We start from the raw sequence: 55,743 nt of genomic DNA, 5'->3' as shown, positions 1-55,743 counted from the left end.
GCCGTGAGCGCCGCATAGCCGGGGCGGATGAATCCGGTGACCGCCTTTTCCATAACGCCCGGCAGCGCCGCCTCGTTGAGGCCCGGGGAAACCGGATTGGCATCCTGCGCGCGGGCGGCAGGCGCCGTCAGCGACAGGGGAAGAGCAAGTGCAAGCGCCAAGGACAGGCCGCGAGTGAATGTCCGCATCATCAAAGGGACTCCAGGAAGGTCAATAGAGCTTTGCGGTCGGCGGCGTCGAGCGCCGCGAACCTGTCACGGGCGGCCTTGGCCTCGCCGCCATGCCACAAAATGGCTTCGGTCAGGTTTCGCGCCCGGCCGTCATGGAGAAAGAATGTATGCCCGCTGACGGTTTCGGTGAGGCCAATGCCCCAGAGCGGCGGCGTGCGCCATTCCCGCCCATCGGCATCGCCCACCGCCTGCCCGTCGGCAAGCCATTCGCCCATGTCATGCAGCAGGAAATCCGAATAGGGCCAGATCAGTTGAAAGGCGAGCGCCTGATCCTCCGTGTCGCGCCGCGTCACGAATTTCGGCCGGTGGCACGCGGTGCAGCCGGTTTCGTAGAAGATCTTCTTGCCGGAAAGGGTCTCCGGCAGGCTGGCCTTGCGTCGGGCGGGCACGGCAAGGTGCCGCGAATAGAAGGAAACGAGATCGAGCACCGGGTTCGGCGCTTCCGTATCGCCAAGCCGTGGCTGCACCCCGGTCGGCAGCGCAAGACAGGCCGTCTGGGCCGGCATGCAGTCGCCATGGTCGCGCCGTGCATCGGGGGAGGAAATGCCGATATCGCCGGCAAAGGCGTCCGCCGTCTGCTGGCGGATGGTCGGCACCTGCGCCTTCCAGCCGAACCGGCCGAGCATGAGCCCATGCGTGGCGGGATCGCGCGCCAGCGACGCCTTGCCGCTGATCCCGTCATGATCGTGATCGTCGGGATCTGCGCCGGCGAGGATGTCGGCCGGATGGATCGCCTCGATCAGGCCAAGCCCGATCATGGCCGGGGTCACGCGGGGCGAGAGCGTCGTCGCCTCGCCCAAAGGACCATAGGCAAGGTCCGCAACGCCATAGACGGGCCGGCGCAGCGACACGATCTCGCCGCCTGCGAGCGTCACCGGCACTTCCGTGTAACGGATCGTCATGCGCCCCTCGGCGGCCAGGCCCGGCACGGCGCGGTCCTGAAGCTGCGTGCCGTAGACGGGGTCGGGCAGGTTTGCGAGGGCGTGCCGCGCGATGGCGTCGGCCTCCTCGGCCGTTTCGGCCGGGCGGGCGAGGCGCAGGAACATCGAGGTCGCGATACCGTCCGGGCCCGGCGGGTGGCCGCGCCCGTCCTTGATGTGACACTCCTGACAGGAGCGCGCATTGAAGAGGGGACCCAGCCCATCGGAGGCCTGCGTCGAGGAAGGGGATGAAACCCAAAGCTTTCGAAACAGCGCATTGCCGAGCTTGAAGCGTTCCTCGCCCTCAAGCGACAGGTTTTCCGAGCCGTGCGAAAAAATATTGGTGTTGATGGTGGCAACCGATGTGCCGGCCCCGCCACTCATCGCTTCGAACGTCTCTGCCTTTGAAAAATCCGCCGTCGGCGCCGTCACGGACTGGACGCGCTTCAGATCGCTGGCGGAGAGATCCGTGCGGGACGCGGGAAGATCAGACTCGTCCCCGTGCGCTGTGGCCGCTGCGACCAGCAGGGCAAACAGCGCGAACGAAAGGGCCGGGCGAAGCATCATGTCGGTCGCTTTGATTGAAAGGGGGCGGGCCGGTGCGAAAGTCTCGGCCCGTCCGGGCCTCTTACTTGAAGACCGCGTTAGGATTATCCAGGCTGTCGGAACCTTCAAGCTTGATCGTGCCGAGGTCGAGTGCGGCAAGAACGCGCTCCACCGTCTTCGACTGGGCAATGAGGTCATCGATCGGGGCCTGCACGATGGCATTTCCCTCGGCATTGCCTTCACCGATCATCTGGTCATAGGCCTCGATGGTCCTGCCGCGCTCGGCCATTTTTTCCATGTCGGCAACGGTCTTGTCGAGCTTTTCGCGCATTTCCTTGTCGAGCGCCGGATCCTTGGCTGCGACGATTTCGGAGAGCGAGGGGCCTGTCAGCTTCGTTCCGTCGACACGGATGTATTCGCCCGTATAGGCGGAGCGGATGCCAATCGCATCATGCAGGTGCGAATTGTAAGTGTTGTCGGAGAAGCAATCGTGCTCCTCTTCCGGATCATGGAGGAGAAGGCCGAGCTTCATGCGCTCGCCGGCAAGTTCGCCGTAGGAGAGCGAGCCCATGCCGGTCAGGATGGTGACGAGGCCGGCCTTCGGATCGGCTTCCACCTGCTTGGTGGCAGCGCCTTCCACCGTCCAGTTGCCGACCATCTCCTCGAGATCGGAGACCAGCAGCGTAGAAGCCGCTTTCAGATACTGGGCGCGGCGATCGCAATTGCCGTTGGTGCAGGCCTTGGTGTCGTAGTCCGTATAGGGTCGGTTGCCGGCGCCGGGTCCGGTGCCGTTGAGATCCTGGCCCCAGAGCAGGAATTCGATGGCGTGATAGCCGGTTGCCACATTGGCCTCGACACCGCCTGCTTCCTGCAGTTCGCTGGCCAGAAGCTCTGGCGTGATCTTGGAGGCATCGACCTCCCGGCCGTCGATGGTGATCTTCGGATTGGCGATGACATTTGCCGTGAAGAGCGCGTTCTCGTCGCTCTCGCTGCCATAGGAAGGATCGACGTAATCGATCAGGCCTTCGTCCAGCGGCCAGGCGTTCACACGCCCTTCCCAGTCATCGACGATCGGGTTGCCGAATCGATAGACTTCGCTTTCCTGATAGGGGTTGCGCGCCACGAGCCAGGCCGCGCGCGCCGCCTTCAGGGTTTCTTCACTGGGTTCGGCGATCAGCTTGTCAATGGCCGCGTCGAGCGCCTTGGCCGTGGTCAGGGCGTCCTCGAATTTGGCGTGGGCCACATTGGCGTAATGCTTGACGACGGCGGCGGCATCCGGTGCGGCGGCAAAGGCAGCCGTGACGGGCACGACGGCAACGGAAGCGGCAAGCGCGAAGACGGCGGCCTTCAACGATGTCCTCAACATGATCTCTCCTAATTTCGACGGCCGGCACGGTCCCGTATCGTTTGGGAGGGCCAGCAATGACACGCCGTGAAAACCCTCTCCAGCGGCGCCCAGGCGGCATGTCTTCGCGCAAATTTAAACTGGTGTCAAAGAGTAAAGTTAAAGTGACCGGCGCGTGACAGGGCGTCGCATCGCTTGTAGATGAATGATTTTCGGGCATATGGCGAGAAAATCGGCATTTACCGACCGGTCGGGTCGCGATATCACAGCGCATCCACCGTCATCATCCGGGGCTTCCATGCGCCATCACGTCAAGCACTACTTCCGGCGCCACGAGCCAAAGGGGCATGCCCACCTGCATCTGAAGTCTTGCATCGGCGCGATCCTCGCCATGGCGGCCGTCGGATCGCTGGCGACGGTGACGCATCTCCCCTTGCTGATCGCGCCGTTTGGTGCCAGCGCCGTGCTGCTGTTCGGCCAGCCGAAGAGCCCGCTCGCCCAGCCTGCCAATGTCGTCGGCGGCTATCTTGTGGCGGCCCTGTTGGCGCTCGCCGCCACCAGCCTCTTTCCCGGCCTGTGGCTGGCGGGTGCCGTCGGCGTCGGCCTTGCCATCGCGCTGATGCTGCTCCTGCGCGTGACCCATCCGCCGGCCGGCGCCGTGCCGCTGGTGGCGATCGCCGGGCAGATGAACGGGGTCGTGCTCATGGAAGTCGTGATGATCGGCAGCGTCCTCCTCGTTGCCATCGCGACGCTGCATCACCTCATCCCGCCCCGCCAGCAATATCCGATCCGCATCGAGGAAAGTCCCGCACCGGTGGAGTGAGGCGGGGAAGGTTCTCTGGTGCGCTGCCGGGTTGTTGGCGGCGTGAGTGGAATCAGCCGCATGCGGTCGATAACGCCAACATCACCCGTCGTCATCCTCGGGCTTGACCCGAGGATCCGCCCGCTGGCTCGGTGACTGTCGCATGGATGCTCGCGTCAAGCCCGAGCATGACAGAGAAACGGGACCGGAGGCCGTGATGACGAACGGGCGGGAGATGCTCAGCCCGCTCACGCCTCCCGGCGGAAGCGGCAGAAGAAGAAGCCATCGGTTTGCGTCGTCGCCGGCGTCAGCGTGACGCTCCGGCCGTCGGCCGAATGCGGCTTCGGGGCCTCAGGGCCGAAGAGGGCCGTCCAGTCCGCCGTTGCATCCTGGATGACGAAGTCGGGGTTCTCGGCCGCAAAGCGCGCCACCTGTTCCTCGTTCTCCTCCGGCAGCATGGAACAGGTGACATAGGCGAGGTGACCGCCGGGGCGCACATAGGCGCAGGCGTTGGCGAGCACTTCGCGCTGCTGCTCCAGCCGCTCCTCGAGATTTTTCTGGGTGAGGCGCCATTTGGTGTCCGGACGCCGCCGCCAGGTGCCGGTGCCGGTGCAGGGCGCGTCGATCAGCACGCGGTCGAAACGGGCCGTGTGGCTGGAAAGGCTCTCAAGGCTCTCATGCACCTGCACATTGCGCGTGCCGGCCCGCTTCAGCCGCTCGATGATCGGTGCCAGCCGCTTGCGATCGCTGTCATAGGCATGCACCTGGCCGCGATTGTCCATGCTGGCCGAGAGCGCCAGCGTCTTGCCACCGCCACCGGCGCAATAGTCGAGGATCTGTTCGCCGCCCTTGGCCAGAACGAGATCGGCAACGATCTGCGAGCCCTCGTCCTGCACCTCGAACCAGCCCTTCTGGAAACTGAGTTCGGCGGTCACGTTTGGCAGGCGCGATGCGCCGTCGCCGGCGGGAATGCGCACGCCCTGGCGCGCGATGCGCGTGGCTTCCGCACCGGAGCGATCGAGCGCCTTGACCACCTTCTCGCGGCTTGCCTTCAGCGTGTTGGCGCGCAGGTCAAGCGCGGGACGGCCCGTGAGGGCCTGCGCCTCGGCGATCCAGCGGTCGCCAAAGGAGCGGGAGAAGGAGGCCGTCAGCCAGTCGGGAATATCGGCCTGCACATGGTCAGGCGCGGTGGCGAGATCGCGGGCGGCAAAAGCGGCAAGCGCTTCCGCCGACGGCAGGGCCGGGGCAAAGCGGTCGCCATCGAACTCTGCGGCGAGCGCATCGGCTGACAGGCCCCATTGGCGCAGGAGAACGGCAAAGGCGAGGGCATCCGGCGCATCGCTGTCCATCAGGAAGGCATGGGAAAGGCGCATGCGCAGCGCGTCATAGACGATGTTGCCAATGGCGGCACGGTCGCCGGAGCCGGCAAAGCGGTGCGAAAGGCCCCAGTCCTTCAGCGCGTCCGCCACGGGCCGGCGCCGCGTTTCGATATCCGTGAGTACGTCGATGGCTCCGGAGAGCCTTCCACCAAGTCGCATCGCCTGTTCCATTCCGCTGTGAAAGGTCGTGGTAGCGACGATGCCCCGCCGGGGCAAGACCAAAGAGCGGAGGCCGGAGCCGACGCGTCTCAGGAAATGACGCGGTAGCAGACGTTGGCGTGCCCGGATTTGATCATGCCGATGCTGCTGGCGGCAGCCTTTGAAAGGTCAAGGACACGGCCGCGAATGAAGGGGCCGCGGTCATTGATGCGCACCACGACAGACTTGCCGTTGCGCTTGTTGGTGACCTGGAGCTTGGTGCCGAAGGCGAACTTGCGGTGGGCGGCGGTCATGTGCGCAGCATTCATGCGTTCGCCGGAGGCTGTGCGCGAGGAGAGGGCATACCAGGAGGCGCCACCACAGCCCGCGCCGGCCGCGTGGCTTTCGCTGGGCTGCAGAAGGAGGGCGGCAGCGGTGAGGGCGAGAGCGGCGGCGGCCAGGGTCGTAGTCTTCAAAGTCAAACGGAAAGTCCTTCGTCACGCATAACGGGATGAGCTGTGGAGGGCGCATTACCGGGTAAAAAGTGGCGAAAAAGTGCCGCAACCTGTCACAGTATAGGTTTGGATGTTCTATCAGGAGCGGGTTTAGGCAGTTGTATTGCCGTTTGAATGCGTGCTCGATTGTCATGATTCCGTTTGGAATCAGAACGATTCCTATTTCGATGCCAAAACCGGCGGGCAATTACGCCGGCTGTGAATCAAATTCATATAAAATTTTTTAAGGAGCGCATTCTCGCGATTCAGCGGACTGCTTTGCTGCGGACAATAGCGCGATAGTTGTAGGATATCACGGGAGATAGTCCGAAACGAAAAAGTCCATCGCCTGCTGTGGAGGCGATGGACTCGAAGTCGTAAGGAATTATTAACTCTATAGTCGCGTCTTACATTGAGCTCTTGATGATGACCTTCGCGCAGCGGCTCAGGTGCGGTTGCGGTGTCCGCGCCAGCGCCCGTCTCGCCACAGATCGGCCAGCGAAACGCGATAGTCGGGATAGGCGAAGACAAAGCCGAGGGCTTTCAGCTTCGCATTCGAGACCCGCTTGTTCTCGCCATAGAAGGAGCGGGCCATCGGCGACAATTCGGCGGTTTCAAAGGCAATTTCCGGCGGCGGCGCGACGCCCATGAGCCGGGCAGCTTCCGCGACGATATCCTGCGGCGGGGCGGGCTCGTCGTCGGTGATGTTGAAGATGCCGCCATGCTTGCCGTCGGCGAGGAACAGGCTGGCCGCGCCGATGTCCTCCACCCGGATACGGTTGAAGACCTGACCGGGCTTGATAAGGCGCCGCGCCGTTCCGTCCTCGAAATTCCAGAACGTGTTGCGCCCTGGCCCGTAGATGCCGGACAGACGCAGAACCGCGACGGGAAGGCCGGCAGCCGTGCCGGCTGCCAGCCAGCCTTCTTCGGCCTCGACGCGCTCCAGCGAGCGGGCCGAGACGGGGTTCAGCGGCGTTGCCTCGTCCACCCAGGCCCCGCCATGATCGCCGTAGACGCCGACCGTGGAGAGATAGCCGGCCCATTCGAGCTTCGGGCAGAGCACCGTGAGCGGCGGCACGCCGGGCCGTAGCATGGGATCGCCATCCTTGCCGGGCGCGATGGATTGGATAAGGTGCGTGGTCTCGCGAAGACGCTCGGCGAGCGTCTCCTCGATCGCCTGACCGTCATAGAGAATGGCGCGGATGCCATCGGCCCCAAGCCGCGCCGCTTTTTCGGCCGAGCGCGTCGTTCCGGCAATATCGGTCGTCACGGCCTTGAAGGCCTCGGCAATCGCCTGGCCGGAAAAGCCGGCGCCGAGAATGGTCAGTGTCGTCATGTCAGCTCTCTCCTTGGCTGGCCAGGGCATCGCGCCACTCGGTCAGCACCATCTCGTCTTGTTCGTCGGCCGTCATCTGCTTCGCCAGCGCCGCAAAGGCGCCGGCATCCAGAAGGCGCGCCATCGCCCACGCCGCGGCCCCGCGCACGAGGGGCGAGGTGTCAGACAGGTGTGGCCGACAGTGGCCTGCAAGATCACCATCGCCGCTATTTCCGGCCGCCGTCAGCACATTGCGCAGGAACCGATCGCGGCCGATCCGCTTGATGGGCGAGGCCGAGAAGTGCGCACGGAAGGCGGCATCATCAAGGGCAAGGAGATCGGCGAGTTCAGGGGCCTTCAGATCCGCGCGCGCTTTCAGGCGGATTTCGGCGGCGCTCTGCGCGAACTTGTTCCAGGGGCAGGCCGCAAGGCAATCGTCACAGCCATAGATGCGGTTGCCGATCAGCGGGCGCAGGTCGGCCGGGATCGGCCCCTTGTTCTCGATAGTCAGATAGGAAATGCAGCGCCGCGCATCGATCCGGTAGGGCGCGGGGAAGGCGTTGGTTGGGCACGCATCAAGGCAGGCCCGGCAGGAGCCGCAGTGGTCCACTTCGCCGGCATCGGGGATCAGCTCGGCCGTGGTGAACATCGAGCCGAGGAACAGCCAGGAGCCATGGCTGCGGCTGACGAGATTGGTGTGCTTGCCCTGCCAGCCGAGCCCGGCGGCGGCGGCGAGCGGCTTTTCCATCACCGGCGCCGTATCGACGAAGACCTTGACATCGCTGCCGGCCCGGGCGGCAAAGCGGGTCGCGAGCGCCTTCAGCTTGCCCTTCATGACGTCGTGATAGTCGCGGTGGCGGGCATAGACGGAGATGGCGCCACGACCGGGCTCTTCGCGCAAGGTCCGCGGATCCTCGTCCGGCCCGTAATTCATGGCGACCATGACGAGCGAGCGGACCTCCGGCCAGAGCCCTGTCGGATGGCCGCGCCGCTCCAGCGTCTCTTCCATCCAGGCCATGCTGCCGTGATAGCCTTCGCCCACGAAGGCCTGGAGAACCGGCCGGAGGTCCGGAATGCGTTCGGGGGTCGTGATGCGACAGAGGTCGAAGCCGTGCGCCAGCGCCTCGGCGGTGGCGAACTGCGTGAGGGCCAGGCGCTGCCTGTCTGCCCGCGCCGTCTCTGCCGCCACCGTCGTCCTCCTCACCCTTCACAGAGCATTTCCGATGATCAGGGGATCACTGGAAATGTTCTCTGTTTTTTGTTTCACCGCATTGTCCGACGCCGAAGCGATCACGCTTCGGCTGGAAATGCTCTAGAAATCGAGGTCCGCATAATGCGAGACCGGCAGGATGCCGCGCACGCGCTCGGCGAGCAGCGGGCGGAAGGAGGGGCGCGACTTGATGCGCTGGTACCAGTCCTTGGCCGCCGGTGCCTCGCTCCAGTCCACCTCGCCGAGATAGTCGAGCACCGACAGGGAGGCCGCCGCCGCAAGGTCGGCATAGGATAGACGCTCGCCGGCCAGATAGGTACGCGAGCCCGCCAGCCAGGAGAGATATTTCAGATGCTGGCGGATATTGGCGCGCGAGGTGCGCAGCACCTTGCTATCCGGCGCACCGCCACCCTGATCGGCCCGCATCTGCAGCTTGAAGACGCGCTCGCGCACCAAGGGCCGCGTCACGTCCGCTTCCATCTTCTGCATGAACCACTCCGTCAGCCGGCGGATTTCGGCGCGCTGGAACGGGTCCTCGGCCAGAAGTCGACGCTCGCGTTTCAGGACGCCATCGGTTTCGTCGAGAAACTCGCTGATGACGCCCGCCCCACAGAGCGCCCGCATGCTGTCGTCCACATAGACCGGAAGCGTGCCGGCCGGGTTGAGCGCAAGAAAGTCCTTGCGCTTGTCCCATGGCTGTTCTTCCGCCAGATCGGGCTGATAGCCATATTCGGACAGGATCAGCCGGACGAAGCGCGAGGCGGCAGACATCGGATGGTGGTAGAGAATGGGCATCGATGAGCTTCTGTTCTCAATGGGGGCTGTGTCGCGGTCATCTAGGGTTGAAACCCAATCAGGATAGGTGCTCTGATTGGGTTTCGACCCTAGCGTTTTGGCTGGCCATGCGCCGGGGCGAGGAGCTATAGGAACACGGCACGATTAACGCAAGGCAACCAATCCTTTTCTAGATAGAGCGCAATTCTTCAGGGAAAATTAATTCATGGACGATCAATCGATTGTGAGCGCCCTCGTGCTCGGAATTATCGAGGGCCTGACCGAGTTTATTCCAGTTTCCTCAACCGCCCACGTTCTTCTGGCGGGTCATTTTCTGGGCTTCAAGTCGCCCGGCAACACCTTTGCCGTTCTCATCCAGCTCGGCGCGATCCTCGCTATTCTCCTGGTCTATTTCCAGAAACTGCTCTCGATCGCGCTGGCGCTTCCCAGCGATGCGCGCGCCCGCCGCTTCGTCCTGTCCGTTCTCCTCGCTTTCCTCCCGGCCGCCGTCATCGGCGCTCTCGCCCATGACTTCATCAAGTCGGTGCTGTTCGAGACGCCTATGCTGATCTGCGTCGTCCTGATCCTCGGCGGCTTCGTGCTGCTGGCGGTCGATCGCATGCCGCTGAAGCCACGCTACCGCGACGTGATGGACTATCCGCCGTCACTGGCGCTGAAGATCGGCTTTTTCCAGTGCCTCGCCATGGTGCCTGGAACCTCGCGTTCGGGCGCGACCATCGTTGGCGCGCTGCTGATGGGTACGGACAAGCGTTCGGCGGCGGAGTTCTCCTTCTTCCTCGCCATGCCGACCATGCTCGGGGCCTTCACGCTCGACCTTTACAAGAACCGCAACGCCCTCGATTTCTCTTCCGCCAGCATCGTCGCGATCGGTTTCGTGGCCGCCTTCGTCTCGGCACTGATCGTCGTGCGCAAGCTGCTCGATTTCGTCTCCTCGCGCGGCTTCACGCCCTTCGCGATCTGGCGGATCGTTGTCGGCACCATCGGCCTCATCGCCCTGCTGCTGACCAGCGGCGGTTCCGTTCCCGCCGCATGAAAAAACCGCGTGGCCTGCTGGGAGAGCGGGCCACGCGGTTGTGCAAATTCACGGGTGATATGTGTGGGATGCGCCCCCAGTCAGCGGAGCGCCCTGGGGCAGATTACTTGGCGCTGCCGGGGATGGCGCCCGTCGTGCACGGATCGACGCCATAGGCCGGCGCGCATGCGGCGCGGCTATCGGCAACCGTGGTGCGCGGTGCGACGAAGGAGCCGGCGATAATCACCAGCGCTGCGCAGGCAAAGAAAGCAGCAATCGACTTGCCCATTGAAAATTCAGCCTTTCGAAGAAAGTGGATGCCCCGGAATGCCCCGCTCGGCCCTGTGACTGCCGCTGATAGTCGGAGCTGACATTCCGATCAATACGGGATCATGCTGAATCCCCGGTAAATGAAAAAGCCGCATTTTACTGCGGCTTTCCTGCAACGGTCGCGATGGTGGGACGTTCTCGTCAGGCGGCCCGGCCCGAGCGTGTGTATTGGCCCTGTGGGCGATAACGCACGAGATAGGAGGGCAGAACCGCCTCCACCGCCGTCGGCTGTATGCCCATGCCGGCGAGTGTCCGGCCAGCCGCGATCGCCTCGGGCGAGACAACGTTGTCCGACTTCAGGAGCTTCACCTGATCCGGCGTGATCGGCGGGGTGATGAAGGGCACGAGCGAAGCGACCGAGCCCATCAGCGATGCGAGGCCGAAGGGCAGGGAAACCAGCGGGCGCTTGCGATCGACGACCGACAGCATGGTTTCGAGACAATCGCGGAAGGTCATGACCTCGGGGCCGCCGAGTTCATAGACGGCACCCGGCTGCAGCTTGCCATCAACGGCATTGGCGACCGCTTCCGCAACATCGGCGACATAAACCGGCTGGAACTTCGTCATGCCGCCGCCGACCAGCGGCAGGGCCGGGAAGAAGCGCGACATATCCGCAAACTTGTTGAAGAAGCCGTCCTCGGGGCCGAACACGATGGAGGGGCGCAGGATGACCGCCGAGGGAACGGTCGACAGGATCGCCTGCTCGGCGCGGCCCTTGGTGCGGGCATAGACCGATTCCGAATTGGCGTCCGCGCCGATCGCGGAGACGTGCGTCAGCGTGGCGCCGGCCGTGCGGGCCGCCTCGGCAATGGCGCGGGCGCCGAATTCCTGTACGGCATCGAAGGTGTTGCGGCCGGCCTCGAACAGGATGCCGACGCAGTTGACGACATGGTCGGAGCCTTCAACGGCGCGGTCCACCGACTTGCGGAAGCGCAGGTTGGCCTGAACGAATGAGATCTGCCCGACATTGCCGAGCGGCTGCAGGAAGCCGGCCAGGTCCGGCCGGCGAACGGCGACCCGAATGCGATAGCCGCGCCGGGCGAGCGCCCTGACGACATGACGTCCAACAAACCCCGAGCCGCCGAAGACGGTGACGAGCGGCGGAAGATTGGCGAGGGTCATGGGGCAGAATCTCCTGGTCGGGAACGACTGTTAGGCTTGAGGTTCTACCCCAAGACGATGACAAGGTGAAGGTGGGCCGAGTGCCGCAGTGTGCGCTGCGGCAAAGACGTGTCAAAGCCCTTCGACGACGACCATTTCTGCATCGGCCACCTTCTGGCGGATGGCGGCTGCGATCTGGTATTCCATGGAATTGTAGCAGTCGATAGCGGCCTGCATCGAGGGAAACTCGATGACGACGTTGCGGGCTCGCACCGCGCCCTCGAGGCGCTCATAGGCGCCCCCACGGGCAAGAAATACCGCGCCGTATTTTTCGAAGGCCACTTTGGCGGCCGCCACATAGTCCTTGTAGCCTTCCGGGTCGCGAACATCGACACGGGCGATCCAGTATCCCTTGGCCATAACGGGTTTCCTCCTCTTGATTATCCGGGGCTTAAGCGTTGGCGGGCCACAGGGCCGTGTGCATCTCGTCCAGGATGGCTCTGGCGGCGGCCTTCGGGTCGGGTGCCTTGACGATGGGTCGGCCAACGACGAGGTGGGTGGAGCCGGCCTTCAGCGCATCGCCGGGTGTCACCACCCGCTTCTGGTCGCCGGCCTCCGCGCCTGTGGGCCGAATGCCCGGCGTGACGATGGCGAGATCGGTGCCCACGATGCCGCGCACCAGCGCCGATTCCTCGGCCGAGCAGACGATGCCGCCCATGCCGGCATCGCGAGCCTGTTCGGCGCGCAGCCTGACCAGCGATTGCGGATCCGTAGCATAGCCGGCTTCGGTGAGGTCCGCCTGGTCCATGGAGGTGAGGACAGTGACGCCCAGCAGGCAGAGGCCTGAACCTTCGGCCGCCTTCACGGCCGCGCGCATTGCCTTGGGATAGGCATGCAGAGTCATCATCGTCATGCCCATCTTGGCGATGTTCTCGACGCCGTGCGCAATCGTGTTGTCGATGTCGAGCAGCTTGACGTCGAGGAAGACCTTCTTGCCGCTCGCGGCAAGCTGCTGCGCGAAGGGAAGGCCGCCGGCAAAGACGAGTTGATAGCCGATTTTGTAAAAATTGACGCTGTCGCCCAGCGTTTCCACCATGCGTTCGGCCTCGTCCACGCTCGGAAGATCAAGGCCGACGATCAGTCGGTCACGGGTGTCCATCGCATCACACTCCCTGCCAGAATTCGACGGGCGTCCAGTCGCATGCGACGCGGCGATCGGCAAGGGCAAAGGCGACGAAAGGGCGCCCCATCACAGGCATCTCAGCCGCGGCGATAGACCCATAACTGTGCGGGAGGAATGTTGCGCACCACAAAATCATAATGGCTGATCTGATAGCGATCCGGCATCGCGACGACGGGGGACAGCGGTCCGTAGGAAATCTGGATCACGGGCCGGCCGGCCGGGACGCGGTCGAGAAGGCTGTCTATCAGCGAGACGCGGCGGTGCATCGGGAAATTCAGCAGCGGCACGGCCGAGATGACACAGTCGAAACGGGTGCCGGCGAGCGTGCCGAGCGACTCGTCCAGGTTGAAGGCATCCCCATGCACGAAATTGACGCCGGGATAGGTCGAGATCAAATGCTCAAAGAAGCTCTCGGAATATTCGACCGAGACCAGCTTATCCGGTGCAAGCCCGGTCTGCAGGATGGCCTTGGTGATCACGCCCGTGCCGGGGCCGAGCTCGAGCACGGGCAGGCCGGACTGGATGTCGATGACACTCGCCATGCGCCGTGCCGTGAAGCCGGAGGTCGGGACGATCGATCCGACGGCCTTCATGTTGCTGCGGAAACCTTTGAAGAAGCGGATTTCCTCGTCGAACTTTCGACCGAGCCGTTCCTTGACCTTCACGCCGAGCTTCATGCGCGCCCCCTTGGGATACACCCTGTCGCCGGCGGTTCGCCCGCCCGGCTTTATCGCCGCAGCCTCATGCCTGCGGTTCTGTGAGTAGAATGTGACTGTGTTTACGTCAAAAACAAGTCTCATTGCGGCCTGTGTGCAAACATCGTCATCTTTTCAGAGACGTATCGCGAAAGGACCCGCCGGGACAGCCGGCCTTCCCGCAGTGGTGACGCCGTTGAAGGCGAGGATGTCCTAGACGCGCATTGGCATGAGAACGTAAAGCGCATCATCACCTGCAAGGTCGCGCACCAGCGTCGGCGAGCCGGGATCGGCCAGCATGAACACGGCCTCTTCGCCGGACAGCTGGGAGGTGATGTCGAGCAGGTACTTGGCGTTGAAGCCGATCTCCAGCGGGTCGCCGTCATAGCCGACCGGCAGCTCTTCCGTTGCGCTGCCGGAATCGGGGTTGTTGACCGTCAGCGTCAGCTGGCCATCGGCAAGCGCCAGCTTCACGGCGCGGCCGCGTTCGGACGAGATGGTGGAAACGCGGTCGACGGCTGAGGCGAAGGAGGCGCAGTCGATGCGCAGTTCCTTGTCATTGGCGGTCGGGATGACGCGCTGATAGTCCGGGAAGGTGCCGTCGATCAGCTTCGAGGTCATGACGATCGAGCCGATGGTGAAGCGAATTTTCGCATCCGAGACTTCGACGGTCACGATGAGATCCGGCGTGTCGATGAGCTTCTGGAGTTCGCCGACTGTCTTGCGGGGAATGATGATGCCCGGCATGCCTTCCGAGCCCGAAGGCGCGACCACGTCGGCGCGGGCGAGGCGATGGCCATCGGTCGCGACCGAGCGCAGCTTCAGCTCGCCCTTGCTCTCCACCGTGTGGATGAAGATGCCGTTGAGGTAGTAGCGCGTCTCCTCGGTGGAGATGGCGAACTGGGTGCGGTCGATCAGCATTTTCAACTCGCTCGCCTTGAGGCGGAACGTGTGGGAGAAGGTGCCGGTGGTCAGGTCCGGAAAATCGCTCTGCGGCAGGCATTGCAGCGAGAACTTGGAGCGGCCGGAGGCAACTGTCATCGCTCCGCCGTCCGGCGTGGTGGCGAGCAGCACTTCCGATCCGTCCGGCAGCTTGCGCACGATGTCGTAGAGCAGGTGGGCCGGAACGGTCGTTGCGCCCGCCTGCTGGATTTCGGCCGGCGTTGCCTCGGTCACCTCGAGGTCGAGGTCGGTCGCCTTCATGTCGAGGCTGGCGCCGTCGGCGCGCAGCAGAATGTTCGACAGGATCGGGATCGTGGTGCGACGCTCCACCACGCGGTGAACGTGGTTCAGCGTTTTCAGAAGGTTCGACCGCTCAATGGTGATACGCATGATGCTACCGTTTTGGATCGGCATGCCGCAGGCTGCGGCACGCGCGAGATTTGTGATTGGCGTCGCCGCAAGGCTTGCCTTCAGACGTGGAGGCGCAAAATGGCAGATATTCCGCGGCGGATGCAAGCGCTTTTGCCGCTACCCAGCCTTATCCCGAGGTAACCTTACCGTGGCCGGCGCGCCGTCCGCTCGCCCCTTCGGCGCGCCTTGCTCTCCCGTTCCCGCTCCCGCATAAGGAGCAGGAAGGGAAGGGGCCGCGCCAGGCGGTTCGCCCGTGCCAGGAAAAGATGCATGCAGGATCGCCCGAAGACCTACAGGATCCACGCGACCGAGATCACGGCCCGGCCGCTGGAGGGCGCGCTCTATCTGGTTGCGACCCCGATCGGCAATCTCTCCGACATCACGCTGCGCGCGCTCGAAACGCTGGCCGGCGCCGACGTGCTGGCCTGCGAGGACACCCGGGTCACCCGCGTGCTTCTCGACCGCTACGGCATCGTCAATCGCCCCTATGCCTATCATGAGCACAATGCGACCGAGGTCGGCCCGCGCCTCATCGAGGCGCTGGAAGCGGGCAAGTCCGTGGCGCTCGTCTCCGATGCCGGCACGCCGCTCGTTTCCGATCCCGGTTTCCGGCTGGCGGAGGCGGCGATTGCCGCTGGCATTCGCGTCGTGCCGATCCCCGGTGCCTCCGCGCCGCTGGCCGCGCTCGTCGGTGCCGGCCTGCCGAATGACGCCTTTCTCTTCGCCGGCTTTCTGCCCGTGAAGGACAAGGCGCGGCGCGAGCGGCTGGCCGCCTTCGGGGATGTGAAGGCGACGCTGATCTTCTTCGAGTCCCCCCACCGGATCGCCGATACGGTGCGCATCGCATCCGAAGTGCTGGGGCCCGAGCGCGCCGGCGTCGTCTGCCGGGAGCTGACCAAGACCTTCGAGGAGTTCCGTCGCGGCACGCTGGGTGAGCTCGCAGCCCATTATGACGAGGCCGGTCCTGTGAAGGGCGAGATCGTCTTCCTCGTCGGACCGCCGGGCGAAGCCGCCGCTCCCGACGCGGCCGATGTCGATGCCCTGCTGGCGCGGCTGTCGGCTGATCTGCCGGCCGGCAAGGCCGCGACGGAAGCGGCCCGCCAGACCGGCCTGCCGCGCAGCGACCTTTACCAGCGCCTGCTGGCGCTGAAAGCCGGCCCATGACGAAAGCCGGGCGGTCATCGAACCCCGACCCCGACCGCCGCAAGGCGCTCCGACGCGGCGCACTCGCCGAAATCCGCGCCGCCATCACCCTGACGCTGAAGGGCTACCGCATCATTGGCCTTAGGGTACGCACGCCGCTCGGCGAAATCGACCTCATCGCCCGGCGTGGCGATCTCATCGCCATCGTCGAGGTCAAGGCGCGCCGCGATCTGACGGCCGGCGTCGATGCCGTGACAATGACGGCGCGCCGCCGCATCCGGGCCGCTGCCGACCTCTGGCTGTCACGCCGCGCCGATGCGGCCCGCCTGTCACTGCGCTTCGATATCGTCGTCGTCTCCGGCTGGGCCTGGCCACGGCATCTCACGGACGCTTTCTGAGGCCCCTGCGAAATTTAGGGAGGTCGCCTAGGCGGCCTGTCGTGGAAATGAAACAGAACTGTCGCTTGGCTTTCACGCAAGCGTCCTAGGTGCCTGCCATCCCCCAACGACCACGCATGTGGAGAGGACAGGACCCATGAGCAAGAAGATCGCGTTTGCCGGCCTCGCGCTGGCCTTTTCGGTAACCAACACCTACGCCGCCACCACCATCACCTGGTGGCACGGCATGGGCGGCCGCAACGGCGAAGTCATCAACGAAGTCGCCCAGAAGTTCAACGCAGCCCAGTCCGAATGCGTCCTGAACCCGGTTTCCAAGGGGTCCTATGAAGAGGCCCTGTCGGCCGGCATCGCCGCCTTCCGTTCCGGCGAGCAGCCGAATATCCTGCAGGTCTTCGACGCCGGGGCCGCCACGATCATCAACGCCAAGGGCGCAACGATCGCCGCCGAAGACCTCCTGAAAGACAATGGCTTCTCCTTCGACCGCAATGCCTTCATCGAAGGCGTGCGCTACTTCTATGCCGACGCGGACGGCAAGTTCGTCGGCATGCCCTTCAACTCCTCCGCCCCGATCATGTACATCAACGACGAAGCCCTGAAGAAGGCCGGCGTCGAGGCCCCGAAGACCTGGGAAGAGTTCGAGACGATCGCTCCCAAGCTCAAGGAAGCCGGCTACATCCCTCTCGTCCAGTCGCAGCTGACCTGGCAGTTCACCGAGAACTTCTTCTCGCGCAACAACATCCAGTTCGCTTCCAACACCAACGGTTATGACAGCGTCGTCGACACCACGATCAACGTCACCGACCCGAACCACGTCATGATGTACGAGAAGCTGAAGGCCTGGTACGATCAGGGCCTGTTCGGCTATTACGGCGCCGCCTGGAGCGACAACCAGAAGGTCTTCGAAGACGGCAAGGCCGCCCTCTGGATCGGCTCTTCCGGCTCCTTCGGCGGCCTGCAGAAGACCGCCAAGATGCCCTTCTCGGCAACCTTCCTGCCATATTGGAACGCCATCCAGGGCGCCGGCGGCCACTCCTTCATCGGTGGCGCCGCTCTCTTCGCCATGGCCGGCAAGCCGGCTGAAGAAAACAAGTGCACGGCCGCCTTCTTCAACTTCCTGACCTCGACCGAGATCCAGAAGTTCTATCACGAAGCCACCGGCTACGTGGCCATCACCAGCGCCGCCTACGAACTGACCAAGTCCGAAGGCTACTACAAGGAAAAGCCGGCAGCCGAAGTCGGCATCCTGCAGCTCCAGCTGCCGTCGGGCGAATGGAACAAGGGTTATCGCCTCGGCTTCTATCCGCGGATCCGCGCCATCATGGAACGCGAATACAACCGCATTTTCGCCGGTGAAGTCACCCCGAAGGACGCCATGGAAACGATCAAGAAGGAAGCCGACGAGCTTCTCGCCCGCTTCGCCAAGACGGCCGGCTGATCGATCGTTCCCGACATGTCCGAAACACCCGGGGGCTCATCGCTCCCGGGTGCAGTCCTGAAAGGGCCCCGATGAAGCGCGTCCAGTTCCAGTCGAAAACGCTGCCATATCTTCTGCTCCTGCCGCAGTTCGTGATCATCTCGATCTTCTTCTATTGGCCGGCTGCGCAGGCGATCACCTCGTCCTTCTACATCGAGGATCCCTTCGGCTTCGGCTCCACCTTCGTCGGCTTTGCCAATTATACGGACGTGCTGTTTTCCGCAGAATACCGCGCGATCGCCGCCTTCACCGTGGTGTTCAGCGTTCTCGTCACCTTTCTCGTTCTCTCGCTCGGCCTGCTGCTGGCGCTGAAGGCCGATGCCGTCATTCGCGGCCAGTCCGCCTACAAGACGCTGCTGATCGTGGTCTACGCCATAGCCCCGCCGGTCGCCGGCCTCATCGGCATGATGTTCTTCGACCAGCACATCGGCCCCTTCGTGAAGTTCGTGTCGCTGTTCGGCTGGGACATGAAGGTGGGGCTCAACTACTACGACACCGCCTTTGCGATGATCGTCGTCGCGGTCTGGAACCAGATCCCCTACAATTTCATCGTCTTCCTTTCGGGCCTGCAGGGCATTCCCGTCTCGGTGCGCGAGGCCGCGGCCATCGACTGCAAGTCGGGCACGCGCCGCTTCTGGACGATCATCCTGCCGCTTCTGACGCCCACCACCTTCTTCCTCCTGGTCATTAACATGACCTATTCGCTCTTCGACACCTTTGCCGTCATCGACGTCATCTCGAAGGACAAGCCGGCCAACAATCCGATCACACTGGTCTACAAAGTCTATCTCGACGGCTTCCGCGGCAATGACCTCGGCTCGTCCTCGGCGCAGTCCGTCATCCTGATGCTGGTCGTTCTCGTGCTGACGATGGTCCAGTTCCGCTTCATCGAACGTCGCGTCCATTACGGCTGAGGAGAGCGCCATGCACCGCACTGGATTTTTCGATCACATGATCCTCCTCTTCGGCGTCTTCTTCATGGTGGGCCCGCTGGTCGTCGCCTTCATGACCTCGACCCATTCGGCCGCCGACATCCATTCCAACGGGCTGATGCTGTCGCTCGGCAATGACGGCCTGTCCACCTACGACAAGGTGCTGTTCCGCGGCAGCGGCTTCACCGGCGAGGTCACGGGCCTTTCCATGACGATGAACTCGCTGATCCTCGGGATCGGCTTTGCCGTCGGCAAGATCGTGCTGTCGATGCTGGCGGCCTATGCCATCGTCTATTTCCGCTTCCGTTTCGCGACGGTCGCCTTCTGGCTGATCTTCACCACGCTGCTCCTGCCGCTCGAAGTGCGCATCATGCCCTCCTACCAGGTCATGAGCGATCTCCACATGCTCAACACCTATCAGGGCCTCATCCTGCCGCTCTTGGCATCGGCGACCGGTACCTTCTTCTTCCGCCAGTTCTTCAAGTCCGTGCCGGAAGAGCTCCTGGAGGCCGCCCGCATCGATGGCGCCGGGCCGGTGAAGTTCTTCATCGACATCCTGCTGCCGCTCTCGCGCACCATGATCGCGGCCGTCTTCATCATCATGTTCGTCTATGGCTGGAACCAGTATCTCTGGCCCATGCTGATGACCACCGACGAGCGCTTCTACACGCTGATGCGCGGCATCAAGCAGATCCTCCAGGTGTGGGTCGGCTCGCAGATCCCCGATTACAACGAGGCCTTTGCGCTGGCGGTCCTGGCAATGCTGCCGCCCGTCATCATCGTCGTCGTGTTCCAGTCCTGGTTCATCAAGGGCCTCACCGAAAGCGACAAGTAAGGAAGAACCCCATGGCCGACATTACCATCGCCGGTGTCTCGAAGATCTATCAGGGCGGCGTCGAAGCGGTGAAATCCGTCTCGATCGACATTGCCGACGGCGAGTTCATCGTGCTCGTCGGCCCTTCTGGCTGCGGCAAGTCCACGCTGCTGCGCATGGTGGCCGGGCTCGAGACCATCTCCAAGGGCACGGTGATGATTGGCGACCGCGTGGTCAACACCACCGACCCCGCCGACCGCGACATCGCCATGGTCTTCCAGAACTATGCGCTCTACCCGCACATGACTGTCTACCAGAACCTTGCCTACGGCCTTAAGAACCGCAAGACGCCGAAGGCCGAGATCGCCGCCCGCGTGGCGGAAGCTGCCCGCATGCTGGAAATTGAGCAGTATCTCGACCGCAAGCCGCGGGCGCTTTCCGGCGGCCAGCGCCAGCGCGTCGCCATGGGCCGCGCCATCGTGCGCAAGCCCGCCGCCTTCCTCTTCGACGAGCCGCTGTCGAACCTTGATGCCAAGCTGCGCGTCTCCATGCGCGGCGAGATCAAGCGGCTGCAAAAGCGGCTCGGCACCACCTCGCTCTACGTCACGCACGACCAGCTGGAGGCCATGACGCTGGCCGATCGCCTCGTGGTGCTCTCGGGCGGCCAAATCGAGCAGATCGGCCATCCGCTCGACGTCTACCACCGCCCGGCCTCCACCTTTGTGGCGAGCTTCATCGGCTCGCCCGCCATGAACCTCGTCACCGTCGGGATCGACAGGGGCGCCGCCCGGCTCGGCCCCCACGCGATCCAGGCCGGGGTGCCGGCGCTGCCCGATGGCGCCGTCACGCTCGGCATGCGCGCCGAAGACATTCAGTTGGCCGAGGCCGGTGCGGCGGGGGCGCTGCCCTTCCGCCTCGATTATGTCGAGGAACTGGGCGCACAGCGCCTGCTGCATGGCACGGTCGTGGATCAGGCGCTGACCGTTGCCGCCTCTCCCGACCGGCCGCTGGCCGAGACGCTCTTCATCCTGCCGCCTGCCGGCCGCCTGCACTGGTTCGATGCCGCGACCGGCAAGCGCATCACGGCTGCCGACACCGGCCCGGCGGTGCAAGGGGCGCATGCGCCGCTCCGCCTGGAGACCGCCTCGTGATCACCGATATCGTTGCCGAACTGGCCGTTCCCTCGGCGCTCGAAATCGACCGCTGGAAAAGTCTGGAGCGGACGATGGCCGCCCATGATGCGGAAGCTGCGGGCGTTTCGGCGCTCAACACGCTGGAACTCGGTGGCCGCCCCGGCCAGTCCGGGCCGCTGACCTTTCCCTCCACGGTGGCTGCATGGAACCTGGAGCGCTGCCTTTTTCCCGAGCCCTCGGCTGACCACATCGCCGCCACCGGCGCCTGCCTCGTACTGCTCTCGGAGATGGACAACGGCATGGCCCGCACCGGCCAGCGCCACACCACGCAAAAGCTCGCCGCGAAACTCTCCATGGCCTATGCCTATGGCGTCGAATTCATCGAGCTTGGTCTCGGCTCCGAGATCGAGGCGAGCTTTGCGAGCGACGCCCATAACGCGCGCGGCTTCCACGGCAATGCGCTCGCCGCGGCCGTCACGCTCTCGCAGCCCTTCATGCTGCGCCTGTGGGGCGAGCGCCCGTGGTTCACCCGCGAGGGCGACCAGCCACGGCTTGGCGACCGATGCGCCATCGGCGCCGTCATCGCCACCGAAATGGGCCCGATGCTCGCCGTCTCCGTGCATCTCGAAAGCGCCACCACCGCCGCCTATCGCGAACGGCAGGTGACGGACATGCTGGACAGGCTGGAGGAGGCCTTCCCCGGCCTTCCGCTTCTCATCGGCGGCGATCTCAACACCGGCAACCATGCCGGCGGCGATTTCGAGGCAGAGGGTCTCTTCCGTCGCGCCGAGGCGCGCGGCTTCCTGCGTCACGGCGGGCCGCTCGACGCCATGACCACGCGCCCGAGCCTCATCACCCGCTGGCCGGACCGCGCCATGAAGCTCGACTGGTTCCTGTCGCGCGGCCTCGCAATCAGCGAGACCACCATCGTGCCCTCGCTCGATGCCGGCGGCCGGCCGCTCTCCGACCACGACATGATCGTCTGCCGCATCGAGGGTTTTGCCTGATCGCCCTTTCAGGCGTCGCCGCTGCCTTGTCAGGCGTCGTCCGGCCCTCTACATCGTCAGGGCTTTCATTCCCGGGGAAACGAGATGGCCAAGATCCTGAACGTCGGCGTGCAGATGGACCATGTGTCCGGCATCAACATCGCAGGCGATTCCACCTTTGCGATGAGCCTTGAGGCGCAACTGCGCGGCCACCGCCTGTTCCACTATACGCCCGACAAGCTCTCCCTGCGCGACGGCACGGTCTACGCCACCGTGCAGCCGATGGAACTTCGCGACGTGAAGGGCGATCATTACAGCCTCGGCGAACCCGAGCGCATAGATCTTTCCACCATGGACGTGGTGCTGCTGCGCCAAGACCCGCCCTTCGACATGGCCTACATCACCTCGACCCATCTTCTGGAACGCATCCACCCGAAGACGCTGGTGGTGAACGATCCGGCCTGGGTGAGGAATTCGCCGGAAAAGATCTTCGTCACCGAATTTGCCGACCTGATGCCGAAGACGCTGATAACCCGCGACCCGGCCGAAATCGCGCGGTTCCGGGAAGAAATGGGCGACATCATCCTGAAGCCGCTCTACGGCAACGGCGGGGCCGGCGTCTTCCATTCGACGCGCGACGACCGCAACATGTCCTCGCTGCTCGAAATGTTCGGCCAGATGTTCCGCGAACCCTTCATCGCCCAGCAATACCTGCCGGCGGTGCGCAAGGGCGACAAGCGCATCCTGCTGGTCGACGGCGAGCCCGTCGGCGCCATCAACCGCGTGCCGGCCGAGCATGACAGCCGCTCAAACATGCATGTCGGCGGGCGCGCCGAGGCGACGGAACTGACGGCGCGCGAAAAGGAAATCTGCGACCGCATCGGTCCCGCCCTGCGTGAGAGAGGCTTCCTGCTCGTCGGCATCGACGTCATCGGCGACTTTATGACCGAGATCAACGTCACCTCGCCGACCGGCATTCGCGAGGTGAAGAAGTTCGGCGGCGCCGATATCGCCGCGCTCCTGTGGGACGCCATCGAAAGAAAGCGCGGCTGAGGCGCGTCTGCAGCAATCACTTTTTGTTCTTGTGATTCAACCGCATGCAACCCATGCGGTTGAATTGCGTATTATGTTCTCATAATGTTCTTGCTAATAAACGTCTTGCATGCAAGATTTGCGGGCATAGGTTGCAGCATGGGGTTGCATCTGCCGACTGCGCGACGGTTGCGGTCGGTTTTCGCAGATGGCAGGACGGTGAGGGCAGGGCATGGTTGCGCGTGTTCAGACGGTCGCCTTTCAGGGCATCGAAGGTGTCCCGGTCGATGTGCAGGTGATGGTGGCGCCGGGCCGCGTCGGCATGCAGATCGTCGGCCTGCCGGACAAGGCGGTGGCCGAAAGCCGCGAGCGGGTGCAGGCAGCCCTGCATGCCTCGGGCCTTGCGCTCCCCGCCAAGAAGGTCACCGTCAATCTCGCCCCGGCAGACCTTCCGAAGGAAGGCTCGCATTTCGACCTCGCCATCGCGCTCGGCCTGATGGCGGCGCTGGGGGCCATTCCGGCTGATGCGCTTTCGGCCTATGTCGTCATCGGTGAGCTCAATCTCGATGGCACCATTGCCGCCGTCGCTGGCGCGCTGCCGGCCGCCATCAGTGCCCATGCGCTCGACCGCGGCCTCATCTGCCCGGCCGATAGCGGCGCGGAGGCCGCCTGGGCCGGCGCCGAGATCGATATTCTCGCGCCCCGCAGCCTGATCGGCCTCGCCAATCATTTCCGCGGTACCCAGGTTCTCTCCCGTCCAGTGCCGGCCATCCGCGCGCCCGCCGCCAACCTTCCGGATCTCGCCGACATCAAGGGCCAGGAAAGCGCCAAGCGCGCGCTCGAAGTGGCGGCGGCCGGAAACCACAATCTGCTGATGGTCGGCCCGCCCGGTTCGGGAAAATCCATGCTCGCCGCGCGCCTGCCCTCCATCCTGCCGCCGCTCTCGCCGGCCGAACTGCTGGATGTCTCGATGATCCACTCGGTGGCGGGGCAATTGCCGGGCGGCAAGCTCTCCGACCGCCGTCCCTTCCGCACCCCGCACCATTCCGCCACCATGGCGGCCATGGTCGGCGGTGGCCTGCGCGCCCGGCCGGGCGAAGCCTCGCTCGCCCATCACGGTGTGCTCTTCCTTGACGAGTTTCCCGAGTTCAGCCCGCAGGTGCTGGATGCCCTGCGCCAGCCGCTGGAAACCGCCGAATGCGTGATCGCCCGTGCCAATCATCGTGTCTCCTATCCCGCCGCCTTCCAGCTCGTCGCCGCCATGAATCCCTGCCGCTGCGGCATGGCAGGCGAGCCCGGCCATACCTGTGCGCGCGGGCCCCGCTGCGCGGCCGACTACCAGGCCCGCATCTCCGGTCCACTGCTCGATCGCATCGATATCCGCATCGACGTACCGGCCGTCGCCGCGGCCGATCTCCTGCGTCCCACCCCGGCCGAGACGAGCGCTACCGTGGCGGCCCGCGTTGCCGAAGCCCGCCATCTTCAGGAGGACCGGTTCCGCGCGCTCGGCGCCGGTCGCGTGACCAGCAATGCGCGCTGCAGCTCCGCCCTGATCGAGACGATCGCCGAGCCGGATCCCGGCGCCCTGCAGCTCCTACGCGATGCGGCGGAGAAGATGCGGCTCTCGGCCCGCGCCTATCACCGGGTGCTGAAGGTCGCCCGCACGCTCGCCGACCTCGATGCCTGTACAACGGTCGGACGCATCCATATCGCCGAGGCAATTTCCTATCGCATCGTCGGCGAGCGCATGCCGGCCGCCGCCTGACCGGGTGCCGGAGTGGCTCTGGCCGGCGTGGGGCGGCGCGTTGGCAACCGGCCTGTGTCAAAGCGGGGGAAGGTGTCTTCGGGCAAAGGGGTTTCAAGCGGACATGCCCTTGCGCATGACGCACGAAGCGTCCCGGGCCGCAGAGTCTAAAGCTGCGGCCCGGGACGGCTCGGGCGTGGGGAGGTTCAGGAGATGCCGCGGGGCGGGAGCGGTGTGTGGCCGGATGCAGGCCAGCAGGCCCGTGTGCCGAGCCCCTTTGGTCAGCCTTCGTCTTCGCGCGGTGTGATGGCGGCAAGCGGCAGCATCAGCCGCACCTCGGCACCCTCCGGCGGCAGGCGCGTGTGCTGTTGCCCGCCCATGCCGGAGATGACGCGTTGCTGCAGCGTCGATCCGAAGCCCTGTTTCGTGGCGGGCTTGGGCGGCGGGCCGCCGCGCTCGATCCAGTCAATGCTGACGTGATCCTTGTCATCGGTCGTGACCATCGACCACTGGACCCGGACAAGGCCGGACGGGCTGGAGAGCGCGCCATATTTGGCAGCGTTCGTCCCGAGTTCGTGCAGGATGAGGCTGAGGGAAAGAACCGCCTGCGAGACCAGGGGCACGTCAGGCCCCGCGATCTCGATTCGGCCCGATCCCGTCTGCGAAAAGGGAGCGAGAGACTGCTCGACCACGGCCGCAAGGGTTGCCTGTTCGAGCCCGCCAACGCCGCGCAGCAGAAGGTTCGACCGGCCCATGGCATCCATGCGGTCGCGCAGCATGGCGGCGAGGTCGCGCGGAGTCTCCGCATGGCGTTGCGAGAGGCTGATCACCGCGCCCATGGTCGCAAAGATGTTCTTGAGACGATGATCAAGCTCGCGGGCCAGAACGTCCTGCTGGTCGGCCAGCCGCTCCTTCTCGGTGCGCTCCTTGCGCTCGGCGCGGAAGGCCTTGGTCAGCAGATGAATGAGCCACAGATCGATGGTGACGATGGCGGCATAGAAGGCGAGCGCCAGCAGTGCTGCCGGTGTCATGCCGAAAATGCCGGGCGGCGGAATGAACACCACCCATGCGATCAGCCCGCACAGGATCGCAGCAAAGGTGCCAGGCCCGATGCCGAGCATGAAGCCGGTGAGGATCACTGCCGGAAAGAAGGTCAAAAACGGAAAGCCGGGCGGAAGATAGGGATCGGCAAGATGGCGAAGGAAGGCAGCCAGCAGCGAGATGCCGGCGGCGGCGGCATAGTGGCCCGCGATGATCACGGCCGTGCGGCGCTCGGCTCGCCTGTCAAAATTGGGAAAGCGGCTGAACCACGCCGTCTTCAGGGTCATAAGCGCACTCGAACTCCGCCTGCACGCCTAAAGCGCATCTGATCTCACAGATCGAAGTGCATCCCCTCTCCGGGACAGCGCTCCTTCCAACCGTGAAGTCTAAAATATGGCACTGGTCAGGTTCGTCAAGACTTTCCCTTGAATGGACGTGCCGGTCACTGCCACATTCCCCTCCCTCGAAATCGGGGGGCAGCGTCCCTTCTCAAGGAGCGGCACGCACTGCAAGCACGGCGCGGCGACGGCGAGGCGCGTTTACGCGCCGAGATGGCTGTCTCCGCACAAGGGGCCAGCAGGATACTTGAGCCCGGCATCACGAGTGTTGTGGGACACGACATGACAGAGCGCATCGACGTGCGACGGCGTGTCAGCAACCTCGGCGCCGCCTGTCAAAGGCGGCGCCTCGTCGTTCGCGCGTGCGTGGACGCGTTGCTCAGGCGCCGAGACCCTCGAACAGGACGGTCGAGAGGTAGCGTTCGGCAAAGGAGGGGATGATGACGACGATCGTCTTGCCCTCGTTTTCCGGCCGCTGGCCGATGGCGATGGCGGCCGTCAGGGCTGCGCCGGAGGAGATGCCGACCGGCACGCCTTCGAGGCGGGCGACTTCGCGGGCCGTAGCGACGGCGTCTGCGCTGGCGACAGTGACCACTTCGTCATAGATGCCCGTGTCGAGGATGGCGGGCGCAAAGCCGGCGCCGATGCCCTGGATCTTGTGGGGGCCGGGCTGGCCGCCTGAGAGAACCGGCGATTCCGTCGGTTCGACGGCGATGACCTTCAGCGAGGCCTTGTGCTGCTTCAGCACCTGCCCCGCGCCGGTGATCGTACCGCCCGTGCCGATGCCGGCAACGAGAATATCGACCGCGCCGTCCGTATCGTTCCAGATTTCCAGCGCCGTTGTCTTGCGGTGGATTTCCGGGTTGGCGGGGTTTTCGAATTGCTGGGGAATGATGGCGTCCGGCAGCGTCTCGACCAGTTCCTGCGCCTTGGCGATGGCGCCCTTCATGCCCTTGGCGCCTTCGGTCAGCACCAGTTCCGCGCCGAGAAGCGCCAGCATCTTGCGCCGTTCGATCGACATGGTCTCGGGCATGGTGAGGATGAGCTTGTAGCCCTTGGCCGCGGCAACGAAGGCGAGTGCGATGCCGGTATTGCCGGAGGTCGGCTCGACCAGCGTCGTCTTGCCGGGCGTGATCTTGCCCTGGGCTTCCAGGCTTTCGATCATGGCAACGCCGATACGGTCTTTGACGGAGGCGATCGGGTTGAAGAATTCGAGCTTGGCGAGCAGATGCGCCTTCACGCCCTTTTCGGCGGCCAGCTTGTCCAGTCGAACGATGGGCGTGTCGCCAATGGTCTCGGTGATCGAATTGTAGATGCGCCCGCGGCCCGGCTTGCGTGTCTCCGACATGGATGTCTCCCCTGTTGATCCTGTTGAGGTGAAGGGAGAATAGGGTTTCGCCGGCCCCCTTGCCAGTCCCGGCCGGACAGGGAATATGCCGCTCACGAGAATTTTCGCCTAGCAAACGACGCTTTGGCGAACAACCGTTTCAGGCGGCCTTGGCGATCATGTAGGCCGCGGTGCCGGCCAGAATGCTGCCCGCCGTGCGGTTCAGGATCTTCAGGGCCTGCGGGCGGGCCAGCAGCAGACGGGCCCGGCTGGCAAGCAGGATATAAGGCAGGAGAACGGCCAGCAGCACCAGCGCGGTCGCAACGATCAGGATGGCGTAATCGATGGCCGTCACGTGCGCGATGTCGATCAGCGTCGGCGTCAGCGCCAGATAGAAGAGCATGGTCTTGGGGTTGCCGAGCGTGACGAGCAGGCCGGATAGGAAGGCGGCGGCCGGACTGGACGGCGCGCGGGCGGCGACCTCCTGCGGCAGGATGCCGGCGGTCCAGAGCTTCCAGCCGACATAGGCGAGATACAGGGCACCGATGATCTTGATGGCGAGGAAGACGCCTGCAAAGGTTTCCGCAATCACGGCAAGGCCGAGCACGGCCGCGGTGAGGTAGACGAGATCGCCCAGAATGAGCCCGAGCCCCATGAAGAAGGTTTCGCGAAAGCCGGTGCCAAGCGCGCGCGCCACGATCGCCGTCATGCCCGGTCCGGGAATGGCGGCGGCGATGAAGAGCGCGAGACTGTAGGCCAGCAGCGTTGTGATGCTCATCGGCGTCCCCGAAGGATTGGAAGGATAGTGCCCCGTCTTACGCCCGCGCGGCCCTTTTGCAAAGATGGCCGCATGAAACCCATCCGGCCGCCATGCGTTCCCGACAAGGACATTTGGCCTATCGGGGCCCTCAGACAGGGAGACAGCCATGACGACAGCGCTCGTCCTGATCGACATGCAGGTGGGAATCGTCGCGGGTCAGGCGCAGCCGCGCCGCCAGCGCACGCTCGACCGCGCCTATGATACGGTCGCGGCCCGTCTCGGCACGGTGACACGCAAGGCCCGCGAGGCCGAGGTTCCGGTCGTCTTCGTCCAGCATGAGGACGCCGCTGACCCGCACCTGACAGCCGGCAGCCCAGGCTGGCAGTTGCGGGCCGAATTCATGCCGGAAGAGTCCGACCATGTCGTCGTCAAGGCCGCCTGCGACGCCTTTCACGGGACGACGCTTCTGGATGCGCTGCGAACGCTGGACATATCGCACCTGGTGATCGGCGGCGCGCTCACGCCCTTCTGCATCGATACCACGGTGCGCCGCGCCGTCTCCTATGGCTTCGACGTGACGCTGCTGTCCGATGGCCAGATGTCGATCGACATGGGCGGCTGGTCCTACACCCAGGTCATCGGCCACCATAACCGAATCCTCGAAGGATTCTCGGCCGGCGCCCACACCGTGCGCCTCGTGCGCTGCAGCGACCTCGAATTCGCGGTGGCGCCGAAGGGGGCGTTGAAAGTGTCCTAGATGCCGGTGCCGGTGGAGCCGAAGCCGCCGGCACCGCGGGCGGTTTCGCTGACCGCGTCGCTTTCCGCCACTTCAACCTGCGTGACCGGCGCAACCACGGCTTGGGCGATCCGCATGCCGCGCTCGATCACGAAAGGCGCCTCGCCGAGATTGACCAGCAGCACCTTCACCTCGCCGCGATAGTCGCTGTCGATGGTGCCGGGCGTGTTGAGGCAGGTGATGCCGTGCTTGAAGGCAAGGCCTGAGCGCGGGCGGATCTGCATTTCGAAACCGTCTGGCACCTCGAAGATGAAGCCGGTCGGCACCAGCGCGCGTTCGCCGGGCGCAAGGCTGATGGGCGCATCGGCCGTGACCGCTGCGGCAAGATCCATGCCGGCGGCGCCCGCGGTCTCGTAGCGCGGCAGGGCAAGGCCCTCGCCATGCGGCAGGCGTTTGAGGACAAGAAGCGGGCGGCGGGCTGTCTCGGTCATGCCGCCATAAGCCTTTCGCGGCGGCGGGCCGTCAATTGCATCTTGGGCCTCAAGCCTGTAAAGACGCGCCCAACTCACAGGATTTGAAGCCACCATGACGGAAACACTCGCCGAGGCGGTCTCCCGCCGCCGCACCTTCGCGATCATCGCGCACCCGGACGCCGGCAAGACCACGCTGACGGAAAAGCTGCTGCTGTTCGGCGGCGCCATTCAGCTTGCCGGCGAGGTGAAGGCCAAGAAGGACCGCATCCAGACGCGCTCCGACTGGATGAAGATCGAGCGCGAGCGCGGCATCTCGGTCGTGACCTCGGTGATGACCTTCGAATATGATGGCAATGTCTTCAACATTCTCGATACGCCCGGCCACGAAGACTTCGCCGACGACACCTATCGCACGCTGACGGCGGTGGATGCGGCCGTCATGGTCATCGACGCCGCCAAGGGCATCGAGCCGCGTACGCTCAAGCTCTTCGAAGTCTGCCGCATGCGCGACATCCCGATCATCACCTTCATCAACAAGATGGACCGCGAGAGCCGCGATCCCTTCGAGATTCTGGACGAGGTCGAGGAAAAGCTGGCGCTGGATACCGCGCCGGTCACCTGGCCAATCGGCCGCTCCAAGACCTTCTGCGGCTCCTATACGCTGGCCGAAAACACCGTACGCGGTTCGGATACCGAGGTCGTTCCCACGAAGGTCAACGGCCCGCAGGCCGTGGCGAGCCGCCTGCCGGAAAACGAGCGCGAGGCCTTCATCGCTGAGGTGGAGCTGGCGCGCGAAGCCTGCCGCCCCTTCGATCGCCAGAGCTTCCTCGAAGGGCACATGACGCCGGTCTTTTTCGGTTCGGCGCTCCGGAACTTCGGCGTGCGCGACCTCATCAACGCGCTCGGCGATTTCGCCCCGCCGCCACGCGACCAAGTAGCCGATGTGCGCACCGTGCATGCGGCCGAAGAGAAGATGACGGCCTTCGTCTTCAAGATCCAGGCGAACATGGACCCCAACCACCGCGACCGCATCGCCTTTGCCCGCATCTGCTCCGGCAAGCTGGAGCGCGGCATGAAGGCCAGGCTCGCCCGCACCGGCAAGCAGCTCGGCCTCACCGCGCCGCAGTTCTTCTTCGCCTCGCAGCGCCAGCTCGCCGACACGGCCTATGCCGGCGACGTGGTGGGCATTCCCAACCACGGCACACTGCGCATCGGCGACACTCTGACGGAAGGCGAGGCGCTGGTCTTCCAGGGCGTGCCGAACTTCTCGCCGGAAATCCTGCGTCGCGTGCGGCTGGAAGATGCGATGAAGGCCAAGAAGCTGAAGGAAGCGCTCCAGCAGATGGCCGAAGAAGGCGTCGTGCAGCTCTTCTCGCCCGAAGACGGCTCGCCCGCCATCGTGGGCGTCGTCGGCGCCCTGCAGCTCGACGTTCTCAAGGAGCGCCTGCAGCAGGAATACGGCCTGCCGGTCTCCTTCGAAATGTCGCGCTTTTCCGTCTGCCGCTGGATTTCGGCGGAGAAGGCCGAAGATCTGGAAAAATTCGTCACCGTCCGCCGCGGCGACATCGCCCGCGACCTCGACGGCGACCCGGTCTTCCTCGCCCAGGACAGTTTCTCGCTGCGTTACGAAGCCGAACGCTACCCGGCCATCAAGATGGCTGCGATCAAGGAATATCACGTCGCCAAGGCGGCGTGATGGCCCCGGACGGCCTCCGTCACCGCCGCCCGCGCATGTCGCTGGGGCGCTGGCCGTAGCGGGCCATGAAGCTGCGGTTGAAATAGGACAGGTCGCTGAAGCCGACATCGTAGGCGATGCGGTTGATCGGCTGGGTGGGGTCGCCGAGCGCGATCCTCTGGCGGGCGGCGTCCAGCCGCCGTTCGCGCAGGTGCCGGGAAAACGTCGTTCCCTCCTGCTGGAAGAGCTTCTGCACCGTGCGCGCCGTCACGCCGTGGAGGGCGGCGATGGTCTCGACGCTGAGCTGGCTCTCCGTCATCCGCTCCTCGATGGTCCGGCGAATGGCCTGGAGGCGGCTTGCCCCCCGATCCGCTTCGGAAGGACGGTGCACCGTGGCGGCCAGCAGAGGCAGGAGCGTGTGGAAATGCGAGACCAACAGGTCCGCCTCCGCCTCCGTCTCGCAGTCGCGTTGCAGCAGATAACCGGCATAGCCGATCAGCAATTGCAGCGGCAGGCAGGAAGGACTGAAACTGCGATGGTGCAGGCCCCGCAGCAGCTGGGCCTGCGGCGCTGTTCCGTCGGGAAGAAAGGCGATGTCGATCCGCCCGCCCGCCGAGAGGCGATACCGGGTTCGCTCGCCGGCCGGCAGGATGAGAATGCCGCCGCGCTCCGCCGCGAGGCGGGCCGTCGGGCTCTCGGCCGCCAGGCTGCCATCCATGGCCCGCACCATCAGCGTTCCCGCCTTGCCGCCCGCTATCATCGTCAGATCGAGGGACGCCGGCCCGCAGATGAGCGTGAGGAGATGGAGCGTCGCATGCCGCCAGATGAGGGCGCGCACCGATGAAAAGGCCGCATCGGCCGCCTCGACGATGACGGGCACGTTGAGGAATTCCCCGGCAAGGTCCTCATAGAGGCGGCGCCCCTCGCTTGCGGCAAGGCCGTCGCTGTTCAGCACGCGGCGTCGAAACGTGCCCGTGAGGCATCGTGCCAAGGGGCGGTCATGCGCCGTCATCGCTGTCTCCCGGAAAAAATCTGCTCTGTGTTCGCTTTTGTCCAAGCGCTCGCCGCTGGCGTCCAAGAACCGGCCGGTGCCCTGTCTCTAAACATGACTAAAATTATCTTGTTTCGTCAATCCGTTTTTGCGCCGTGCGCGCACCGGCGGACGGGGTGTGTGCGGCCGGCAATAGCGGGCCTGATGTATGGGGATGACTATGGTGCGGAATTTTGTGCTGGGCGCAGCGCTCTCGTCGGTGGCTTTTGTCGGGCCGACATGGCCGGGAGCGGGCGGCGAGGCGTGGGCTGAGGATGCGACATCCACGACGCGGCTCGATGCCGTCGTCGTTACCGCGGGGCGCACCGAACAGCCGATCTCGGCCATCCCCGGTTCCGTCGCCGTCATCGATCGCGACACGATCGAGGCGGAGATGCGGGTGACGACCGATCCGGCCCGGCTCATCTCGCGCGTCGTTCCAGGCTTTTCGATCGGCAACCAGACGCTTTCGGGCGCCTCGGAAACCTTCCGCGGCCGTGGCGTTCTGGTGCTCGTCGACGGCATTCCGCGCAACACGCCGCTGCGCGACGTCTCGCGCGTGCTGTCGCTGATCGACCTCTCCCGCGTCGAGCGCATCGAGGTGGTGAACGGTGCCAGCAGCCTCTACGGCTCCGGCGCCACCGGCGGCACCATCAATTTCATCACCCGCAAAAGCGAGGACGACACGCCGAAGATCACGGTGGAGACCCGCGCCCGCGCCTTTACCGAAAATGTCGGCAAGTCGATCGGCCCGGAAGCAACCATCTCCGTGGAGCAGAAGATCGGCGATCTCGATTATTTCGTCTCCGCCAACGGCCGCAAGGTGCGCCGCACCTATGACGGCAAGGGCCGCGAGCTGCCCTCCGACGCCATGCTGGGGCAGGGCGGCGGCGACCGCACCACCTACGGCAATCTCTACGGCCGGCTCGGCTACGACATCGACGGTTCCAAGCGAATCGAAGTGTCCGCGGAGACGGTGAACCTCGACCAGTCCCCGGACTATTTCACCAACTACCTCGCGCGGCCCGCCGTGCCCTTCTTCAATGCGCCCTACACCGGATTGCCGGTCACCGAAAAGTCGCGTTATTTCAGCGCCCAGTATTCCGACACGGATTTCCTGCTCGGCGGGCTGAACATCCGCCTGTTCCACAACGACATCAACAAGCGCTTCCCCTTCACGCAGTTCGATGCCGTCAACAACCAGGTCTATTATTCCGGTGACCCCGCCAACCCCGTGGCGAGCTTCAACCAGACAACGCTGCAGACAAGGCGCACGGGTGTCAACGCGACCGTCGATACGCCACTCGACGACGTCAGGGAGGGCATGGCGCTCACCTGGGGACTAGATTACGTGCGCGACGAAACCAGCCAGGTCCTGCTCAACGGCTGGAACACGATGACGCCGCTCAGCCAGGATTCTGTCGCCGCCTTCGCCCAGCTTCAGGTCCCCGTCACCGACCGGCTGAAGCTGCAGGGCGGCCTGCGCTACGAGCGCTATTTCCTCGACGTCGAGAGCTTCACGCGGCCGGCCGTCTATTACATCAACCGCGCCTATCCCGCGATTTCCGTCGGTGGTGGCACGTTCGAATACGACGACTGGACCTTCAACGCCGGCGCCACCTTCGACCTCACGGACGATGCGCAGCTCTTCGGCGGTTTCTCGCAGGGCTTCTCGCTCACCGACATCGGCAGCTTCACCCGCCGCGCCGGCTTCAACACATCGGCAGAGCTGTGTGACGCCTATGGCAATCTCGCCTGCCCGGGTGCCGGTGCACCGGACTTGGCGTTGAGCTACGCCAGCATCGCGCCGAAGCCGCAACTCGTGAACACCTACGAGGTGGGCCTGCGCACGGAAACGCCGGACTATGGCGGCACCGTATCGGCCTGGCTCTCGACCTCGGAGGATGGCGTCAATTACGACCCTGCCACCAACCGCGTATCGCAGCAGAAGGAAAAGCTCTGGGGCGTGGAAGCGACCGGCTGGTTTGCCGTTGCGCCGTCCACGACGATCGGCGCCATCCTCGCCTATCGCGAGGGCCGCTACGATGCCAACCGCGACGGGCGCGTCGACAGCTGGCTTCCCAACAACCGCATTGCCACGCCCTTCCGCGGCGTGGTCTATGCCAGCCATGCCTTCGACAACGGTCTGAACATCCGCGGCGAGGTCGAGTTCTTCAGCGGTCGCGACAAGATCCCGACGCCCAATCCGCTGTTGGTGACGACGCTCGATGCCGCCGCCCTCGTCAACGTCTCCGCCACCAAGAAGGTCGGCCCCGGCGATCTCAGCCTCGGCATCGAGAACCTCTTCGACACCGACTACATGAACCCGACGGCGAGTGTGACGCGCAACACCGTCGTCAACGGCTTCGGCCGCACGGTGACGCTCTCCTACAAGGTCACCTTCTGATGATCCGCATGACGCAAGAGGCCGGCATCGTGCACCTGCTCCTCGCGCCGCCCTGGACGGACGGCGACGAGGACGCCTACCGCGCCGCCCTGGAGACGGTCGGCGAGCGCGCCGGCCCTTACGCGCTGGTGGTGGAGATGCGGGGGCACATGCATCTCTCCCGCGAGGGGGAAGTGTGGCAGTCGCTCTGGGCCAAGCGAACGCGCGTGCAGGTTTCGGCCTGCTGTCGTGCGGTGGGGATCGTGCGCGACGACCCCACCGAGCGCCAGCGGCAGTCCTTCGCGCGCCTGTGGGGCCTGCCGGTTCTGGCCACGCGTGACGCCGAGGCCGCGTTTGCGTTCGTTCGCGCCTATCTGGAGCGGGAGGAACTGCCATGTCCCTGAGATCGACTGTCGCGCACGGGAGGGCCGGTGCCGGGCCGGTCAGCCGGATGCGCCTTTTCGTCGTTCTGGCCGGCCTTTATCTGGCCCAGGGCATTCCCGGCTACCTGATCGTCGCCGCGCTGCCGCCGATCCTGCGCGAACAGGGCGTCTCGCGCACCACACTCGGCTTCATGGCGCTACTGATGCTGCCGCTCGTCATCAAGTTTCTCTGGGCGCCGCTGGTGGATCGGATCACGCCGCTCGCCATCGGCCATCGCCGCGGCTGGATCGTCATCACGCAGTCGCTGACGGCGCTGGTCATCCTCTCGCTCGCCTTCGTGGCACCGACCGATGTGGTCGCCATCTTCATCATCGGCCTTCTTATTTCGGTCCTCACCTCGACGCAGGACATCGCCACCGACGGCTACGCGACCATCATGCTCTCGGCCGAGGATCGCGCCACCGGCAATGCCATCCAGGGCGGGGCGGTGGCCCTCAGCGTCATCGTCGGCGGAACGCTGGCGCTGTTGCTTTACGGCTGGATCGGCTGGCCGGCGACCATGGTGGTGATGGCGGTGATCGCCACCTTGCCACTCGCTGCCGCGCTTTTGATGGAGGAGGACGACGGCTCCGCGGCGAGAGTGCGCGAGCGACCGAGCCTCAGGGCCTTCCTCGCGCGGCCCGAAACCCGCGACATCCTCGTCGTTGCCCTCGTCTACCGGGCGAGCGAGGGGTTGATGAAGGCGATGGAGGGGCCCTATCTCGTCGATGCCGGCTTGCCGCTCTCCTGGATCGGCTATCTCAGCGGGGTTTCGGCTGCCACGGCAGGCATTGGCGGGTCGCTCATCGCCGCGCTCTGCCTGCGCCGCATCGGCGAGGGCGCGACGCTCGGTCTGCTCGGCGCCTTGCGCACGCTCTGCTTCTTCCTGTTCTTCCTGCATGCAGCCGGCGCTCTGACGGGCACCATTCCGCTGCTGGGGGCCGCCGGTTTCCAGACGCTGATCCGCTACATGGAGATCGTCGCGCTCTACAGCCTCTTCATGGGCGTGGCCTCCGGCCGCCAGCCAGGCACGGATTTCACCATCCTCGCCTGCGCCCAGCTCGTCGTCTATCTCGTGGGATCGATGCTGGCGGGCGTGCTGGCCGATGCGCTCGGCTATCCCGCGCTGTTTGCGCTCTCCACCGCCATCTCCGCCGTCGCCGTGGTCTACACCACGCGCCGGCTGGCCCGCCGGACAAGGGCGGCGACAACGTAAGGAGAGAGGCGGCCGGGGCGCAGTCAGCCACGCTGCCGCTTCTCCGCCACCGCCACTGTCAGCGCCATGGCAAAGGCCATGCTGGCCGACAACGACCGGAAGCCGGCGTGGTCGGCTTCGGCGAGCTCGAACCAGACGGCCGAGGATTCGGCGAGCGGCGAGAAGGCCGAATCGGTCAGCGACACCACGGGCACGCCGCGGGCCGAGAGGTTGCGGGCCTGCGTGACGCTTTCGGAGGCATAGGGCGAAAAGGACACGGCAAAGCCCGCATCGCGGGGCCCAGCCATGGCGATCAGGTCGTCATCAATGCCGGCGGCGCTGCCGATCAGACGGTAGGGCACCTTCAGCTTGCCGAAGGCATAGGCCATGTAGCTGGTCAGCGGATAGGAGCGACGCTTGGCGATCAGCAGGATCGTCTCGGCCGAGCCGAGGATTTCGACCGCCTGTTCGAAGGCGACGGGATCGATGGCGCGGGCGGCATTGTCGAGCGAGCGATGGGCCGCCGCGACGAAGCCGTTGAAGATCGCGCCGCTTTCGCGCGCATCGTGGCCGTTTTCGCCGAGCGCCTTCAGCCGATCCTCATAGCCTGGCGCTCGCTCCTTCAGCCGCGCCTGAAACACCTGCTGCAGGGCTGAAAAGCCGTCATAGCCGAAATGCTGGGCGAAGCGAACGAGGGTGGAGGGCTGCACCTGCGCGGCCCCCGCAATGCTCGCCGCCGTACCAAAGGCGACTTCCTCGGGATGATCGAGCGTGAAGGCCGCCACCTGCTTCAGTCGTTTCGGCAGGCTCGTCTTGCGCTCGAGGATGAGGATCTTCAGCCCCTCGAAATCCTCCGGCGCCTGCGCCGCCATCTCCTCTTGCGTCATGCTCGTCCCCTTAAGATCCATCGCCCCACGCATCCCCCGAAATGGATCAGGAATTCGAAAAGCGGAACAGTCATTCTATTGGGCTGGCACGCAAGAGCAAGACATGGCAGCCGCAAAGCGCCGTGTTTCCAGGGAAACCGCGGGCTGGGCGAGCATGCGCGATGGTGGCAAATGACGGATGTCGCATCATCGTTAACGCATTTTTACCAAATTGCGTTGGAAAGTGGGGCTTCCGCATGGTTAACAGTTTCAATGAGAACGGCGAGTCGGCCTGTTTCCGAGTGTGAGGAGGCAGGCACCGGGCCGTGGAGTGAGCATCATGTGCCGTTGGGCAGCCTATCGCGGAGAGCCGCTTTTTCTGGAGGACATCGTTTCCTCCCCTGCCCATTCGCTGATCGAGCAGTCGCACTGCGCCACCCGCGCCAAGACCGCAACGAATGGCGATGGTTTCGGCATCGCCTGGTATGGCGACCGCCCGGAGCCGGGGCGCTATCGCGATATTCTGCCGGCCTGGTCGGACTGCAACCTGAAAAGCATCGCCCGGCAGATCCGCTCACCGCTCTTTCTCGCCCATGTGCGCGCCGCGACGGGCGGCGGCACGCGCCGCGACAACTGCCATCCCTTCGTCTTCGGTCGGTGGTCATTCATGCACAATGGTCAGATCAACGGCTTCGAGCAGTTGCGCCGGCCCATGGAAAGCATGCTCGACAACGATCTCTACGCTGCCCGCACCGGCACGACGGATTCAGAGCTGCTCTTCCTGCTCGCCCTGCAATTCGGCCTCGACCGCGATCCGCTGGCCGCCATGGCCGAGACGATCGCCTTCGTCGAGCGCCTTTCGGACCATATGGGCACGCCGCCTCTGATCCGCTTCACGGCAGCCTTTTCGGATGGCCATGGCCTTTACGCCGTGCGCTATGCGACGGACTGGCGCGCACCCACGCTCTATGCCGCGCCCATGGGCCGGGCTGGCGGCTACTGTCTGGTGTCGGAGCCGCTGAACGATGACGACGAGGCCTGGGTGGAAATTCCCGACGGCACGGCGGTGATCGTCGGTGAAAACGGCATCGACATGCGCGTCTTCAATCCGGTTGCGGGTGCAGAACCGGCCCCGATGCCGGCCCGTCCTTCCGCCCGGACGTTCTGATCAGGCTTTCGCCAGCATCTCGGCAATCCGCCTGGCGAGTTTGTTGGCAACCGCATCCTTGTCCATATCGGGCCAGTCCTCGACGCCCGCGCGGCTGACGAGGCGTACCTCGTTGCGCATGCCGCCCATGATGCCGGTTTCGGGCGAGACATCGTTGGCGACGATGAAGTCCGCCCCCTTTCTCTCGAGCTTGCGGGTCGCGTTCTCGATCAGCGTCTGCGTTTCCGCCGCAAAGCCCACGACGATGCGCGGGCGTTTTTCATGATGGCCGATGGTGCTGAGGATATCGGGGTTTTCGGCAAGCGACAGGGTCGGCGGCCCCTCGCCGGGCGCCTTCTTGATCTTCTCGTCGGAACTGGAGGCAACCCGCCAGTCGGCAACGGCCGCGACCATGACGGCAATGTCGGCCGGCAGGGCGCTCAGAACGGCCGACAGCATCTCCTCGGCCCGCTCCACATGGATTGTTTGCACACCTGCGGGATCGGGGATGGAGACGGGCCCACTGACAAGCGTGACGTCGGCGCCGAGCTGCGCAAGCGCAGCCGCGATCGCATGACCCTGCCGGCCGGAGGAGCGGTTGGCGATGTAGCGCACCGGGTCGATCGGCTCATGGGTCGGGCCTGAGGTGACGATGGCGCGGCGGCCGGCGAGCGGCTTCTCCTCGGTGTCGGAGAACAGCGCCTCCAGCGCCGTGACGATCTCCATGGGCTCGACCATGCGGCCTGTTCCGGCCTCGCCGCGCTCGGCCATCTCGCCGGCGGCGGGGCCTATGAGGCGGATGCCATCCTTCGCCAGTGTTGCGACGTTGCGACGCGTGGCCGGATGGCTCCACATCTTCGGGTTCATGGCGGGGGCGGCCAGCACCGGCCGGTCGGTGGCAAGCAGCACCGTGCTGGCGAGATCGTCGGCAAAACCGTTCGCCATCTTCGCCATCAGGTCGGCCGTCGCGGGTGCGATCACGATCGCATCGACCTCGCGCGCCAGCCGGATATGGCCGACATCCTGCTCGTCCTCGCGGGAGAAGAGCTCGGTGAAGACGTGCCCGCCCGAGAGTGCGCCGACGGCGAGCGGCGTGATGAACTGCTGCGCGCCGGCCGTCATGACCGGCACGACGCTGGCGCCCCGTTCCTTCAGCCGGCGGATGAGGTCGAGGCTCTTATAGGCCGCGATGCCGCCGGCGATGATGAGAAGGATGCGTTTGCCGCCAAGTGCCATGCGTTCGCCCCTGAGGTTTCGAAAGCGATTGGGAACATCGGCAAGGACTTAGCGCAATCGCGCTGCCGTGGGAATGCGCGGCCTCGTTGGATGGTTACTTGGCGGCAAGCGCGATCGCCGGATCGAGCCTGGCTGCATTGCGCGCCGGCAGGAAGCCGAAGACAAGGCCGGTGAGGAAGGCGGAGGTGAAGGCGAGTACGACCGGCCCGAAAGAAAAGCTGACCGGCACCGCGAACTGGCTGGCGAGCAGCGCGATGCCGAGCCCGAGCCCGATGCCGACGAGGCCGCCGATGGAGGAGACGACGAGCGCCTCCACGATGAATTGCGCGAGAATATCGCGCGGCCGCGCCCCGGTCGCCATACGAATGCCGATCTCGCGGGTGCGTTCGGTGACGCTGACCAGCATGATGTTCATGACGCCGATGCCGCCGACGAGCAGCGAGATGGCTGCGACGGAACCCAGAAAGATCTTCAGGATGCCCGAGGTTTCCTCGATCGTGTCTCGGATCGAGGCGAGGTTGGTGATCTGCGTATCCTCGCGCCCGTGCCGCTTGTTGAGGAGATCGAGGATCTGGCTTTCGGAAATGGCGATGGCGCTGCTGTCTTCGACCTTCACCGTGATGGTGCGCACATTGCGCTGGCCGAAGAGGCGGAGGCTGCCGGTGGTGAGCGGCACGAGGATCGTGTCGTCCTGGTCGTTGCCGCCGGCCGTTGCGCCCTTCTTCGAGAGCAGGCCGATCACCTGAAAGGGGATGTCGCGCACGATGATGTAGCGGCCGATCGGATCCGTGCCCTCGCCGAAAAGCGCGGTCGCGGCCGTCTGGCCGAGCACGGCGACGGGCCGGTAATACGCCATGTCGTCGGCGGAGATGAAGCTGCCTTCTTCCAGCGGCCAGGCCTTGGCGTCGATGAAATCGGGCGTCGTGCCGTTGACGCTGGTCTGCGTGTCCTGCCGTCCCGCACGCACGGTGAGGTTCGCGCTCATTTCCGGCACAGCGGAGGCGATATTCGGCAGTTCGCGGATCGCATCCGCATCCGCCGGCACCAGCGTCACCACACTTCCCCCGTCGCCGCCGCGAAAGTTCTGCATGTTGGGTCTGACGATGAGCAGATCGGAGCCGAGCGAGGCGATGCGACCGAGCACCTGGTTCTGCGCGCCCGTGCCGATGGCGAGCATGGCGACCACCGAGGAGACGCCGATGACGATGCCGAGCAAAGTGAGCGCGGTGCGCAGCAGATTGGCCGCGAGCGAGCGCAGCGACATGCGCGCCGCCTCCGGCAGATCGCCGGCGATCGAGGCACCGTCACTTGTCTGCGTCAGCATCTCCGTCGGCAGGCGGCGGGGGAGGCGGGCGATGCGCGGATCGCGCGACGGGCTCGGCCGGTCGGCAACGATCTCGCCGTCGCTGATCTCGATGATCCGTTCCGCCGCTTCAGCAACCTCGGCTGCGTGGGTGATGATGATGACCGTGTGCCCGGCCCGGTGCATCTCGGAAAGCCTGGCCATCACGTCCCGGCCCGAGGAACTGTCGAGCGCCCCGGTCGGCTCGTCGGCCAGGATGATGCGCCCGCCGTTCATCAGGGCACGGGCGATGGAGACGCGCTGCTGCTGGCCGCCGGAAAGCTGGCCGGGGCGGTGGTGCAGCCGTTCCGAAAGCCCGAGCGAGCCGAGCAGGGCTGCGGCCCGGTCCTTGCGCTCGCTGGCGGGAAGCCCGGCATAGACGGCCGGCAGCTCCACATTTTCGAGCGCGTTGAGGGTCGGAACCAGATTGTAGCTCTGGAAGACGAAGCCGAAGAGCCGGCGGCGCAGCGCCGAGAGCTGGTCCGTATCGAGGTCCGCGACATCCTCGCCCGCCACGGCATAGGTGCCGGAGGTCGGCCGGTCGAGGCAACCGAGAATGTTCATCAGGGTCGATTTGCCGGAGCCGGACGCGCCGACAATAGCGACGAACTCACCCTCCTCGATGTCGAGCGTGAGGCCCTTCAGCACCTCCACCTCGGCCTCGCCATTGACGAAGCTGCGTCTGATATCGCGGAGCGAAAGGAGCGCCATGGGCCGGGCCTCAGAAGAGCCGCGGCATGCCGCCGCCGCGCCGCTGTTGGCCGGAGCGCTCGGAGGCCTGGCCGGTCACGACGGTGTCGCCTTCCGAAAGGCCGGAGCGCACCTCGACGGAAAGGCGGTCGCGCAGGCCCGTTTCGATCGTGCGCGTCTCGCGCCCGCCGCTGGGCGTCGTCACCGTCACCTCAGCCTTGCCGTCGCGGTCCCGAGATAGCGCCGTCAGCGGTACGATGAGCACGTTCTTCGCGGAAGCCTCCACGAAGAACACTTCCGCCGTCATATCGATCATCAGCCGCCCCTCGGCATTCGGCACGTCGAAGAGGGCGGAGTAGAGCACGACGTTGTTTTCGGTCGAGGGCTTCGGCTTCACCTGCCGGAGCTTGCCTTCGATGCGCAGGTCCGGCGCACCGAGCAGGGTGAAATAGACCGGCATGCCGACCTTGAGCCGGCTCACATCCGCCTCCGAGACATCGGCCTCGATCGTCATGGTCGAGAGGTCGGCGAGCGTGGCGATGGTCGGCGTCGTCTGGTTGGCGTTCAGCGTCTGACCCTCCGTGGCGGCAATATCGACGACGGTGCCGGCCATGGGGGCATAGATCTGTGTGTGGCCGAGACTGATGCCGGCATCTTTGAGCGCCGCCTCCTGCTTGCGGATCTGCGCGTTCAGCGCATCGATATCGGCGCGTGCGCCGGCCTCCGCCGCCTCGGCCTCATCGAGCGCGGCCTGTGCGGCGCCATTGGCTTTGACGAGCGCCTGCTGGCGCGCCAGCGTGCGCGCCGCGAGCGTGGCCTGCGCCTGCCGACCGGCCAACTGCGCCTTCAGATTGGCGAGCTCAGCCTCGGCGATCTCGATCTGCGTCTTGATGGAGGCGGGATCGATTTCCGCGATCAGGTCGCCCTGCTTCACCTGGTCGCCGATCTCCACGGGAATGCGCAGCAACTGGCCGGAGACCTGCGCGCCGACGTCCACGTCCTTGAAGGGCTTCACGACGCCGGTTGCTGTGACAAGGCTTTCGATGTCGCCGCGCGACACCCTGTCAGTCAGCACATTGGCCTGCGTCTTCTGTTCGCCGGAATAAAACACATAGGCGCCTGCGCCACCCGCCAGCGCCAGCACTACCAGTAGAACCAGCCAGCGCCTGCCCTTGCCCCGCCGCTTGACCCGGGTGGGTGGGGTGACGATCGAGGCGGGAGCATCGGTGGTGGGGGTTGCCGGTTGCGGATCGCGAAGGGATGCCATGGATACGGGGTTACTCCAAGGGGGCGCGCGGCCGGACATTCGGCGGTCAGCTCTCCTTAACGGGAGATTGTGTTCCGTTCACGCCCTTCCAAGCCCCGGGCATGCAGGAAAATTGCCGCAGCCAGACACGTCGCGGTGAAGACAGCCGAGGCGATGGCAGATCCGGCATGCTGGAATGCCAGCCCGGCGACATTGGGCCGGGCTGGCGATCGCAAGACGCGCATGCCGTGACGTCTGGCACGTGTCAGCGGCAGACGCGGATGCGCTTGACGACGAGATTGCCGTAATGGTCGTACTTGCGGATCTTCTTGATGAAGCAGTGCTGCTTGTAATAGTGCTTCCGGTGGCCGTAATAGTGGCCGACCGGCAGAACCTCGGCCTGATGATACCCCGTGCCGATGGTGAGCGTGAAGCCGCCGGCAGCCGACGGTGCGGCCGAGGAGACGATTGCCCCGAGTGCGACGAGGCCTGCAATCATGATCTTGCGCATGGAACCAACTCCCTGAATGCGTGAATCTCGGGCAGGACCATCCCACCCTCATCAGACAATAACCCTTCGGAATGGGCCTTGCAGTTCCCTGCGGTACAGGCAGTTCAGCCCCGGGAAAGGGGGCCAGACGAGGCTCAGGCGACGTGCCAGGCAATCACGACCGCGGCGATGGCGATGACCCAGAGCGCGATGCGTCCGGAACGGCTGTGGCGCGCCTCCGCCTCGCCGATCGCTTCTGCCGTGGCGATGTCGAAGCGCAGGCCATGCTCGGCCATGGAGGTCAGGTCGCGGCTGAACTGTTCGGTCTTGGCCGCGATCTCCGGCGCTGCCTCGGCGAGCCGCACGGCCGCCGACAGGCCTTCGCGCATATCGACGAGAATGCGCTTCGGTCCGAGATTGTCGCGGATCCAGTCGGAGACGACGGGTTCGGCCGCCTTCCACATATTGAAGCGCGGATTAAGCGTGCGCGCCACGCCTTCCACCACCACCATAGTCTTCTGCAGCATGACGAGCTGCGGCTGCGTCTGCATGTCGAAAAGCTCGGTGATCTCGAAGAGCAAAGTCAAAAGCCGCGCCATGGAGATGGTCTCGGCCGGTTGGCCGTGGATCGGCTCGCCGATGGCGCGGATTGCCTGGGCGAAGCTCGCCACATCGTGATGGCCGGGCACATAGCCGGCCTCGAAATGCACGGCCGCGACGCGCGCATAGTCGCGCTGGATGAAGCCATAGAGGATTTCGGCGAGGAACCGGCGTTCCTTCTTGCCGAGCCGTCCGACAATTCCGAAATCGACGGCCACGATCGTGCCGGCCGCATCCACCATCAGGTTGCCCTGGTGCATGTCGGCATGAAAGAATCCGTCGCGCAGCGTGTGACGCAGGAAGGACTGGATCAGCGTATCGGCGAGACGGTTGAGGTCATGACCGGCTCGGCGCAGGGCGTCGAGATCCGACATGCGCGTGCCGTCGATCCATTCCATGGTGACGACATCGCGGCCCGTGCGCTCCCAGTCCACCTTGGGCACGCGGAAGCCCTGGTCGTGGGCGGTATTCTCGGCGATTTCGGACAGCGCGGCCGCTTCGAGGCGCAGGTCCATCTCGATGCGGGTGGTCTGCTCGAGCGTCCGGGTGACCTCGACGGGGCGCAGGCGCCGCGCATTGCGCACGTAGCGCTCCTGCAAACGGGCGACCAGATACATGGCCTCCAGATCCTGCGCGAAGCGCTGGCGTACGCCCGGGCGCACGACCTTCACCGCCACCTTGCGTCGCTGGCTGCCGTCGGCGACTTCGGCGGGGTGAACCTGGGCGATCGAGGCCGCGGCGATCGGCGCATCGAAGCGGGCGTAGAGATCGGCAATGCTGCGCCCCAGCGAGCCGGCGATGATCGCCTCGGCCTCGGCCTGCGGGAAGGTCGCCATACGGTCCTGCAGGAGCGCAAGGTCGGTGGCGAACTGTGCGCCGACCACGTCGGGACGGGTCGAGAGGAACTGGCCCATCTTGACGTAGGAGGGGCCGAGACGTTCGATGGCCCTTGCCACGCGCTCGCGCCGATCCTCGCCGGACCGGACGCGCCGCTCGAAGAGGCCGGCGACGGACTGCACGACGCGAAGCGCCGGCGGCAGGTTTTCCGGCGGGATGGCGGAGAAGACACCGGCGCGGATCAGCACATAGCCGATGCGGGCAAGGCGGTAGTAAGCTCCCGGCGTGCTCATCGGCTTAGAGCTTCCAGCCAGAGTGCAGCGCGGCGATGCCGCCCGTGTAATTGGTGTAGCCGACGCGCGAGAAGCCGGCGGTGCGGATCATCGCGGCAAAATTCTCCTGGTTGGGGAACTTGCGGATGGATTCCACCAGATACTGATAGGGCTCGGCCTCGCCGGTGATCATCTTGCCGAATTGCGGGATCGCATTGAACGACCATGCGTCATAGAAGCGGTCGAGCAGCGGCAGCTCGACTTCGGAGAATTCCAGTACCAGCAGCCGCCCGCCACGCTTCAGCACGCGAAAGGCCTCCGACAGCGCCACCTCGATGCGCGGCACATTGCGGATACCGAACGCGATCGTGTAGGCGTCGAAAGAGGCATCCTCGAAGGGCAGGTCCTCGGCATTGGCCTCGACGAAGGTGAGGTTGCCGGAAAGCCCCTTCTTCTCGGCCCGCTCGGCGCCGACGGCCAGCATGGAACCGTTGATGTCGAGCACGGTCGCCTGCGCGGTGCGGCCTGAGGCCTCCACGATGCGAAACGCGATGTCGCCGGTGCCGCCCGCAACGTCCAGCACTTTGAACCCGGTGCTGGAGCGTGGATTGAGGGCGGCCACCATCGCATCCTTCCAGGCGCGGTGCAGGCCGGCCGACATCACGTCGTTCATGATGTCGTAGCGCTTGGCCACCTTGTGGAAGACATCGTTGACGAGGGCCTGCTTTTCGCCCTTGCCGACATTGCGGAAGCCATAGGAGGTTTCCATCCCGCCGTCCGCAGAGGTGCGCGCATTCGTCATCCGTCTTCTCCAAACCCGTTCCGCAAAATCGGCGCGACCATAGCGAATTGTCCCACCACACGCTATCTGAAGCGAAGAGGGCCGCCTGCGGCATACCCGCCCGATGTCAGGGCCCGATATAGGTGAAACGCGTGCCGAGGCAAACGCTTCCGAAGCGGCCGGCAGGCGGAAAGGATGAAAATGCCTGAACTGCCCGAAGTCGAAACCGTCCGGCGCGGCCTTGCCCCCGTCATGGAGGGTGCGACCATCGAGAGGCTGGAGCTTCGCCGGCCGGACCTGCGCTTTCCCTTTCCGGCCGGCCTCACGCAGGCCGCGGACGGCCGGCGGATCCTGGCCCTCTCCCGGCGCGCCAAGTATCTGCTGATCGAGCTGGAGGGCGGGGCCGCGCTCCTTGCCCACCTCGGCATGTCCGGCTCCTTCCGCATCGAGGAGGAGGGCGAAGGCGGCGAAACGCCGGGTGTCTTCCATATGGCGCGCTCCAAGGATGCGCGCCACGACCACGTGGTTTTCCATCTGGAGCGCGAGGGCCGGCACGCCCGCGTCGTCTACAACGATCCCCGCCGCTTCGGCTTCATGGACCTCATCGCCGCCGGCGGGCGCGAGGAGAACGCCTATCTGCGCGATCTCGGCCCGGAGCCGACCGGCAACTGGCTGGATGCGGCCTACCTCGCCACCCGCTTTGCCGGCAAGGCGCAGCCGCTGAAGACCGCACTGCTCGACCAGAAGGTCATCGCCGGTCTCGGCAACATCTATGTCTGCGAAGCGCTGTGGCGCACCGGGCTTGCGCCGGAACAGGCGGCGGGCACGCTGGTCGACGGCAAGGGCCGTCCCCGCCCTCAGCTGCTGGCGCTCGTTGACAATGTCCGCGCCGTCATCGCCGAGGCGATCGAGGCGGGTGGCTCCTCGCTGCGCGACCACATCCGCACGGACGGCTCGCTCGGCTATTTCCAGCACGCCTTTTCCGTCTATGACCGCGAGGGCGAGCCTTGCCGCCGTCCGGCCTGTGTGGGCGTGGTGGCGCGCAGCGTGCAGGCCGGGCGCTCCACCTTTCACTGCCCGGTCTGCCAGCTGCCGCAAAAGGCGCCGCACCGCTTGGCCGGCAAGGTCGTCGGCAAACGGAATCTGAAAATAGCGCGTTGACGGGCCGGTCTTTTGCCGGTATACGCCGCCCTCAGTTTGGAACGCCCGTTCGGGGGTTCCGGTCAAGCTCCCGAATTGCTTGGATGTGACAGGTCGCCGTGACCCACGCCGCGAAGGTGGAGTTCGTGTCAGATTTCGAAGAGAGGCATCTATGGCCAATACGTCCTCGGCGAAGAAGGCGACCCGCAAGATCGCTCGCCGCACTGAAGTGAACAAGGCTCGTCGTTCGCGTGTTCGCACCTACGTCCGCAAGGTCGAGGAAGCGATTGCATCGGGTGATGCAGCCGCTGCTGCCGCTGCCCTGAAGGCAGCCCAGCCGGAACTCGCACGCGCCGCCAGCAAGGGCGTGATGCACTCCAACACGGCTTCCCGCAAGGTCTCGCGTCTGGCGAGCCGCGTGAAGGCCCTGTCGGCCTGATACATTCTATTTTGTGCTCTTGAAAAGCCCGGCCGCCGTGCCGGGCTTTTCGGATTCATGCTTTTGGAATCCTGTGAATGTCGTTTATCAAAGTCATTTCACATGTCAGCGGAATGACATGAAATATCAATAAGTTTCAATAGCTTGCGCAAGGTTCTGCTTCTTTAGCCTTATCAGTGGGACGGCAGCCGGCTACCCATTCGAGTCAAGCGATTTTTTATTTTTCTGCGACTCCGGCCCGGCACGGAAAAGCCAAAAAACAAAGCCTTTGATTCTCCTGCGATTCTCATTTTTGGCCTGCGCATGGGTCGAAAACCGCGGCAAGAGTCAACGCCTCCACCTCTCCCCCATGGTAAAAATCCTAATTGATCTTGCCCGGCAGTCCTGCCTAAATGCCTCCATCAGGAACGACGGAGCGCGGCTTTAAGAGCGCCTTGCGAAAGGCACTCGACGGGATCGTTTGGACCGGTTGCTTCCTGTTCGGAGTGGTGACCCACCGTTCCACCGACAATTGCGGGATGTGTGCCCCTGCGCCGGATATGGCGTCGGAACGCATCTCTTTTTTCAAAATGCCGGCCTCTGGGACAGGCTGGCATGACGATGGCGATTGCGTTGGAGATGTCGGCGTCGTGAGTATAGGCATGTGGTTCTGCGTTGGATGGTTCGGATGACAAAGGAGCAATAGGGCCTGATAGGCGAAGGGGCGTTGGCTGGAGTGGCTGAATGTCCCGGGCGTATCTGGCAAGCCGCGGGCGGGATGAGGATGCCGCGGCCGGTGCGCACCAGGACGGACCAGCAGATGAGGGGCTGGGACGATCAAGACCGGAACGGTGGAGACGATGGCCTGTTTGGCTTTCGGTGACAGCGCTTTTCCGGACAAAGGTGAGATTGCGCTTCGTCGCCCAGCGGGCGGCATGGCGATCTCTGAAGACAGGGCGACGGCGCCACCATACGGATGAACCGCATGGGCCGTTTGCTGCGGGCGGACAACAGGAGCGGTACCCCGCTTCTGCGACAGACTTGGAAGGCGGCAAGATGCGAATGACAATGGCGGCAGCGGACGAAGCATCCAAACAGGGTGCCTCGCATTTCCGCGCGGATGAACGGTCACAGACGCGGTGTGACGGACTGGCAAAGGATACTGATGGCATGGCTGCGCACAACGCGATCTTCGAGCGTGTCAGCGCCCGCCTCAAGGCCCAGGTCGGTCCCGATGTCTATGCGAGCTGGTTTGCGCGCCTGAAGCTGCATTCGGTCTCCAAGAGCGTCGTGCGCCTGACCGTGCCGACCACCTTCCTGAAGTCCTGGATCAACAATCGCTATCTCGACCTCATCACCAGCCTTTTCCAGCAGGAAGATGCCGAAGTGCTGAAGGTCGAAATCCTGGTGCGTTCGGCGACCCGTGGCCGCGTGCCAGAGCGCGAGGATGCCGCCGTTTCCGCCGGCCAGGAGCCGGCCGTGCAGCCCGTCCGCCGCACGCTGCCGCAGACCGTCGGCACGGTTGCTGCCGCCAGCCTTCCGAACACCGCAAAGCCGCAGTCTCCGGCCGCGCCGCTCTTCGGCTCGCCGCTCGACCCGCGCTACACCTTCGACAGCTTCGTCGAGGGCTCGTCCAATCGCGTGGCGCTTGCCGCTGCCCGCACCATCGCGGAAGCCGGCGCCGGCGCCGTGCGTTTCAATCCGCTCTTCGTGCATTCGAGCGTCGGCCTCGGCAAGACGCATCTGTTGCAGGCGATTGCCGCCGAGGCGATCCGCTCGCCGCGCGCGCCCCGCGTCGTCTATCTCACGGCCGAGTATTTCATGTGGCGCTTTGCCACCGCCATTCGCGACAATGACGCCCTGTCGCTGAAGGAATCGCTGCGCAACATCGACCTTCTTATCATCGACGACATGCAGTTCCTGCAGGGCAAGTCGATCCAGAACGAATTCTGCCATCTCCTCAACATGCTGCTCGACAGCGCCCGCCAGGTGGTCGTGGCCGCAGACCGTGCGCCTTGGGAACTGGAATCCCTCGACACGCGCGTGCGCTCGCGCCTGCAGGGTGGCGTTGCCATCGAACTGGAAGGGCCCGATTACGAGATGCGGCTCGAAATCCTGCAGCGACGGCTTGCTGCTGCCCGTCAGGAGGATGCGAGCCTCGACATACCCGTCGAGATCCTCAGCCATGTGGCCCGGCAGGTGACCGCCAGCGGCCGCGAGCTGGAAGGCGCCTTCAACCAGATGCTTTTCCGCCGCTCCTTCGAGCCGCAGCTGTCGCTGGAGCGGGTTGACGAACTGCTCGGCCACCTCGTCAACACCGGCGAGCCGCGCCGCGTGCGCATCGAGGACATCCAGCGCGTCGTCGCCAAGCACTACAATGTCTCGCGCCAGGAACTGGTGTCGAACCGCCGCACGCGCGTCATCGTCAAGCCGCGCCAGATCGCCATGTATCTGTCGAAGACCCTGACGCCGCGCTCCTTCCCGGAGATCGGCCGCCGTTTCGGCGGGCGCGACCACACGACCGTGCTGCACGCCGTGCGCAAGATAGAGGAGCTGATTTCCGCCGACACCAAGCTCGGCCACGAGATCGAACTTCTGAAGCGCCTCATCAACGAATAGGCCGCGTCCGGCCCTTTGCTTCAACGGGTAAAGAGCGCGGGTGGACAGGCGTCCTACCGCGCTCTTTTCGTTGGCCGCTGCTTACTTGCAGACCTTGATCTTCTTGATAACGAGGTTGCCGTAGTGGTCCCAGGTCTTGATCTTCTTGATGTGGCAGACCGGCTGATAGTCGTAGCTGTAGTAGCCGGCCTGCGAGGGGGCGGCAAAGGAGAGGGCGGCGAAAGCGGCGAGGACGGTGGAGAGAACGATGCGGCGCATGGCTGGGGTCCTTTGATCTGGTGTGGATGAGCCCGTCTCATCCAGTGACCCGACAATCGCATGCCCCACCGCACCGCGCTGTTCCCGGTGGAACAGGCGGCGACCGCATCCGCCGCTCGCCTTTTGCGGGGACGTCAAGGGTTGGCTTCGCGTCCGACGTTTGGCATTCTCGCAATGCGACGCAGCGGGAAGGTCAGGCAGCGCTACCCGTCGCGCGCCAAGGAAAGGACGGACGAAAAGCGCCCGTCAGAAATCAGGAGGCGACATGACCGAGAGACTGGACGATGAGACCGGCACGCGCGAACTGGTCCTGACACGGCTGATCCCGGTCACGCGAAGCGCGCTCTATCGCTGCTGGACGGAACCGGCCTTGCTCACCCGCTGGTTCACGCCCGAACCGTGGAAGACTGTCGAGGCGGACCTTGATGTGCGCGCCGGCGGCCACAGCCGCGTCGTGATGCTCTCGCCCGAGGGCGAGCGCTTTCCGAGCGAGGGCGTCTATCTCGAAGTGGTCGAAAACGAAAAACTCGTCTTCACCGACGCCTTCACCTCGGGCTGGAACCCGTCGAAAAAGGCCTTCATGCTCGGCATCATCACCTTTGCCGACGAGGCCGGCTGCACGCGCTACACCGCCCGCGTCCGCCACTGGAGCGAAGAAGATCGAAAGACGCACGAAGAGATGGGCTTTCACGAGGGCTGGGGCCGGGCGACGGACCAGCTTGCGGCGCTGGCAGCCACGCTGCGGGGATAGGGAAGGCGCAACGCCCCAATGTTGCGGCCCCTGACGTCACCTGGCGCGAGCGCCGCGCCTCAGCAGGCAAGGTCCGCCACGACGGCATCAAGGATCAGCATGCCCTGCGGCGTGCAGCGCAGCCGCGAATTGCCGATCCGCTCGATAAAGCCGTGGTCGATGAGATCCTGCTCGCGCACCGGATCCGGCTCGCGGCCGGAGAGGGCCTGCCAACGGGCGAGATCGACGCCTTCCTTGAGGCGTAGCCCCATCAGGAGCAGTTCGTCCGCCTGCTCCTCAAGTTCGAGCGGCTCGATCTCGATCATACCGTGACCATTCTGCTCCACGGCCTGCAGCCAGGTTTCCGGGTGCCGCTCGGTGGCGGTGGCGAGCTTGCGATGGCCGGACTTGAGGCGCCCATGCGCGCCGGGGCCGATGCCGGCATAGTCGCCATAGCGCCAGTAGGTGAGGTTGTGGCGGCTCTCGGCGCCGGGCCGGGCATGATTGGACACCTCATAGGCTGGCATGCCCTCGCGCGCGGTGATCTCCTGCGTCGCCTCATAAAGAATGGCCGACTGCTCGCCATCAGGAACGATCAGCTTGCCCGCCTTGTGCAGGCCGAAGAAGGGCGTGCCCTCCTCGATCGTCAGCTGGTAGAGCGAAAGGTGATCGACCGCATAGGAGATCGCCTGCTTCAGTTCCGCATCCCAGTCTTCGACCGTCTGGCCGGGGCGGGCATAGATGAGATCGAAGGACATGCGCGGGAAGATCTCGCGCGCCAGCCGGATGGCGGTCAGCGCTTCCTCCACATTGTGAAGGCGGCCGAGGAATTTCAGGTCTCGGTCGTTCAGCGCCTGCACGCCCATCGACACGCGGTTGACGCCGGCGGCGCGGTAGCCACGGAAGCGGTCGGCCTCCACGCTGGAAGGATTGGCCTCGATCGTCACCTCGATGCCGTCCGGCACACTCCAGCGGGCCGCGATGCCATCCAGCAGCGCGCCGACCGTCTGGGCCGCCATCAGCGAGGGCGTGCCCCCGCCGATGAAGATCGAGGTGACGGTGCGCGGGCCGCTGAGCGCGAGCGCGGCGTCCATCTCCTTGAGAAACGCGGAGATGAAGCGCGCCTGGTCCACCGGCTGGTGGCGCACATGGCTGTTGAAGTCGCAGTAAGGGCATTTGGCCGCGCAGAAGGGCCAGTGCAGATAGATGCCGAAGCCCGGATCCTGGCCGTCGGAAAGCGCGGAAATACGGGCCGGCTGCATGGTCATGCCGTCAGACAGGTTTCGACGAAGAGCTTGAACGCGCGTGCACGGTGCGACAGCGCATCCGCATCGCCCGGCTTCCACCCGTGCTTCTCCTCCGCACTCATCTCGCCGAAGGTACGCTCATGTCCCTCGGGCTTGAAGATCGGATCGTAGCCGAAACCTTGTGCGCCGCGCGGCGGCCAGACGACGGTGCCCTCCACCTCGCCCCGGAAGGTTTCCGTATGCCCATCGGGCCAGGCAAGGCAGAGCACGGAGACAAAGCGCGCGCTGCGCTGTGCGGGTTCGATCGCACCCTTTTCAGCAAGCGCATCCTCGACCTTTCGCATGGCCATCTGGAAATCACGCGTGCCGTCGGCCGTTTCCGCCCAGTTGGCGGTGTAGACACCGGGTGCACCATCCAGCGCGTCGACAACGATGCCGGAATCATCCGAAAGCGCCGGCAGGCCGGAGGCCCTGGCGGAGGCGAGCGCCTTGATAGCCGCGTTCTCCTCGAAGGTCGTGCCCGTCTCATCCGGCTCGATGAAGGAAAGGTCGGCGGCCGACTTTGCTGCAAAGCCGAACGGGCCGATGAGATCGCGGATCTCGGCGATCTTGCCGGCGTTGTGGCTGGCAACGACGATGGTGCGGGTGTCGAGCGTGCGCATGGGTCAGTCCAGTCCGGGTTTTAAAAAAAGAAAGCACGCAGCGAGCGGCTTATGGTCTTTCGGCAATCTCGTCACCTATCCGCCATCATGGTCGGGCTTGACCCGACCATCCATCGCCGCGGATAGAGTTCGCGGAATGGATCCTCGGGTCAAGCCCGAGGATGACGGGCAGCGCAGGTGCCATTGTCAGCATGGCAAGTGGCCATTGGCCGCCCGCCTCCTCATTCGCCTAGCCGCCGATCGCCTGCTTCTGCAGCGACACGAGTTCGGAAATGCCGTTGCGCGCCAGACCCATTAGCGTCAGGAACTCGGCTTCCGAAAAGGGCTTGCCCTCGGCCGTGCCCTGGATCTCCACGATGCCGCCGCTGCCGGTCATGACGAAGTTGGCGTCGGTTTCGGCAGCGGAATCCTCGATGTAATCGAGGTCGATGACGGGCTGATCGGCGAAGATGCCGCAGGAGATGGCCGCGACATGGTCCTTCAGGACCTTCTCGACCTTGACCATGTTGCGGGCTTCCATCCAGGCAAGGCAGTCGCGCAGTGCAATCCAGGCACCGGTGATCGAGGCCGTGCGCGTGCCGCCATCGGCCTGGATGACGTCGCAGTCGATGGAGATCTGGCGTTCGCCGAGTGCTTGCAGATCGACGACGGCGCGCAGCGAGCGGCCGATGAGGCGCTGGATTTCCTGCGTGCGGCCGCTCTGCTTGCCGGAGGCGGCCTCGCGCTTCATGCGCTCGCCGGTGGCGCGCGGCAGCATGCCGTATTCGGCCGTCACCCAGCCCTTGCCGGAATTGCGCAGCCACGGCGGCGTCTTGTCCTCAAGGCTGGCCGTGCACAGCACATGCGTATCGCCGAACTTCACGAGGCAGGAGCCCTCGGCATGTTTGGACACGCCGCGCTCAAAGCTGACTTTGCGCATTTGATCGGTTTTTCTGCCGGATGGCCGCATCGGATATTCCTTTCGTCCGTTGGCGCCCTTCTAGCCGAACTTGTCCTCAGGGGAAAGCGTGCGGGAAGGCGCTCTGGCGACGAAAGGCTTTTGCGAAAGAAAACAGTCGCACTATATTTACCGACAGGGATCAACCATCGGGACAACAGCGCGGAATGCCCATCAACAGGACGCTCGGACACGAAGGGGCCGTTCAGCTCGACGAGCGATCCGGCGAAATCTTCCGCCGGATCGTCGAAAGCTATCTGGAAAGCGGCGAGCCGCTGGGCTCGCGCAATCTCTCGCGCATCCTGCCCATGTCGCTTTCGCCCGCTTCCGTGCGCAATGTGATGAGCGACCTCGAGCATCTCGGCCTCGTCTATTCCCCCCATGTCAGCGCCGGCCGCCTGCCGACGCAGCGCGGCCTGCGCTTCTTCGTCGATGCCTTCATGCAGGTCGGCGATCTCTCGCCGGAGGACCGCGCCTCCATCGACCGGCAGGTCAGGGCCGGCGATCGCGACCAGTCGGTGGAGGGCCTTCTCGCCGATGCCAGCCAGATGCTCTCGGGCATGTCGCGCGGCGCCGGCCTCGTCATCACCCAGAAGAACGACCCGGTCCTCAAGCACGTCGAATTCATCCGCCTCGGCCCGACCAAGGCGCTCGCCGTGCTGGTCGGCGAACACGACCAAGTTGAAAACCGCATCATCGAGCTGCCGGCCGGCGTGACGAGCGCGCAGCTGACGGAGGCCGCAAATTTCCTCAACGCCCATCTCGCCGGACAGACGCTGAACGAGCTTCGCGGCGAGATCGAGCGGTTGCAGGAAACCGTGCGCCGCGAACTGGACGTGCTCTCGCAGGATCTCGTCGAGCGCGGCATCGCGGTCTGGTCGGGTACGGATGCGGAGGACAAGGCCGCCCAGCTCATCGTTCGCGGGCGTGCCAATCTGCTCGAAGGCGTCGCCGGCATGGACGATGTCGATCGCCTGCGCCTGCTCTTCGACGACCTCGAAAAGAACGAGAGCCTGATCGAAATTCTCTCGCTTGCGGAATCGGGCTCGGGCGTGCGCATCTTCATCGGCTCGGAAAACAAGCTCTTCTCGCTTTCAGGCTCCTCGCTGATCGTAGCGCCCTATCGCGATGGCGAAGATCGCATCATCGGCGCCGTCGGTGTCATCGGGCCGACTCGGCTGAACTATGCGCGCATCGTGCCGATGGTCGATTACACCGCCCAACTGATGTCGCGACTCAGGCGCTAGCAGACACCCCTCAAAAGGCCGCGAGGCCTTGATTTTTGCCGATCAAACCTCGATATCGGCGCTACTTCCTCGAAATGGACGAACAGCGGAGACCGTCATGACCGACGACACCAACAAGCACGAAGCCGAACATGCCGAGGCGAACGCCGCCCGTGGCGCGGCCGAGGCCCTGGACGCCGCCGCCTTTGCGGCCGCAGACACCGGCGCACCGGAAACCCCTGTCGAACCCGACCCTACCGAAGCCCTTCGCGCTGAAAATGCCGAGCTGAAGGACCGCTACCTGCGCCTTGCCGCCGAGATGGACAATCTGCGCCGCCGCACCGAGCGCGAGATCAAGGACGCCAAGACCTATGCCGTGGCAAGCTTTGCCCGCGACATGCTGTCGGTCTCCGACAATCTGCGCCGTGCGCTGGATGCCATCCCCGCCGACGCCCGCGCTGCCGGCGACCAGGGGCTCAACACACTGGCCGAAGGTGTCGAAATGACCGAGCGTGCCATGTTGGGCGCGCTGGAGCGCCACGGCGTGAAGAAGCTGGAGCCGGTCGGCCAGAAGTTCGACCCGAACTTCCACCAGGCCATGTTCGAAATTCCCAATGCCGATGTGCCGAACAACACCGTCGTGCAGGTCGTGCAGGATGGATACTCGATCGGCGAGCGCGTGCTGCGCCCCGCCATGGTCGGCGTTGCCAAGGGTGGCCCGAAGGTGGCCGCGCCCGAAGCCGAGGCACCGGCGAACTGACTGCAGCGATCCCGGCCCCTTGAGCTGTGGAGATGAAAGAGGCCCGGTCGCAACTGCGAACCGGGCCTTATCTTTGCCGAAATCCGGTTGTCTCTAAGCCTTATGCCGCGTTCGACGCCGGATCCTCATTAAGGAAGGCATAGATGGCGGTGGCCGAATCGGTCGCCCGAAGCTTGGCAACCATGTCCTGGTCGCGCAGAACGCGCGCGATACGCGACAGCGCCTTGAGGTGATCTGCACCCGCGCCTTCCGGTGCGAGCAGCAGAAAGGCGAGATCGACCGGCTGGTCGTCCAGCGCTTCGAAATCGACGGGCGTTTCGAGGCGTGCGAACAGGCCGACAATGGCGGGCA

The 55,743-nt window shown here is 64.9% G+C and carries 53 protein-coding genes and 1 pseudogene (2 of these 54 running past the window's edge); 23 read left to right on the top strand and 31 right to left on the bottom strand.

Translation table 11 applies throughout. The features are described 5' to 3' along the window. The 3 genes from F3H41_RS11255 to F3H41_RS11245 all read right to left on the bottom strand — a co-directional run. Positions 1-188: the beginning of an imelysin family protein gene (locus F3H41_RS11255; RefSeq protein WP_149738931.1), read on the bottom strand. It extends 976 nt beyond the left edge of the window; 188 of the gene's 1,164 nt are visible here — the first part of the coding sequence; the start codon lies at positions 186-188; the stop codon falls past the left edge of the window. 2 nt (positions 189-190) lie between these two features. Further along, positions 191-1,717, bottom strand: coding sequence for a di-heme oxidoredictase family protein (locus tag F3H41_RS11250; protein WP_149738771.1), 1,527 nt, complete (start codon positions 1,715-1,717; stop codon positions 191-193). Between the two features lie 61 nt (positions 1,718-1,778). After that, the gene (locus F3H41_RS11245; RefSeq protein ID WP_149738770.1) at positions 1,779-3,062 is read right to left on the bottom strand and encodes an imelysin family protein; all 1,284 of its coding nucleotides are present in this window, start codon (positions 3,060-3,062) and stop codon (positions 1,779-1,781) included. A gap of 277 nt (positions 3,063-3,339) precedes the next feature. Between F3H41_RS11245 and F3H41_RS11240 the strand changes: the two genes are divergently transcribed. Continuing rightward, the gene (locus F3H41_RS11240; RefSeq protein ID WP_149738769.1) at positions 3,340-3,864 is read left to right on the top strand and encodes an HPP family protein; all 525 of its coding nucleotides are present in this window, start codon (positions 3,340-3,342) and stop codon (positions 3,862-3,864) included. A 227-nt stretch (positions 3,865-4,091) separates the two neighbouring features. On the opposite strand, the gene F3H41_RS11235 is transcribed toward F3H41_RS11240, so the two are convergent. The 5 genes from F3H41_RS11235 to F3H41_RS11215 all read right to left on the bottom strand — a co-directional run bounded on the left by F3H41_RS11235 (position 4,092) and on the right by F3H41_RS11215 (position 9,174). After that, entirely contained in the window at positions 4,092-5,381 is a 1,290-nt protein-coding gene (locus tag F3H41_RS11235; protein WP_149738768.1) for an RsmB/NOP family class I SAM-dependent RNA methyltransferase, read from the bottom strand. Positions 5,382-5,470: 89 nt separating this feature from the next. After that, positions 5,471-5,821: a septal ring lytic transglycosylase RlpA family protein gene (locus F3H41_RS11230; protein WP_244616178.1), complete on the bottom strand. Its 351-nt coding sequence runs from the start codon at positions 5,819-5,821 to the stop codon at positions 5,471-5,473. A 478-nt stretch (positions 5,822-6,299) separates the two neighbouring features. After that, positions 6,300-7,190 carry an SDR family oxidoreductase gene (locus tag F3H41_RS11225; RefSeq protein ID WP_149738766.1) on the bottom strand — a complete coding sequence of 297 codons (891 nt, stop codon included), beginning with the start codon at positions 7,188-7,190 and terminating at the stop codon, positions 6,300-6,302. A gap of 1 nt (position 7,191) precedes the next feature. Beyond that, entirely contained in the window at positions 7,192-8,358 is a 1,167-nt protein-coding gene (gene queG / locus F3H41_RS11220; protein ID WP_149738765.1) for a tRNA epoxyqueuosine(34) reductase QueG, read from the bottom strand. A gap of 123 nt (positions 8,359-8,481) precedes the next feature. Then, the gene (locus tag F3H41_RS11215; RefSeq protein ID WP_149738764.1) at positions 8,482-9,174 is read right to left on the bottom strand and encodes a glutathione S-transferase family protein; all 693 of its coding nucleotides are present in this window, start codon (positions 9,172-9,174) and stop codon (positions 8,482-8,484) included. Between the two features lie 205 nt (positions 9,175-9,379). Here F3H41_RS11215 and F3H41_RS11210 point away from each other — a divergent pair, with 205 nt between their 5' ends. Next, complete coding sequence (locus tag F3H41_RS11210) at positions 9,380-10,207, top strand: undecaprenyl-diphosphate phosphatase (RefSeq protein WP_149738763.1); 828 nt, start codon at positions 9,380-9,382, stop codon at positions 10,205-10,207. A gap of 103 nt (positions 10,208-10,310) precedes the next feature. Here F3H41_RS11210 and F3H41_RS21260 read toward each other — a convergent pair whose 3' ends face one another. From F3H41_RS21260 to dnaN, 6 genes are all read right to left on the bottom strand, one after another. After that, positions 10,311-10,475, bottom strand: a complete 165-nt coding sequence (locus F3H41_RS21260) for a hypothetical protein (RefSeq protein WP_188129431.1) — start codon at positions 10,473-10,475, stop codon at positions 10,311-10,313. Positions 10,476-10,657: 182 nt separating this feature from the next. Next, on the bottom strand, positions 10,658-11,638 hold the full coding sequence (locus F3H41_RS11205) for a complex I NDUFA9 subunit family protein (protein WP_149738762.1): 981 nt from the start codon (positions 11,636-11,638) through the stop codon (positions 10,658-10,660). A 111-nt stretch (positions 11,639-11,749) separates the two neighbouring features. After that, positions 11,750-12,037, bottom strand: coding sequence for a DUF1330 domain-containing protein (locus F3H41_RS11200; protein ID WP_149738761.1), 288 nt, complete (start codon positions 12,035-12,037; stop codon positions 11,750-11,752). A gap of 31 nt (positions 12,038-12,068) precedes the next feature. Continuing rightward, positions 12,069-12,776: an orotidine-5'-phosphate decarboxylase gene (gene pyrF, locus F3H41_RS11195; RefSeq protein WP_149738760.1), complete on the bottom strand. Its 708-nt coding sequence runs from the start codon at positions 12,774-12,776 to the stop codon at positions 12,069-12,071. A 101-nt stretch (positions 12,777-12,877) separates the two neighbouring features. Then, entirely contained in the window at positions 12,878-13,477 is a 600-nt protein-coding gene (gene pmtA / locus F3H41_RS11190) for a phospholipid N-methyltransferase PmtA (RefSeq protein WP_149738759.1), read from the bottom strand. 231 nt (positions 13,478-13,708) lie between these two features. After that, positions 13,709-14,827, bottom strand: coding sequence for a DNA polymerase III subunit beta (gene dnaN / locus F3H41_RS11185; RefSeq protein WP_149738758.1), 1,119 nt, complete (start codon positions 14,825-14,827; stop codon positions 13,709-13,711). Positions 14,828-15,118: 291 nt separating this feature from the next. Between dnaN and rsmI the strand changes: the two genes are divergently transcribed. The 9 genes from rsmI (at position 15,119) to F3H41_RS11140 (ending at position 24,525) form a co-directional block, all read left to right on the top strand. Further along, on the top strand, positions 15,119-16,012 hold the full coding sequence (gene rsmI / locus F3H41_RS11180) for a 16S rRNA (cytidine(1402)-2'-O)-methyltransferase (RefSeq protein ID WP_149738757.1): 894 nt from the start codon (positions 15,119-15,121) through the stop codon (positions 16,010-16,012). Continuing rightward, entirely contained in the window at positions 16,009-16,389 is a 381-nt protein-coding gene (locus tag F3H41_RS11175; protein ID WP_149738756.1) for a YraN family protein, read from the top strand. The genes rsmI and F3H41_RS11175 overlap by 4 nt, the downstream gene beginning before the upstream one ends. Positions 16,390-16,525: 136 nt before the next feature. After that, positions 16,526-17,824 carry an extracellular solute-binding protein gene (locus tag F3H41_RS11170; protein WP_149738755.1) on the top strand — a complete coding sequence of 433 codons (1,299 nt, stop codon included), beginning with the start codon at positions 16,526-16,528 and terminating at the stop codon, positions 17,822-17,824. Between the two features lie 71 nt (positions 17,825-17,895). After that, the gene (locus F3H41_RS11165; protein ID WP_149738754.1) at positions 17,896-18,777 is read left to right on the top strand and encodes an ABC transporter permease subunit; all 882 of its coding nucleotides are present in this window, start codon (positions 17,896-17,898) and stop codon (positions 18,775-18,777) included. Positions 18,778-18,787: 10 nt separating this feature from the next. Next, a complete protein-coding gene (ugpE, locus tag F3H41_RS11160) occupies positions 18,788-19,630 on the top strand; it encodes a sn-glycerol-3-phosphate ABC transporter permease UgpE (RefSeq protein WP_149738753.1) in 843 nt (280 codons plus the stop codon). Between the two features lie 11 nt (positions 19,631-19,641). Next, on the top strand, positions 19,642-20,760 hold the full coding sequence (locus F3H41_RS11155; protein WP_149738752.1) for a sn-glycerol-3-phosphate import ATP-binding protein UgpC: 1,119 nt from the start codon (positions 19,642-19,644) through the stop codon (positions 20,758-20,760). After that, positions 20,757-21,749, top strand: coding sequence for an endonuclease (locus tag F3H41_RS11150; protein WP_188129430.1), 993 nt, complete (start codon positions 20,757-20,759; stop codon positions 21,747-21,749). The genes F3H41_RS11155 and F3H41_RS11150 overlap by 4 nt, the downstream gene beginning before the upstream one ends. An 84-nt stretch (positions 21,750-21,833) precedes the next feature. Further along, a complete protein-coding gene (gene gshB, locus F3H41_RS11145) occupies positions 21,834-22,781 on the top strand; it encodes a glutathione synthase (RefSeq protein WP_149738751.1) in 948 nt (315 codons plus the stop codon). 211 nt (positions 22,782-22,992) lie between these two features. Then, positions 22,993-24,525, top strand: a complete 1,533-nt coding sequence (locus tag F3H41_RS11140) for a YifB family Mg chelatase-like AAA ATPase (protein ID WP_149738750.1) — start codon at positions 22,993-22,995, stop codon at positions 24,523-24,525. A 260-nt stretch (positions 24,526-24,785) separates the two neighbouring features. On the opposite strand, the gene F3H41_RS11135 is transcribed toward F3H41_RS11140, so the two are convergent. The 3 genes from F3H41_RS11135 to F3H41_RS11125 all read right to left on the bottom strand — a co-directional run bounded on the left by F3H41_RS11135 (position 24,786) and on the right by F3H41_RS11125 (position 27,988). Continuing rightward, on the bottom strand, positions 24,786-25,832 hold the full coding sequence (locus F3H41_RS11135) for an HWE histidine kinase domain-containing protein (RefSeq protein ID WP_149738749.1): 1,047 nt from the start codon (positions 25,830-25,832) through the stop codon (positions 24,786-24,788). 430 nt (positions 25,833-26,262) lie between these two features. Beyond that, on the bottom strand, positions 26,263-27,231 hold the full coding sequence (gene cysK / locus F3H41_RS11130; protein ID WP_149738748.1) for a cysteine synthase A: 969 nt from the start codon (positions 27,229-27,231) through the stop codon (positions 26,263-26,265). Positions 27,232-27,370: 139 nt separating this feature from the next. Beyond that, a complete protein-coding gene (locus tag F3H41_RS11125; protein WP_149738747.1) occupies positions 27,371-27,988 on the bottom strand; it encodes a LysE family translocator in 618 nt (205 codons plus the stop codon). A 148-nt stretch (positions 27,989-28,136) separates the two neighbouring features. Between F3H41_RS11125 and F3H41_RS11120 the strand changes: the two genes are divergently transcribed. Then, positions 28,137-28,727 carry an isochorismatase family protein gene (locus F3H41_RS11120; protein ID WP_149738746.1) on the top strand — a complete coding sequence of 197 codons (591 nt, stop codon included), beginning with the start codon at positions 28,137-28,139 and terminating at the stop codon, positions 28,725-28,727. Here the strand turns inward: F3H41_RS11120 and dut are convergent. Further along, a complete protein-coding gene (dut, locus tag F3H41_RS11115; RefSeq protein ID WP_149738745.1) occupies positions 28,724-29,197 on the bottom strand; it encodes a dUTP diphosphatase in 474 nt (157 codons plus the stop codon). The two genes, F3H41_RS11120 and dut, sit on opposite strands and share 4 nt — an antisense overlap. A gap of 94 nt (positions 29,198-29,291) precedes the next feature. On the opposite strand from dut, the gene F3H41_RS11110 reads away from it, so the two are divergent. Then, positions 29,292-30,875, top strand: coding sequence for a peptide chain release factor 3 (locus F3H41_RS11110; protein ID WP_149738744.1), 1,584 nt, complete (start codon positions 29,292-29,294; stop codon positions 30,873-30,875). A 19-nt stretch (positions 30,876-30,894) separates the two neighbouring features. Here the strand turns inward: F3H41_RS11110 and F3H41_RS11105 are convergent, their stop codons facing one another. Then, positions 30,895-31,866, bottom strand: a complete 972-nt coding sequence (locus tag F3H41_RS11105) for a helix-turn-helix transcriptional regulator (protein WP_149738743.1) — start codon at positions 31,864-31,866, stop codon at positions 30,895-30,897. 199 nt (positions 31,867-32,065) lie between these two features. On the opposite strand from F3H41_RS11105, the gene F3H41_RS11100 reads away from it, so the two are divergent. Genes F3H41_RS11100 through F3H41_RS11090 form a run of 3 tightly spaced genes read left to right on the top strand, consistent with a single transcriptional unit; the run spans position 32,066 to position 35,909 of the window. Then, a complete protein-coding gene (locus F3H41_RS11100; protein WP_149738742.1) occupies positions 32,066-34,291 on the top strand; it encodes a TonB-dependent receptor in 2,226 nt (741 codons plus the stop codon). After that, positions 34,291-34,674 (top strand): hypothetical protein, encoded by a 384-nt coding sequence (locus F3H41_RS11095; RefSeq protein WP_149738741.1) that lies wholly within the window; start codon positions 34,291-34,293, stop codon positions 34,672-34,674. Before F3H41_RS11100 ends, F3H41_RS11095 begins: the two co-directional genes overlap by 1 nt. Then, positions 34,665-35,909, top strand: a complete 1,245-nt coding sequence (locus F3H41_RS11090; protein ID WP_149738740.1) for an MFS transporter — start codon at positions 34,665-34,667, stop codon at positions 35,907-35,909. The genes F3H41_RS11095 and F3H41_RS11090 overlap by 10 nt, the downstream gene beginning before the upstream one ends. Before the next feature lie 23 nt (positions 35,910-35,932). On the opposite strand, the gene F3H41_RS11085 is transcribed toward F3H41_RS11090, so the two are convergent. Next, the gene (locus tag F3H41_RS11085; RefSeq protein ID WP_149738739.1) at positions 35,933-36,775 is read right to left on the bottom strand and encodes a MurR/RpiR family transcriptional regulator; all 843 of its coding nucleotides are present in this window, start codon (positions 36,773-36,775) and stop codon (positions 35,933-35,935) included. A gap of 319 nt (positions 36,776-37,094) precedes the next feature. Between F3H41_RS11085 and F3H41_RS11080 the strand changes: the two genes are divergently transcribed. Then, a complete protein-coding gene (locus F3H41_RS11080) occupies positions 37,095-37,922 on the top strand; it encodes a class II glutamine amidotransferase (protein WP_149738738.1) in 828 nt (275 codons plus the stop codon). Here the strand turns inward: F3H41_RS11080 and coaBC are convergent, their stop codons facing one another. The 6 genes from coaBC to ubiE form a co-directional block, all read right to left on the bottom strand. Then, positions 37,923-39,137, bottom strand: coding sequence for a bifunctional phosphopantothenoylcysteine decarboxylase/phosphopantothenate--cysteine ligase CoaBC (gene coaBC / locus F3H41_RS11075; protein ID WP_149738737.1), 1,215 nt, complete (start codon positions 39,135-39,137; stop codon positions 37,923-37,925). A gap of 94 nt (positions 39,138-39,231) precedes the next feature. Beyond that, positions 39,232-41,190 carry a MacB family efflux pump subunit gene (locus F3H41_RS11070; RefSeq protein ID WP_149738736.1) on the bottom strand — a complete coding sequence of 653 codons (1,959 nt, stop codon included), beginning with the start codon at positions 41,188-41,190 and terminating at the stop codon, positions 39,232-39,234. Positions 41,191-41,200: 10 nt separating this feature from the next. Beyond that, positions 41,201-42,436 (bottom strand): efflux RND transporter periplasmic adaptor subunit, encoded by a 1,236-nt coding sequence (locus F3H41_RS11065; protein ID WP_149738735.1) that lies wholly within the window; start codon positions 42,434-42,436, stop codon positions 41,201-41,203. Between the two features lie 244 nt (positions 42,437-42,680). Further along, positions 42,681-42,926, bottom strand: coding sequence for a hypothetical protein (locus F3H41_RS11060; protein WP_149738734.1), 246 nt, complete (start codon positions 42,924-42,926; stop codon positions 42,681-42,683). A gap of 134 nt (positions 42,927-43,060) precedes the next feature. Further along, positions 43,061-44,635, bottom strand: coding sequence for a 2-polyprenylphenol 6-hydroxylase (ubiB, locus tag F3H41_RS11055; protein WP_149738733.1), 1,575 nt, complete (start codon positions 44,633-44,635; stop codon positions 43,061-43,063). Positions 44,636-44,639: 4 nt separating this feature from the next. After that, positions 44,640-45,416 (bottom strand): bifunctional demethylmenaquinone methyltransferase/2-methoxy-6-polyprenyl-1,4-benzoquinol methylase UbiE, encoded by a 777-nt coding sequence (gene ubiE / locus F3H41_RS11050; RefSeq protein ID WP_149738732.1) that lies wholly within the window; start codon positions 45,414-45,416, stop codon positions 44,640-44,642. Between the two features lie 180 nt (positions 45,417-45,596). Between ubiE and mutM the strand changes: the two are divergent. The 3 genes and pseudogenes from mutM to dnaA all read left to right on the top strand — a co-directional run. Beyond that, a pseudogene (mutM, locus tag F3H41_RS11045) lies at positions 45,597-46,484 on the top strand (bifunctional DNA-formamidopyrimidine glycosylase/DNA-(apurinic or apyrimidinic site) lyase); the annotation flags it as partial. A gap of 223 nt (positions 46,485-46,707) precedes the next feature. Then, positions 46,708-46,974, top strand: coding sequence for a 30S ribosomal protein S20 (rpsT, locus tag F3H41_RS11040; protein WP_149738730.1), 267 nt, complete (start codon positions 46,708-46,710; stop codon positions 46,972-46,974). A gap of 1,149 nt (positions 46,975-48,123) precedes the next feature. Then, positions 48,124-49,572, top strand: coding sequence for a chromosomal replication initiator protein DnaA (gene dnaA / locus F3H41_RS11035; RefSeq protein ID WP_149738729.1), 1,449 nt, complete (start codon positions 48,124-48,126; stop codon positions 49,570-49,572). Between the two features lie 81 nt (positions 49,573-49,653). Here dnaA and F3H41_RS21255 read toward each other — a convergent pair whose 3' ends face one another. Continuing rightward, positions 49,654-49,830 (bottom strand): hypothetical protein, encoded by a 177-nt coding sequence (locus F3H41_RS21255; protein ID WP_188129429.1) that lies wholly within the window; start codon positions 49,828-49,830, stop codon positions 49,654-49,656. A gap of 265 nt (positions 49,831-50,095) precedes the next feature. Here F3H41_RS21255 and F3H41_RS11030 point away from each other — a divergent pair, with 265 nt between their 5' ends. Beyond that, entirely contained in the window at positions 50,096-50,581 is a 486-nt protein-coding gene (locus tag F3H41_RS11030; RefSeq protein ID WP_149738728.1) for an SRPBCC family protein, read from the top strand. Positions 50,582-50,640: 59 nt separating this feature from the next. Here the strand turns inward: F3H41_RS11030 and hemW are convergent, their stop codons facing one another. The 3 genes from hemW to rph all read right to left on the bottom strand — a co-directional run bounded on the left by hemW (position 50,641) and on the right by rph (position 53,418). Continuing rightward, a complete protein-coding gene (gene hemW / locus F3H41_RS11025; RefSeq protein WP_149738727.1) occupies positions 50,641-51,822 on the bottom strand; it encodes a radical SAM family heme chaperone HemW in 1,182 nt (393 codons plus the stop codon). A 2-nt stretch (positions 51,823-51,824) separates the two neighbouring features. Beyond that, on the bottom strand, positions 51,825-52,469 hold the full coding sequence (gene rdgB / locus F3H41_RS11020) for an RdgB/HAM1 family non-canonical purine NTP pyrophosphatase (protein ID WP_149738726.1): 645 nt from the start codon (positions 52,467-52,469) through the stop codon (positions 51,825-51,827). Between the two features lie 229 nt (positions 52,470-52,698). Further along, positions 52,699-53,418 (bottom strand): ribonuclease PH, encoded by a 720-nt coding sequence (gene rph / locus F3H41_RS11015; protein WP_149738725.1) that lies wholly within the window; start codon positions 53,416-53,418, stop codon positions 52,699-52,701. 155 nt (positions 53,419-53,573) lie between these two features. Between rph and hrcA the strand changes: the two genes are divergently transcribed. Then, positions 53,574-54,653: a heat-inducible transcriptional repressor HrcA gene (hrcA, locus tag F3H41_RS11010; RefSeq protein ID WP_149738724.1), complete on the top strand. Its 1,080-nt coding sequence runs from the start codon at positions 53,574-53,576 to the stop codon at positions 54,651-54,653. Between the two features lie 97 nt (positions 54,654-54,750). Continuing rightward, positions 54,751-55,392, top strand: a complete 642-nt coding sequence (grpE, locus tag F3H41_RS11005) for a nucleotide exchange factor GrpE (protein ID WP_149738723.1) — start codon at positions 54,751-54,753, stop codon at positions 55,390-55,392. A gap of 100 nt (positions 55,393-55,492) precedes the next feature. Here the strand turns inward: grpE and ptsN are convergent, their stop codons facing one another. Continuing rightward, positions 55,493-55,743 carry the 3' portion of a PTS IIA-like nitrogen regulatory protein PtsN gene (gene ptsN / locus F3H41_RS11000; protein WP_149738722.1) on the bottom strand. It continues 214 nt past the right edge of the window, so only the last 251 of its 465 coding nucleotides appear in the window; its start codon lies off the right edge, out of view; the stop codon is at positions 55,493-55,495.

Source organism: Rhizobium sp. RU20A, assembly GCF_900155885.1.
Classification (GTDB): Bacteria; Pseudomonadota; Alphaproteobacteria; order Rhizobiales; family Rhizobiaceae; genus RU20A.
This window is presented reverse-complemented; position numbering and strand designations above follow the sequence as displayed.

Coding starts and splice junctions, on each gene's coding strand:
- F3H41_RS11205 (WP_149738762.1), bottom strand. CDS start 11,638: ATGACCCTCGCCAATCTTCCGCCGCTCGTCACCGTCTTCGGCGGCTCG.
- F3H41_RS11165 (WP_149738754.1), top strand. CDS start 17,896: ATGAAGCGCGTCCAGTTCCAGTCGAAAACGCTGCCATATCTTCTGCTC.
- F3H41_RS11110 (WP_149738744.1), top strand. CDS start 29,292: ATGACGGAAACACTCGCCGAGGCGGTCTCCCGCCGCCGCACCTTCGCG.
- dnaA (WP_149738729.1), top strand. CDS start 48,124: ATGGCTGCGCACAACGCGATCTTCGAGCGTGTCAGCGCCCGCCTCAAG.
- pyrF (WP_149738760.1), bottom strand. CDS start 12,776: ATGGACACCCGTGACCGACTGATCGTCGGCCTTGATCTTCCGAGCGTG.
- F3H41_RS11125 (WP_149738747.1), bottom strand. CDS start 27,988: ATGAGCATCACAACGCTGCTGGCCTACAGTCTCGCGCTCTTCATCGCC.
- F3H41_RS11240 (WP_149738769.1), top strand. CDS start 3,340: ATGCGCCATCACGTCAAGCACTACTTCCGGCGCCACGAGCCAAAGGGG.
- F3H41_RS11090 (WP_149738740.1), top strand. CDS start 34,665: ATGTCCCTGAGATCGACTGTCGCGCACGGGAGGGCCGGTGCCGGGCCG.
- hemW (WP_149738727.1), bottom strand. CDS start 51,822: ATGCAGCCGGCCCGTATTTCCGCGCTTTCCGACGGCCAGGATCCGGGC.
- F3H41_RS11245 (WP_149738770.1), bottom strand. CDS start 3,062: ATGTTGAGGACATCGTTGAAGGCCGCCGTCTTCGCGCTTGCCGCTTCC.
- rph (WP_149738725.1), bottom strand. CDS start 53,418: ATGCGGCCATCCGGCAGAAAAACCGATCAAATGCGCAAAGTCAGCTTT.
- grpE (WP_149738723.1), top strand. CDS start 54,751: ATGACCGACGACACCAACAAGCACGAAGCCGAACATGCCGAGGCGAAC.
- F3H41_RS11105 (WP_149738743.1), bottom strand. CDS start 31,866: ATGACGGCGCATGACCGCCCCTTGGCACGATGCCTCACGGGCACGTTT.
- F3H41_RS21255 (WP_188129429.1), bottom strand. CDS start 49,830: ATGCGCCGCATCGTTCTCTCCACCGTCCTCGCCGCTTTCGCCGCCCTC.
- F3H41_RS11200 (WP_149738761.1), bottom strand. CDS start 12,037: ATGGCCAAGGGATACTGGATCGCCCGTGTCGATGTTCGCGACCCGGAA.
- F3H41_RS11060 (WP_149738734.1), bottom strand. CDS start 42,926: ATGCGCAAGATCATGATTGCAGGCCTCGTCGCACTCGGGGCAATCGTC.
- F3H41_RS11215 (WP_149738764.1), bottom strand. CDS start 9,174: ATGCCCATTCTCTACCACCATCCGATGTCTGCCGCCTCGCGCTTCGTC.
- dut (WP_149738745.1), bottom strand. CDS start 29,197: ATGACCGAGACAGCCCGCCGCCCGCTTCTTGTCCTCAAACGCCTGCCG.
- rdgB (WP_149738726.1), bottom strand. CDS start 52,469: ATGCGCACGCTCGACACCCGCACCATCGTCGTTGCCAGCCACAACGCC.
- F3H41_RS11120 (WP_149738746.1), top strand. CDS start 28,137: ATGACGACAGCGCTCGTCCTGATCGACATGCAGGTGGGAATCGTCGCG.
- F3H41_RS11080 (WP_149738738.1), top strand. CDS start 37,095: ATGTGCCGTTGGGCAGCCTATCGCGGAGAGCCGCTTTTTCTGGAGGAC.
- F3H41_RS11155 (WP_149738752.1), top strand. CDS start 19,642: ATGGCCGACATTACCATCGCCGGTGTCTCGAAGATCTATCAGGGCGGC.
- F3H41_RS11210 (WP_149738763.1), top strand. CDS start 9,380: ATGGACGATCAATCGATTGTGAGCGCCCTCGTGCTCGGAATTATCGAG.
- F3H41_RS11140 (WP_149738750.1), top strand. CDS start 22,993: ATGGTTGCGCGTGTTCAGACGGTCGCCTTTCAGGGCATCGAAGGTGTC.
- pmtA (WP_149738759.1), bottom strand. CDS start 13,477: ATGAAGCTCGGCGTGAAGGTCAAGGAACGGCTCGGTCGAAAGTTCGAC.
- F3H41_RS11070 (WP_149738736.1), bottom strand. CDS start 41,190: ATGGCGCTCCTTTCGCTCCGCGATATCAGACGCAGCTTCGTCAATGGC.
- F3H41_RS11135 (WP_149738749.1), bottom strand. CDS start 25,832: ATGACCCTGAAGACGGCGTGGTTCAGCCGCTTTCCCAATTTTGACAGG.
- ubiE (WP_149738732.1), bottom strand. CDS start 45,416: ATGACGAATGCGCGCACCTCTGCGGACGGCGGGATGGAAACCTCCTAT.
- rpsT (WP_149738730.1), top strand. CDS start 46,708: ATGGCCAATACGTCCTCGGCGAAGAAGGCGACCCGCAAGATCGCTCGC.
- F3H41_RS11235 (WP_149738768.1), bottom strand. CDS start 5,381: ATGCGACTTGGTGGAAGGCTCTCCGGAGCCATCGACGTACTCACGGAT.
- rsmI (WP_149738757.1), top strand. CDS start 15,119: ATGCAGGATCGCCCGAAGACCTACAGGATCCACGCGACCGAGATCACG.
- F3H41_RS11250 (WP_149738771.1), bottom strand. CDS start 1,717: ATGATGCTTCGCCCGGCCCTTTCGTTCGCGCTGTTTGCCCTGCTGGTC.
- dnaN (WP_149738758.1), bottom strand. CDS start 14,827: ATGCGTATCACCATTGAGCGGTCGAACCTTCTGAAAACGCTGAACCAC.
- F3H41_RS11085 (WP_149738739.1), bottom strand. CDS start 36,775: ATGACGCAAGAGGAGATGGCGGCGCAGGCGCCGGAGGATTTCGAGGGG.
- F3H41_RS11095 (WP_149738741.1), top strand. CDS start 34,291: ATGATCCGCATGACGCAAGAGGCCGGCATCGTGCACCTGCTCCTCGCG.
- F3H41_RS11030 (WP_149738728.1), top strand. CDS start 50,096: ATGACCGAGAGACTGGACGATGAGACCGGCACGCGCGAACTGGTCCTG.
- F3H41_RS11170 (WP_149738755.1), top strand. CDS start 16,526: ATGAGCAAGAAGATCGCGTTTGCCGGCCTCGCGCTGGCCTTTTCGGTA.
- coaBC (WP_149738737.1), bottom strand. CDS start 39,137: ATGGCACTTGGCGGCAAACGCATCCTTCTCATCATCGCCGGCGGCATC.
- F3H41_RS11175 (WP_149738756.1), top strand. CDS start 16,009: ATGACGAAAGCCGGGCGGTCATCGAACCCCGACCCCGACCGCCGCAAG.
- F3H41_RS11100 (WP_149738742.1), top strand. CDS start 32,066: ATGGTGCGGAATTTTGTGCTGGGCGCAGCGCTCTCGTCGGTGGCTTTT.
- hrcA (WP_149738724.1), top strand. CDS start 53,574: ATGCCCATCAACAGGACGCTCGGACACGAAGGGGCCGTTCAGCTCGAC.
- gshB (WP_149738751.1), top strand. CDS start 21,834: ATGGCCAAGATCCTGAACGTCGGCGTGCAGATGGACCATGTGTCCGGC.
- ubiB (WP_149738733.1), bottom strand. CDS start 44,635: ATGAGCACGCCGGGAGCTTACTACCGCCTTGCCCGCATCGGCTATGTG.
- ugpE (WP_149738753.1), top strand. CDS start 18,788: ATGCACCGCACTGGATTTTTCGATCACATGATCCTCCTCTTCGGCGTC.
- cysK (WP_149738748.1), bottom strand. CDS start 27,231: ATGTCGGAGACACGCAAGCCGGGCCGCGGGCGCATCTACAATTCGATC.
- F3H41_RS11065 (WP_149738735.1), bottom strand. CDS start 42,436: ATGGCATCCCTTCGCGATCCGCAACCGGCAACCCCCACCACCGATGCT.
- F3H41_RS21260 (WP_188129431.1), bottom strand. CDS start 10,475: ATGGGCAAGTCGATTGCTGCTTTCTTTGCCTGCGCAGCGCTGGTGATT.
- F3H41_RS11225 (WP_149738766.1), bottom strand. CDS start 7,190: ATGACGACACTGACCATTCTCGGCGCCGGCTTTTCCGGCCAGGCGATT.